Origin of the sequence: Aggregicoccus sp. 17bor-14, from assembly GCF_009659535.1 — a bacterium.
Taxonomy (GTDB): domain Bacteria; phylum Myxococcota; class Myxococcia; order Myxococcales; family Myxococcaceae; genus Aggregicoccus.
The window spans coordinates 112015-161553 of record NZ_VJZZ01000015.1 but is presented as its reverse complement, the minus strand read 5'-3'; the positions used below and the strand labels follow the sequence as shown (position 1 = coordinate 161553).

Annotated in this window: 40 protein-coding genes, 1 tRNA gene and 1 pseudogene (1 of these 42 only partly in view); 12 read left to right on the top strand and 30 right to left on the bottom strand. The window is 72.0% G+C overall.

Annotation, left to right across the window (positions count from 1 at the left end; genetic code table 11):
* Positions 1–544: 544 nt before the first annotated feature.
* The 7 genes and pseudogenes from FGE12_RS30485 to FGE12_RS24750 form a co-directional block, all read right to left on the bottom strand.
* Positions 545–928, bottom strand: a complete 384-nt coding sequence (locus FGE12_RS30485) for a hypothetical protein (RefSeq protein ID WP_228531064.1) — start codon at positions 926–928, stop codon at positions 545–547.
* A 75-nt stretch (positions 929–1003) separates the two neighbouring features.
* Positions 1004–1138, bottom strand: a pseudogene (locus tag FGE12_RS31055) (RHS repeat-associated core domain-containing protein); the annotation flags it as partial.
* A gap of 123 nt (positions 1139–1261) precedes the next feature.
* Positions 1262–1627, bottom strand: coding sequence for a hypothetical protein (locus FGE12_RS24770; RefSeq protein ID WP_153869055.1), 366 nt, complete (start codon positions 1625–1627; stop codon positions 1262–1264).
* A 59-nt stretch (positions 1628–1686) separates the two neighbouring features.
* Positions 1687–2562, bottom strand: coding sequence for a carboxylating nicotinate-nucleotide diphosphorylase (gene nadC, locus FGE12_RS24765; protein ID WP_153869054.1), 876 nt, complete (start codon positions 2560–2562; stop codon positions 1687–1689).
* Between the two features lie 67 nt (positions 2563–2629).
* Positions 2630–6118: a valine--tRNA ligase gene (locus tag FGE12_RS24760; RefSeq protein WP_153869053.1), complete on the bottom strand. Its 3489-nt coding sequence runs from the start codon at positions 6116–6118 to the stop codon at positions 2630–2632.
* Between the two features lie 101 nt (positions 6119–6219).
* Positions 6220–7497 carry a PleD family two-component system response regulator gene (locus FGE12_RS24755; RefSeq protein ID WP_153869052.1) on the bottom strand — a complete coding sequence of 426 codons (1278 nt, stop codon included), beginning with the start codon at positions 7495–7497 and terminating at the stop codon, positions 6220–6222.
* Positions 7498–7571: 74 nt separating this feature from the next.
* Entirely contained in the window at positions 7572–8381 is an 810-nt protein-coding gene (locus tag FGE12_RS24750; RefSeq protein ID WP_194798244.1) for a chemotaxis protein CheW, read from the bottom strand.
* A gap of 55 nt (positions 8382–8436) precedes the next feature.
* Between FGE12_RS24750 and FGE12_RS24745 the strand changes: the two genes are divergently transcribed.
* The gene (locus tag FGE12_RS24745) at positions 8437–9813 is read left to right on the top strand and encodes a diguanylate cyclase (RefSeq protein WP_153869051.1); all 1377 of its coding nucleotides are present in this window, start codon (positions 8437–8439) and stop codon (positions 9811–9813) included.
* 6 nt (positions 9814–9819) lie between these two features.
* Here FGE12_RS24745 and FGE12_RS24740 read toward each other — a convergent pair whose 3' ends face one another.
* Positions 9820–10212 (bottom strand): demethoxyubiquinone hydroxylase family protein, encoded by a 393-nt coding sequence (locus FGE12_RS24740; protein ID WP_153869050.1) that lies wholly within the window; start codon positions 10210–10212, stop codon positions 9820–9822.
* A gap of 116 nt (positions 10213–10328) precedes the next feature.
* On the opposite strand from FGE12_RS24740, the gene sinK reads away from it, so the two are divergent.
* Positions 10329–11855 (top strand): hybrid histidine protein kinase/response regulator SinK, encoded by a 1527-nt coding sequence (sinK, locus tag FGE12_RS24735; RefSeq protein ID WP_153869049.1) that lies wholly within the window; start codon positions 10329–10331, stop codon positions 11853–11855.
* Between the two features lie 79 nt (positions 11856–11934).
* Here sinK and groL read toward each other — a convergent pair whose 3' ends face one another.
* Positions 11935–13584, bottom strand: a complete 1650-nt coding sequence (gene groL / locus FGE12_RS24730) for a chaperonin GroEL (RefSeq protein WP_153869048.1) — start codon at positions 13582–13584, stop codon at positions 11935–11937.
* Positions 13585–13772: 188 nt separating this feature from the next.
* Here groL and FGE12_RS24725 point away from each other — a divergent pair, with 188 nt between their 5' ends.
* From FGE12_RS24725 to FGE12_RS24710, 4 genes are all read left to right on the top strand, one after another.
* The gene (locus FGE12_RS24725) at positions 13773–14846 is read left to right on the top strand and encodes a metallopeptidase family protein (RefSeq protein WP_153869047.1); all 1074 of its coding nucleotides are present in this window, start codon (positions 13773–13775) and stop codon (positions 14844–14846) included.
* Positions 14847–14924: 78 nt separating this feature from the next.
* Positions 14925–18176, top strand: a complete 3252-nt coding sequence (locus tag FGE12_RS24720) for a two-component regulator propeller domain-containing protein (protein WP_153869046.1) — start codon at positions 14925–14927, stop codon at positions 18174–18176.
* The gene (locus tag FGE12_RS30105) at positions 18173–18634 is read left to right on the top strand and encodes a response regulator (protein ID WP_194798243.1); all 462 of its coding nucleotides are present in this window, start codon (positions 18173–18175) and stop codon (positions 18632–18634) included. Before FGE12_RS24720 ends, FGE12_RS30105 begins: the two co-directional genes overlap by 4 nt.
* A gap of 37 nt (positions 18635–18671) precedes the next feature.
* Positions 18672–18770, top strand: a tRNA-Sec gene (locus FGE12_RS24710).
* Here the strand turns inward: FGE12_RS24710 and FGE12_RS24705 are convergent.
* Both FGE12_RS24705 and FGE12_RS24700 read right to left on the bottom strand, forming a co-directional pair.
* Positions 18762–19688, bottom strand: a complete 927-nt coding sequence (locus tag FGE12_RS24705; RefSeq protein ID WP_153869044.1) for an NAD-dependent epimerase/dehydratase family protein — start codon at positions 19686–19688, stop codon at positions 18762–18764. The genes FGE12_RS24710 and FGE12_RS24705 overlap by 9 nt on opposite strands.
* A gap of 30 nt (positions 19689–19718) precedes the next feature.
* Positions 19719–20405 carry a type 1 glutamine amidotransferase domain-containing protein gene (locus FGE12_RS24700; RefSeq protein WP_153869043.1) on the bottom strand — a complete coding sequence of 229 codons (687 nt, stop codon included), beginning with the start codon at positions 20403–20405 and terminating at the stop codon, positions 19719–19721.
* A gap of 335 nt (positions 20406–20740) precedes the next feature.
* Between FGE12_RS24700 and FGE12_RS24695 the strand changes: the two genes are divergently transcribed.
* A complete protein-coding gene (locus tag FGE12_RS24695; protein ID WP_194798242.1) occupies positions 20741–23236 on the top strand; it encodes an ATP-binding protein in 2496 nt (831 codons plus the stop codon).
* 17 nt (positions 23237–23253) lie between these two features.
* On the opposite strand, the gene FGE12_RS24690 is transcribed toward FGE12_RS24695, so the two are convergent.
* The 6 genes from FGE12_RS24690 to FGE12_RS24665 form a co-directional block, all read right to left on the bottom strand.
* Positions 23254–24027, bottom strand: a complete 774-nt coding sequence (locus tag FGE12_RS24690; RefSeq protein WP_370459137.1) for an alpha/beta fold hydrolase — start codon at positions 24025–24027, stop codon at positions 23254–23256.
* Positions 24028–24083: 56 nt separating this feature from the next.
* Positions 24084–24785, bottom strand: coding sequence for a RibD family protein (locus tag FGE12_RS24685; RefSeq protein ID WP_153869041.1), 702 nt, complete (start codon positions 24783–24785; stop codon positions 24084–24086).
* The gene (locus FGE12_RS24680) at positions 24785–26419 is read right to left on the bottom strand and encodes a sodium:proton antiporter (RefSeq protein ID WP_153869040.1); all 1635 of its coding nucleotides are present in this window, start codon (positions 26417–26419) and stop codon (positions 24785–24787) included. Before FGE12_RS24680 ends, FGE12_RS24685 begins: the two co-directional genes overlap by 1 nt.
* 109 nt (positions 26420–26528) lie before the next feature.
* Positions 26529–27281, bottom strand: coding sequence for a carboxymuconolactone decarboxylase family protein (locus tag FGE12_RS24675; RefSeq protein WP_153869039.1), 753 nt, complete (start codon positions 27279–27281; stop codon positions 26529–26531).
* A 13-nt stretch (positions 27282–27294) separates the two neighbouring features.
* A complete protein-coding gene (locus FGE12_RS24670; protein WP_228531076.1) occupies positions 27295–28272 on the bottom strand; it encodes an aldo/keto reductase in 978 nt (325 codons plus the stop codon).
* 24 nt (positions 28273–28296) lie between these two features.
* Positions 28297–29346: an NAD(P)-dependent alcohol dehydrogenase gene (locus FGE12_RS24665; RefSeq protein ID WP_153869037.1), complete on the bottom strand. Its 1050-nt coding sequence runs from the start codon at positions 29344–29346 to the stop codon at positions 28297–28299.
* A gap of 110 nt (positions 29347–29456) precedes the next feature.
* Here FGE12_RS24665 and FGE12_RS24660 point away from each other — a divergent pair, with 110 nt between their 5' ends.
* Positions 29457–30353 carry a LysR family transcriptional regulator gene (locus FGE12_RS24660; RefSeq protein WP_153869036.1) on the top strand — a complete coding sequence of 299 codons (897 nt, stop codon included), beginning with the start codon at positions 29457–29459 and terminating at the stop codon, positions 30351–30353.
* Here the strand turns inward: FGE12_RS24660 and FGE12_RS24655 are convergent.
* The 3 genes from FGE12_RS24655 to proC all read right to left on the bottom strand — a co-directional run bounded on the left by FGE12_RS24655 (position 30350) and on the right by proC (position 33104).
* Positions 30350–30718, bottom strand: a complete 369-nt coding sequence (locus FGE12_RS24655) for a response regulator (RefSeq protein WP_194798240.1) — start codon at positions 30716–30718, stop codon at positions 30350–30352. The two genes, FGE12_RS24660 and FGE12_RS24655, sit on opposite strands and share 4 nt — an antisense overlap.
* 120 nt (positions 30719–30838) lie before the next feature.
* Entirely contained in the window at positions 30839–32086 is a 1248-nt protein-coding gene (locus FGE12_RS24650; RefSeq protein ID WP_228531062.1) for a DUF4185 domain-containing protein, read from the bottom strand.
* A 199-nt stretch (positions 32087–32285) separates the two neighbouring features.
* Complete coding sequence (gene proC, locus FGE12_RS24645; RefSeq protein WP_153869033.1) at positions 32286–33104, bottom strand: pyrroline-5-carboxylate reductase; 819 nt, start codon at positions 33102–33104, stop codon at positions 32286–32288.
* An 85-nt stretch (positions 33105–33189) separates the two neighbouring features.
* Here proC and proB point away from each other — a divergent pair, with 85 nt between their 5' ends.
* Both proB and FGE12_RS24635 read left to right on the top strand, forming a co-directional pair.
* On the top strand, positions 33190–34362 hold the full coding sequence (gene proB / locus FGE12_RS24640; RefSeq protein ID WP_153869032.1) for a glutamate 5-kinase: 1173 nt from the start codon (positions 33190–33192) through the stop codon (positions 34360–34362).
* Positions 34359–35690: a glutamate-5-semialdehyde dehydrogenase gene (locus FGE12_RS24635; RefSeq protein ID WP_153869031.1), complete on the top strand. Its 1332-nt coding sequence runs from the start codon at positions 34359–34361 to the stop codon at positions 35688–35690. The genes proB and FGE12_RS24635 overlap by 4 nt, the downstream gene beginning before the upstream one ends.
* A gap of 4 nt (positions 35691–35694) precedes the next feature.
* Here FGE12_RS24635 and ilvA read toward each other — a convergent pair whose 3' ends face one another.
* Both ilvA and FGE12_RS24625 read right to left on the bottom strand, forming a co-directional pair.
* Positions 35695–36927, bottom strand: coding sequence for a threonine ammonia-lyase (gene ilvA, locus FGE12_RS24630; protein ID WP_153869030.1), 1233 nt, complete (start codon positions 36925–36927; stop codon positions 35695–35697).
* Between the two features lie 21 nt (positions 36928–36948).
* A complete protein-coding gene (locus FGE12_RS24625; protein ID WP_370459136.1) occupies positions 36949–38532 on the bottom strand; it encodes a pseudouridine synthase in 1584 nt (527 codons plus the stop codon).
* 75 nt (positions 38533–38607) lie between these two features.
* Here FGE12_RS24625 and xdhC point away from each other — a divergent pair, with 75 nt between their 5' ends.
* Positions 38608–39417 carry a xanthine dehydrogenase accessory protein XdhC gene (gene xdhC / locus FGE12_RS24620; RefSeq protein WP_153869029.1) on the top strand — a complete coding sequence of 270 codons (810 nt, stop codon included), beginning with the start codon at positions 38608–38610 and terminating at the stop codon, positions 39415–39417.
* 52 nt (positions 39418–39469) lie between these two features.
* Here the strand turns inward: xdhC and FGE12_RS24615 are convergent, their stop codons facing one another.
* From FGE12_RS24615 to FGE12_RS24585, 7 genes are all read right to left on the bottom strand, one after another.
* On the bottom strand, positions 39470–40099 hold the full coding sequence (locus tag FGE12_RS24615; protein WP_153869028.1) for an NTP transferase domain-containing protein: 630 nt from the start codon (positions 40097–40099) through the stop codon (positions 39470–39472).
* Positions 40096–42390, bottom strand: a complete 2295-nt coding sequence (locus tag FGE12_RS24610) for a molybdopterin cofactor-binding domain-containing protein (protein ID WP_194798239.1) — start codon at positions 42388–42390, stop codon at positions 40096–40098. Before FGE12_RS24610 ends, FGE12_RS24615 begins: the two co-directional genes overlap by 4 nt.
* On the bottom strand, positions 42387–42869 hold the full coding sequence (locus FGE12_RS24605; protein WP_194798238.1) for a (2Fe-2S)-binding protein: 483 nt from the start codon (positions 42867–42869) through the stop codon (positions 42387–42389). The genes FGE12_RS24610 and FGE12_RS24605 overlap by 4 nt, the downstream gene beginning before the upstream one ends.
* The gene (locus FGE12_RS24600) at positions 42866–43552 is read right to left on the bottom strand and encodes an Isoquinoline 1-oxidoreductase subunit (RefSeq protein ID WP_194798237.1); all 687 of its coding nucleotides are present in this window, start codon (positions 43550–43552) and stop codon (positions 42866–42868) included. The genes FGE12_RS24605 and FGE12_RS24600 overlap by 4 nt, the downstream gene beginning before the upstream one ends.
* 91 nt (positions 43553–43643) lie before the next feature.
* Positions 43644–44810, bottom strand: a complete 1167-nt coding sequence (locus FGE12_RS24595; protein ID WP_153869027.1) for a metallophosphoesterase — start codon at positions 44808–44810, stop codon at positions 43644–43646.
* A 15-nt stretch (positions 44811–44825) separates the two neighbouring features.
* Positions 44826–45641 (bottom strand): ABC transporter permease, encoded by an 816-nt coding sequence (locus tag FGE12_RS24590; protein ID WP_153869074.1) that lies wholly within the window; start codon positions 45639–45641, stop codon positions 44826–44828.
* Positions 45641–46378: an ABC transporter ATP-binding protein gene (locus tag FGE12_RS24585; RefSeq protein ID WP_370459135.1), complete on the bottom strand. Its 738-nt coding sequence runs from the start codon at positions 46376–46378 to the stop codon at positions 45641–45643. Before FGE12_RS24585 ends, FGE12_RS24590 begins: the two co-directional genes overlap by 1 nt.
* Positions 46379–46564: 186 nt before the next feature.
* Here FGE12_RS24585 and FGE12_RS24580 point away from each other — a divergent pair, with 186 nt between their 5' ends.
* Positions 46565–48379, top strand: a complete 1815-nt coding sequence (locus tag FGE12_RS24580; protein ID WP_153869026.1) for a long-chain fatty acid--CoA ligase — start codon at positions 46565–46567, stop codon at positions 48377–48379.
* A gap of 12 nt (positions 48380–48391) precedes the next feature.
* Here FGE12_RS24580 and FGE12_RS24575 read toward each other — a convergent pair whose 3' ends face one another.
* On the bottom strand, positions 48392–49539 hold the 3' portion of the coding sequence (locus tag FGE12_RS24575; RefSeq protein WP_153869025.1) for an amidase. It continues 679 nt past the right edge of the window; only the last 1148 of its 1827 coding nucleotides appear in the window; its start codon lies beyond the right edge, outside the window; it ends in the stop codon at positions 48392–48394.

Below are 49539 nucleotides of genomic sequence, written 5' to 3'. Positions count from 1 at the left end.
CATCGAGCATGGCCTTGTACCCTCCATGCCCTTGCAACCCGCACGGGCCCAAGCCACGCTCCCGGCTGCTCCCTCCCACGCCTGCCCCTCACCCGTCGCGCGTCGACAGGTTTAAAGGGGTGCCCCTTGGTGGAGAGCGCGTCAGCGGGGGTGGCGCGAGCCGAGCAACAGCCCCCAGCAGTGCCAGTGCTATTCGGATGCATGGGATTGCGGTCGGCAAACACCAGTGAACTCCTCCGTTTCGGGGCCCCCACTTAAGTGATGACAGGTCATTCCTTCAGGGCAGCGCCTTTGCGCGCAGGGGAGTTCACACGTACGAGCGACTTCGATGCCTGCGATGTTCCGGGTGGCGAGACAGCGCCGTCCCTCGCCGCAATCAAGGTCTTTGCTGCAGCTCGTGACGAGGTCCATGCCACTTGGCAGGCTGCTTTCGGAGGCTGAAATTGGAGCCTGCCTGCTGCGGCAGGAGACCCCGTTCGAACTCGCAGCAACGAGGGCGCTGAGTTCGACCAGTAACACCCAAGTCTTCATGGAGCCTCCTGCTCTATGGGTCGTGAGGAGCAACACGGTAAGGGCCAGCGCCGCGTTGGGTGTTCTCCCATCGAAGGCTCATTGCGTCACTGGCATCCTTAGTCCCGGTTTGACCGGTCCAGTAAGTGATGTTCGCGTAATAGAGATGCCCCAACTCATGCGCGAGCATCTGGTCGAAGTTCATCGACAGTCCTTTGTACTTCCGCATCAACCAGTCGGCGACGATGGGGTCGTAGGTGATTGTTGCCGTAGATGGCCGAAACGGTGAGCATCCTCCCCCGACCATACCGTTGTCGTTGTAGTCGGTGAACGCACCGAGTCTGAACCCATCCACGTAATCGAGAGAGATTTCAACGTGGTTCGTCTTGTACAGGTACTCGACCTTCGCTCCGATCATTGGGTCCTTCATAAGACGCATGATGGAATCGTACTCCCGCTGAGTAAGATTCTTGAAGCGACGGCCATCGGGGTCAACGAAGTTGAGTGGATCGTTTGCCGCGTACGCGTAGAGATTCGCGTCCCCCCCCTCAAAGCCAATCGGGTCCTTCGCCGTCCACCGCCCCGTCTCCGCGTCGTAGTCACGGGCCCCGAAACGGGTGAGCTTCGTGTCGGCGTCGTAGAGGCCGCAACTCCGCGCCCGCCAGCGTCCATTCCGCTGCGTACGACTCGAGAATAAATCTCAGGGTTGGGAGCGAGTCGAGGTGAGCGAGCCGGGCGGAGCGCGAGGGGCCTACTGCCCGCAGGTCCACTCGGGTGGCGGGCAGACCACACACATGTCCTGGCGCGGGCCCGCCATACAGGCGCCCCCGCACACCTCGAGCACCTCGTTGCTCGCGGTCTTCACGTAGTAGGCGGGGCCGTCCGCGGCCATGCCGCAGTCCACGAAGGAGAGCTCTCCGCAGCTGCTGTTGACGTGGCACTGCCCGGAAGCGAGCCCGTCCTTCACCTCCGCCGCCCTCGGGGCGTACGCGGCGCGGTAGGCGCGCTCCCCGGATAGCGGCTGCTCGTCGCTCTTCGCGGGCTTCTGCGCACCGCCGCACGCGCCCAGCAGCAGCGCCGCGAGCGGGAGGGCCGACCACTTCAGGAGCTTCGCCATGGAGACCTCGGGAGCCTTCGGGGTTCGGGAGGCTGCGACGCGGCCGGGGCCGCCTGAATTCAGCGGCGGGACTTCTTCTTCGCGGGGGTCTTCGCCCGAGTCGTTTCGATCTCCAGCGACAGGTCCATCGCCCGCGCCGAGTGCGTGAGCGCGCCCATGGAGACGAAGTCCACGCCGAGCGCCGCGAGCCGCGGCAGGCGCTCCAGCGTCACGCCGCCGGACACCTCGAGCGGCACGCGGCCCGCCGCGAGCGCCACTGCCTCGCGGATCTGCGCGTCGTCCATGTTGTCCAGCATGATCACGTCCGCGCCCTCGTCGATCGCCTCGGCGAGCTGCTTCAGGTTCGTGACCTCGATCTCGATCTTCACCAGCCGCGGCGCGTTCTCGCGCGCCCGCCGCAGCGCCTGGCGGATGGAGCCGCCCACCGCCGCGATGTGGTTGTCCTTGATGAGCACGCCGTCGAAGAGGCCGAAGCGGTGGTTGGACGCGCCACCCAGCCGCACCGCCTCCTTCGACAGTGCACGCAGCCCCGGCGGCGTCTTGCGCGTGTCCAGGATGCGCGTCTTCGTCCCCTTCACCGCGTCCGCGGCAGCCCGCGAGAGCGTGGCCATGCCGCAGGCGCGCTGGATGATGTTCAGCGCAGTGCGCTCCGCCGTGAGCAGCGAGCGAAGGCGCCCCTGGAGCTTCGCCGCCACCGTGCGCGGCTTCAGCGCATCGCCGTCCCGGGCGACCGGCACCACCTCCACGTCCGGGTCCACCCATTCGAAGACGCGCACGAAGGCGTCCAGGCCCGCGAGCACCATCGGCTCCTTCGCGAGCAGCGTGGCGCGTCCCTCTGCCTCAGCAGGGACGAGTGCGAGCGTGGTCACGTCGCCCGCGGCGCCGAGGTCCTCGTCGAGGGCGAGCGAGATGAGGCGGTCGAGATAGTCGGACATTCAGTGGGCTCCGGGTGGGGATGCGTTCATCCCTCACCCCGACCCTCTCCCAGAGGGAGAGGGGACATTAGCGACGGGTCTTTTTCGCGGCGGGACGCTTCAGGGCACTCTTCTTCGCGGCCTTCTTCACCGCGACGCGCGCCTGCACCTTCAGCTTCGTGGCGCTCGCCTTGGCCTTGCCCTTGGCGAGCGCGACCTTGGCCTTCGCGCCCACCTTCGTCACGGCCTTCTTCGCCGCGACCTTGGCCTTCGCACCGCGCTTGGGCGCCTTCGCCGCAGGTGCCTTGGCAGCCGTCTTCTTCGCCGCGGCCTTCTTCACCGCCGCCTTCGCCTTGACCGCGACCTTCTTCACCGCCGCCACGGCCTTCTTCGCCGCGCGCTTCACCTGCTTCACCGCGGGCGACGGGTCGCCCTTCTTCGCGAGCGTGAGCTCCTTCACCGCCTGGTCCACCAGCCCCATGCCTATGTAGGCCATGCCCAGGTCGTGGTGGTCCGCCGCGGTGAGTTCCTCCTTCGCGTCCGCCGTCATCTTCGGCACCGCGTGCTCCTGCTGCGCGGCGGCCTGCGGCGGAATCTCCGCGGCCGCGAGCTCCTCCTTCAGCTCCTCGGCGAGGTTCACGCCCTCGCCCTCGCGCGCCGGCGCATCCGTCGCCGCCACCGCGGCCCCCGTGACGACGACGTCCGTCACGGTGATGTCCACCGCGTCCACGCCGCCGCCCGCGGACTGTGCCGGAGCGGCCTCGGGCTCGGACAGGCGCGCGAGGTTCTCCTGCAGCTTCTGGCGGCGCGCCTGCAGCTCCGCCACGCGCGCGCGGTCCTTCTCCACCACGTCCGGCGGCGCCTTGGCGACGAAGTTGGGGTTGTCCAGCTTGCGCAGGATGCCCGCGAGGTCCTGGTCGATGCGGGCGATCTCCTTGCCCAGCCGGTCGCGCTCGGCCGCGAAGTCGATGAGGCCCGCGAGCGGCACGTAGATCTCCATGCCCGGCCCCACGTACGCCGCCGCCTGCGCGGGGCGCGCGCCCGGCGCGGAGATGTGCACCTGGGAGAGGCCGGAGAGCGGCATGAGGTAGCCCTTCCAGCGCTCCAGCGTCGCGCGCAGCTGCGGGTCCGCGCTCTGCACGTGCGCGACCAGCTTCTGCGCGGGCGAGAGGTTGCTCTCGCCGCGGATGTTGCGCAGGCCTTCGATCGCCGCGACCACCGGGGCCATCTCGGCCTCGGCCGCCGCGTCCTCGAGCCGCGGGTCCGGCTGCGGGAAGGGGGCCACCATGATGGACTCGGTGGACCGCTGCATCGGCAGCTTCTGCCAGATCTCCTCGGTGATGAAGGGCATGAAGGGGTGCAGCAGGCGCAGGATCTGATCCAGCGCGTACACCAGCACCGCGCGGGTGCTGTCCTTCGCCTGCACGTCCTCGCCGTACAGCGAGCCCTTGGCGAGCTCGATGTACCAGTCGCAGAACTCGCCCCAGAGGAACTGGTAGAGCGTGCTCGCGGCCTCGCCGAACTGGTAGGCCTCGAGCGCCTTGCCGGTCTCCACGATCGCGCGCTGCAGCCGCGCGAGGATCCACCGGTCCGCGAGCGTGAGGTTGCGCTCCTTCGGGTGGCGGCCGTCCGCGCGGAAGTCGCCCATGTTCATCAGGGCGAAGCGGCTCGCGTTCCACAGCTTGTTGCTGAAGGCCTTGTAGCCCGCGAGCCGGTCCATCGAGAGCTTGATGTCGCGGCCCTGCTGCGTGAGCGAGGCGAGCGTGAAGCGCAGCGCGTCTGCGCCGTGCGCCGGCATCCCCTGCGGGAACTTGTTCTTCAGGCTGGGGGCGAGCTGCTCCGCGCTGGCGCCGCGGATGACGTCCAGGGGATCGATGACGTTCCCCTTCGTCTTGGACATCTTCTCGCCCTTCTCGTCGCGCACCATCGCGTGCAGGTAGACGGTCTTGAAGGGCACGTCCCCCATGAAGTGCAGGCCCATCATCATCATCCGGGCGACCCAGAAGAAGATGATGTCGTGGCCCGTCTCCATGACGGAGTTCGGGTAAAAGGACTTGAGCTCCGGCGTCTGCTCGGGCCAGCCCAGGGTGCTGAAGGGCCAGAGGCCCGAGCTGAACCAGGTGTCGAGCACGTCCTGGTCCTGCTCGAAGCTGTGGCCGCCGCAGCTGGGGCAGCTCTCGGGCTGCTCGCGCGCGACGATGGGCGTGGCGCGCGCGTAGTCGATGCCGCCCACGCGCATGGTGGGCGCATCCAGCGGCAGGTCCGTGTCGTCACCCTGCCGCGGGCTGCAGGTGGTGCAGTAGTAGGCGGGGATCTGGTGGCCCCACCACAGCTGGCGGCTGATGGTCCAGTCGTGGATGTTGCGCATCCACTGGAAGAAGGTGTTCGTCCAGGTCTCGGGGACGAACTTCGTCCTCCCCTCCTCCACCGCGCGGATGGCGGGGGTGGCGAGCGGCTCGATCTTCACGAACCACTGCGGGCTGAGGCGCGGCTCCACCACGGTGCCGCAGCGCTGGCAGCCGCCCACGCTGAGCTTGTGCGGCTCCTCCTTCTCGAGCAGCCCCTGCGCCGTGAGATCCTCGAGCACGCGCTTGCGCGCCTCGTAGCGATCCAGCCCCGCGTACGGGCCCGCCTCCTTGTTGGTGCGGGCGGCGTCATCGAGGATGGAGTTCATCGGCAGCTTGTGCCGAAGCCCCGTCTGGTAGTCGTTGAAGTCGTGCGCGGGGGTGACCTTCACCACGCCGGTGCCGAACTCCATCTGCACCAGCTCCGGGTCCGCGATGATCGGGATCTCGCGGCCGGTGAGCGGCAGCTGCACGCTCTGGCCCACGAGCCCCGCGTAGCGCGGGTCGTCCGGGTGCACCGCCACCGCGGTGTCGCCGAGCATCGTCTCGGGGCGCGTGGTGGCCACGGTGAGCTTCCGGTCCGAGCCCTTCACCGGGTAGTGGATGTGCCAGAGCGAGCCCGCCTTCTCCTCGTGCTCCACCTCGAGGTCGCTCAGCGCGGTGCGGCAGCTGGGGCACCAGTTGATGAGCTTCTGGGCCCGGTAGATGAGCCCTTCCTCGTAGAGGCGGACGAAGACCTCGCGCACGGCGGCGCTGGAGCGCGCGTCCATGGTGAAGCGCTCGCGGCTCCAGTCGAGCGAGGCGCCCAGCACCTGGTGCTGCTCGCCGATGCGCTTGCCGTACTTGTCCTTCCACTCCCACACGCGCTTGAGGAACTCGGCGCGCCCCAGGTCGTGGCGGCTCTTCTTCTCGGTGCGCTTGAGCTCCTTCTCCACCACCATCTGCGTGGCGATGCCCGCGTGGTCCGTGCCCGGCAGCCACAGCGCGTTGAAGCCGCTCATGCGCTTCCAGCGAATCAGGATGTCCTGGATGGTCGCCGTGAGCGCGTGGCCGAGGTGCAGCGAGCCCGTCACGTTGGGCGGCGGCAGCACGATGGAGAACGGCGGCTTGGTACTGGTGGCCTCGGCGCGGAAGTAGTTCTTCTCGAGCCAGAAGGCGTACCAGCGGGCCTCCACCTCGGTGGGCTCGTAGGCCTTGGAGAGCTCGGGAGAGAGATCGGTCTCGGTCGTCATCACGCGTTCTCGTCAAGCGCCGCGAGGCCGGCGCGCATCGTGCGCACCGGCCCGCGGGCGGGTTTCAGGGTCTGCCACGTCCCCGCGCGGGGAGCGAGGGCCTAGTGCTGCGTCTCGCGGTCCTTGATGAGCCGCTCGAGCTCCTCGCGGATGATGGTCTCCGCCAGCTGCGGTACCACCTCCCACGCGATCTTCTCGATCACCTCGCGGCTCGCCTTGGAGAGCGCCTCGCGCAGCAGCGCCTCGCCGCCATCACTGGAGGCAGGCGCGGCCGGCGCACGCGCCGCGGCGGGCGCAGGCGCCGCCGGAGCGTCGTCGATGGAGAGATCGTCCAGCGAGGACTGGGGCGGGGGCGCCACGGGCGCACGCGCGGGAGCGGGCTGCGCGCCCGGAGCCCCGAGGCCAAAGGGATCGCGCGAGCGGCCCGGCTGGGCACCGCCGCCGCCAATGGGCGGGACGCCCGCGGGACCTGCGGGCAGCGGCGTGCCACCCGGCGGGCGCGGGAAGCCGCCCGGGATGTTGGGCGCGGGGGCGCCGGCCGGAGGACGCGCCATGCCCGGAGGCGGCGGCATGCCCGGCCCCGGAGGCATCCCCGGACGCGCCATGCCCGGAGGCGGCGGCATGCCCGGACCCGGCATCCCGGGGCGCGGCGGCATGCCAGGGCCCGGAGGCATCCCCGGCCCAGGAGGCATGCCCGGGCGCGCCATGCCCGGAGGCGGCGGCATGCCGGGGCCCGGCATCCCGGGGCGCGGAGCCATGCCCGGCCCCGGCGGCATCCCGGGGCCCGGAGGCATGCCCGGACGCGCCATCCCGGCGGGAGGCGGCATCCCGGGGCCACCCGGCATGCCCGGGCGCGGCGGCATCCCGGGGCCCGGAGGCATGCCCGGGCGCGCCCCCGGAGGCGGCGCCATCCCGGGCGCGGGCGGGCGCGGAGCAGCGGGCGCGGCGGCGACGGGCGCAGCCGAGGGGGCCACCGTGCGCATCGCCGCGGCGGCGGGCATCGTGTTGGACTTCTGCCCCACCAGCGCCTTCACCTTGTCCAGGAGCACCTGGCTCTCGAAGGGCTTGGGCACGTGGTCATCGGCGCGCACCGAGCGGGCGCGCGCCTCGTCGAAGGTCTCGAAGGTGCCCGCGAGCAGCAGCACGGGAATCGCCTGGGTGGAGGGGTCGCTCTTGAGTGCCTCGCACACCTCGTAGCCGCTCTTGCCGGGCATGGTCACGTCGGCGAGCACGATGTCGGGGCGCAGCTCGCGCGCGCGGCTGATGGCGTCCAGCCCGTTGTCCACCGCGGTCACCTGGAAGTCTTCGGTCGCGAAGATCATCCCGATCACCTTGCGGATGGTGAGGGAGTCGTCGGCGACCAGCAGGTTCTTGGGCATCGATCAAAGCCTTTGGGGACGGGGGGTTGCCGGGAAGTCGAGCAAGGGAGCCTAATGGCCGCGCTCCGGGGCGATCAAGAAAACATGCGCTGCAGGTCCAGGAAGAGCGCAGGGGCAGACAGGCCCTGGGCGGAGAACTCGCCCCGCGCCTCGGTGGGCTCGAAGCGCTGGAACACGCCCACCACGCGCGCCGCCGCGAGCGCCACGTTCTGGCCCGCGAGCTCCGTGAGCACGAAGAAGGCCTCCGGGAGCGCCGCCTCCCCCAGCAGCCCCGGCGCCGTGCACAGCGGCCAGAGCGCTTGGGCGTGGGGAAAGAGCCCCGCTACCGGGCCCGCCTGCACCGGGAGTGCGGTGAAGTCCGGCCCGCGAGCCACCACCTGGGAGACCAGCGGCAGGGGCACCCCGTAGTGGCGGCCGAGGGACTCGAAGACGAGCGCGCGCTCGGGCGGGGCCTCGAGCAGGTACACCGCCCGCGGCGGCACGCCTGCCAGGGGAGCAGGCTGGTGCGGCAGGGCCTCCGCGGCGAGCTCCAGGTAGAGCCGGTCCTTGTGCACCAGGGCCCCGCGGCTCAGGGCAGCGAGCCCGCCGAGTCCCGGGGGGAGCATGAAGAAGGGGGCGCGCGCGACGTCCGCCACCTCCACCACGCTGCGCACGCGCACCGCGAGCGTGGGGCTGGTGTCGAGCACCACCACCATGCCGGGGCCGGTCTCGGGGCTGCCGCCCAGCAGCGCGCTCAGGTCCTTCACCTCCAGCACGCCGCGCTGGAACTGGCCGTCCGCGCCGGGGTGCGCCACCTCCATCACCGAGGTGGCCTCGATGGCGAAGCGCGCCTCGCCCGCCTCGACGAGGAGGCACAGCCGCCGTCCGCTCTCGAAAGGTGCCACGCGCCGCACCCTAGCAGTGCCCCGCCCGCAGTGTTAAGCCGAAGGGCACCTCCCCATGGCGCGCATCCTCCTCGTCGACGACGACAAGCTCGCCCGCACCCTCTACGGCGACTACCTCACGGCCGCAGGCCACGCAGTCACCTCGGTCCCGGACCTGGAGCACGCCCAGCGCGCGCTCGGTGCGGACCGCTACGACGCGGTGGTGACGGACCTCATCCTGCCCGGCGGCGACGGCATGGACATCCTGCGCTACGCGCGCGAGCGCTACCCGGGCATCGAGGTGGTGGTGCTCACCGGCCTCGACAAGGTGGACCCCGCCGTGCGCGCCATCAAGAGCGGCGCGGCCGAGTACCTGGTGAAGCCCGTGGCCCCCGAGGCGCTCGCCCACGCGGTGCGCCGCGCGCTCACCACGCGGCAGCTGCTCGCGGAGAACGCCTCCCTGCGCCGCCACGTGGCCCTGCTCGAGACGGGGCAGCGCATCGCCACGACGCTCGACCGCCAGAAGCTCCTGGACACCGGGCCCGGAGCGTTCCAGCAGCAGGCCGGCGCGAAGGCGGCGCTGCTCTTCACCCGCGACTCCGAGGGCGAGCAGCACCTGCTCGCCTCCGCGGGCCTGCCCGAGGGCAGCGAGACGCCGCTCGCCGAGGCGCTCTCCGTGCGGCTGCGCACGGTGGGCAGCGCGCAGGCGCTGGAGTCACTCCCCTCCCCCTTCGCGCACGTGCGCGCCTTTCCCGCGGCGGACGGCGAGGCGGTGCTGGGCCATGCCGTGCTGCTCTTCGACGAGGCTCCGGGTGAGGCCGCGAGCGAGGCGGCGGCGTACCTCTCGCGGCACCTCGCGCTCGCGCTGCGCAACCTGGGGCGCTTCGCGGAGGTGGAGGATCTCGCCTACCTCGACGACCTCACCCACCTCTTCAACACCCGCTACCTGCACGTGGTGCTGGACCAGGAGCTGCGCTCGGCGGAGCAGAGCGAGAGCGGCGGCGTGTTCAGCCTGCTCTTCCTCGACCTGGACCTCTTCAAGTCGGTGAACGACACCCACGGCCACCTGGTGGGCAGCAAGGTGATCGTGGAGGCTGGCCGCGTGGTGAAGGGCTGCGTGCGCGACCGCGACGTGGTGGTGCGCTTCGGCGGGGACGAGTACGTGGTGCTGCTGCGCGCCACCGACTCGGGCGGCGCGCTCAAGGTGGCCGAGCGCATCCGGCGCACCATGGAGACGCACCACTTCCTCGCGCGCGAGGGGCTCTCGCTCTCCTTGAGCACCTGCATCGGGGTCGCGAGCTTCCCCGAGCACGCGCGCGACAAGGCCACGCTGATGGACCTGGCCGACCGCGCCATGTACCGGGGTAAGCGCGGCTCGCGAAACGTGGTCTACATGGCCGCGCGCGACCTGGAGGCCACGCCGGCCGCGCGCCACAGCCCGCCGAAGGACTAGGCGGGACTAGCGCCGCAGGTTGCCCACGGTGAGCTGCTTCTGGGCCGCGGGGTCCAGGGGCTCCTCGCCGTTGCCGCCCTCGCCCGCGGCCTCCACCTCCTCGTGCGAGGCGCCGGAGATGAGGAGGCGGAACTTGGCGTTCGCCTCGGCCGCGTGCTTCGCCTGCGCGGGGTCCAGCATCGCGATGAGCTGCCAGAACAGCGCCGCGTGCTCCTTCTCCTCGTCCATCACGTGGCGCAGCACCGCCTTGGCGGCCTCGTTGTCGGTCGCGTCGATGTGCGCCGAGTAGAGGTTGATCGCATCCAGCTCGGACTCGAGGTTGAGGCGGATGGAGCGCGCGAGCTCGGTGTCGGTGAGCTTGCGCGGGACGAGCGAGTGGAAGGGGTTCGTCTGCGGCATGGCACCCTCGGGATGGAAGCTGCGGCCAGCATCCGTGCGGCCCTTGGGGAGCGTCAACCGCAAAGCCCGGACACGTTCGATTGCACGCGGACGCCGGGCTCGTCATGCTCCGGCCCATGGCCCCTCCTCCGGCGCAAGGCGCGAGCCCCCTCGAGCAGCTGCAGCAGGCCCTGCAGGCCGGCGACGTGGCGGCCGCGCGCACGGCGCTCGAGGCGCTGCGCCGCGCAGGCGGCGGCACGGGCCACGCCCAGCTCGCGGCCGAGGTCTTCCACGAGCTGCGCCAGCCCCTGCTGGGCATCAAGGCCTACGCGCAGATGATGGAGGAGGAGGCGGGGCGCAAGGGCCCGCTGGGGCTGCTGCTCGCGCAGGTGGACCGGATGGAGCAGATCATCTCGGACTACACCCGCCTGGTGAGCCAGCGCCCCGCGCCCCAGGAGCGCGTGTCGCTCAACGCGGCGGTGGGCGCCGCGGTGCAGCTGTTCCGCGTGAACCCGGACTCGGCCCGCCTCTCGCTGGAGGTGGATGCGCCCGTGGAGCTCCCGGTGCAGGGCAACGCGCGGCTGCTCGAGCAGCTCACGCTCAACCTGCTCAACAACGCGCGCGACGCGATGGCGGGCCTCGGCCGGGTGAAGCTGGTGCTCGCGCGCGAGGGCGGCGCCCCCGCGCTCTACGTGGCTGACTGGGGCCCGGGCATCCCGCCGGACATGCGCGAGCGGCTCTTCGAGCCCTACGCCACGAGCAAGCGGCGCGGCACCGGCCTCGGGCTCGCGGTGTGCCGGCGCATCGCGCAGGAGCACGGCGCGCAGCTCTCCCTGGTGGCGGCGACGGCGCTGGGGGACTCCCCGCCTCCGGCCACGGTGTTCCGCGTGCTCTTCCCCGCCGCGGACGCGGCACCGACTGCGCGCCCGCGCGTGCTGGTGGTGGACGACGAGGCGATCATCCGCCGCGTCTTCCGCGACCTGCTCGCCAAGGAGTGCGAGGTGCTCGAGGCGGACACCGCCGAGGAGGCCCTGAGCCACCTGCGCGTCGCGCCCGTGGACCTCATCGTCACGGACAAGAACCTGCCGGGGCTCTCCGGGCTGGATCTCGCGCAGGAGGCGCGGCGGCTGCACGCGCAGAGCCGCGTCATCCTGATGACCGGCTACCCCAGCGTGCTCACCGCGCAGCAGGCCATCGAGCTCGGAGTGCTCGACTACCTGCTCAAGCCCTTCGACGAGATCCGCGAGGTGCGCGACAAGATCCGCGCCGCGCTCGCCGCGCCCCTGCCGCAGCCGCAGCAGGCGGGCAGCGGCAAGCGCGTGGACGTGTACGAGGACAATCCGGACAGCGCCCGCCAGCTCTGCGAGGCGCTCGCGCTGCTGGGCCTCGAGGCGCGCGTGTACGGCGAGCTGGTGGACCCGCCCCAGGAGCCGCCCACCGCGGTGGTGGTGAGCTGGGACTTCAGCCCGGCGTTCGGGCGCAAGGCGGTGGAGCTGGGGCGCACGCGCAGCCAGGGCGCGCCCTTCGTGGTGCTCAGCGAGCACCTCACCATGGAGGCGGCGCTCGAGTCCCTGCGCGGCGGCGCGGCCGCGTGCCTCCCGAAGCTGCTCACCGACACGCGCGCGCTGAGCCGTGAGCTCGCGCGCGCCCTCAAGCTGGGCTGAGCGGACCCCGAAAACACCGCGGCCCCGGAGCTCGCGAGAGCACCCGGGGCCGCAGTCACTTCACCAGGCGCTGGGAGGCCTAGTAGTCCATGTCGTCGCCGCCGTAGTCCGGCATGCCGCCGGCGCCGGCGCCGCCGCCCTTGCCGTTCTTCTTCTTCACCACCCGCTCGGCGATCATCGCCTCGGTGGTGAGCAGCAGGGAGGCCACGGAGGCCGCGTTCTGCAGCGCGGTGCGCTCGACCTTGGTGGGGTCGATGACGCCGGCCTTCTCCAGGTCCTCGAACACGTCCGTGCGGGCGTTGTAGCCGAAGGCACCCTGCCCCTCACGCACCTTGTTGATGACCACCGCGCCCTCGACGCCGGCGTTGCTGGCGATCTTGCGCAGCGGCTCGGTGAGCGCCTTGCGGATGATGTCCACGCCGAAGTCCTGGGCGCCGAGCTTGAGCTTGTCGAGCGCGGCGAGGCAGCGCAGGTAGGCCACGCCGCCGCCGGGGACGATGCCCTCCTCGACGGCCGCGCGGGTCGCGTGCAGCGCGTCCTCCACGCGGGCCTTCTTCTCCTTCATCTCGGTCTCGGTGGCCGCGCCCACGTTGATGACGGCGACGCCGCCCGCGAGCTTCGCGAGGCGCTCCTGCAGCTTCTCCTTGTCGTAGTCGCTGGTGCTCTCCTCGGCCTGGCGGCGGATGAGCTTGATGCGGCCCTCGATGTCCGCGCGCGCACCGGCGCCGTCCACGATCGTGGTGTTGTCCTTGTCGATCGTGATGCGCTTGGCGCGGCCCAGGTCCTGGAGGGTGAGGTTCTCGTACTTGTGGCCGAGCTCCTCGCTCACGACGTTGCCGCCCGTGAGGGTGGCGATGTCCTTGAGCATCTCCTTGCGGCGGTCACCGAAGCCCGGCGCCTTCACCGCCGCCACGTTGAGCACGCCGCGGATCTTGTTCACCACCAGGGTGGCCAGGGCCTCGCCCTCCACGTCCTCGGCGATGATCAGCAGCGGGCGCCCCGAGCGCGCCACCTGCTCGAGCAGCGGGATGAGGTCCTGCATCGCGGAGACCTTCCGCTCGCTGATGAGGATGTAGGGCTCCTCCAGCACCGTCTCCATCCGCTCGCGGTTGGTGACGAAGTAGGGGCTCACGTAGCCGCGGTCGAACTGCATGCCCTCGACCACGTCCAGGGTGGTCTCGAGGCCCTTGGCCTCCTCCACCGTGATGACGCCCTCCTTGCCGACCTTCTCCATCGCGTCCGCGATGATGTTGCCGATGGTCTCGTCGCCGTTGGCGGAGATGATGCCGACCTGGGCGATGTCCTTCTTGTCCTTGGTGGGCTTGGAGAGCTTCTTGAGCTCCTCCACCACCACCTCGACGGCCTTGTCGATGCCGCGCTTGAGGTCCATGGGGCTGTGGCCGGCGGCCACCAGCTTCAGGCCCTCCTCGTAGATGGCGCGCGCGAGCACCGTGGCGGTGGTGGTGCCGTCACCCGCCTTGTCGCTGGTCTTGGAGGCGACCTCCTTGACCATCTGCGCGCCCATGTTCTCGAACTTGTTCTCGAGGTCGATCTCCTTGGCGACGGTGACGCCGTCCTTGGTGACCGTGGGCGAGCCGAAGGACTTCTCGATGACCACGTTGCGGCCCTTGGGGCCCAGGGTCACGGCCACCGCGTCCGCGAGGGTGCGCACGCCGCGCAGGATGGCGTCACGCGCCCCCTGGTGGAAGTAGATCTCTTTCGCTGCCATTCACAACCTCCTGGAATAACGACGGAAATTCGGGGGCCGAGCGTTGGCACTCGGCCCAGGCGAGCGCCAACATAAGGGCCGACGGGGGCTTGTCAACACGAACCTGGGAGGCCTGCGGGGCCTGTGTCGGCGGGCGCGCCCGAGTGGCATTGACAAGGCGGCGCGCGGCGCGTCTCTATGGCGCCCCTATGGCGAAGCGCGGCACACGGAAGGCGGATCCGGCAGGGGTGGTGGAGCGGCTGGAGCGGGCGGCGGAGGCCTTCGACGCGGAGGACTTCGAGGGGGCGCTCGCGCACGCGGAGGGCGCGCTGCAGCTCTCGCCCGAGCACCCCGAGGCGCTGCACTTCCGGGCCGCGGCGCAGGTGGAGCTCGGCGAGGTGGAGGACGCGGCGCGCACGTACATGCGGGCGGTGAAGGCCGCCCCGGACGCCGTGGAGCTGCTGCTGGGCGCAGCCGAGTGTCTCGTGGTGGGGCTGGGCGAGGACCGGGACGCGGTGAGCGAGGGGCTCGCGCTCTGCGCGCGCGGGCGCAAGCTCGCCGAGCGGGCCGACGACGTGGAGCGGGTGTTCGAGTTCCTGCTGCTCGAGGCCACGGGCTTCAACCAGCTGGGCGAGTGCGAAGAGGCGCTGGTCAAGGCGGACGCGGCGCTCGCGCACGTGCCGCGCTCGGTGGAGGCGCAGCTGGAGCGGGCGATGGCGCTGTTCGAGCTGTGCCGCTTCGAGGAGGCGCGCAAGGCCTTCGAGCGCGTGCTGGAGGACGAGCCGGACGAGCCGTGGGCGCACCACTCGCTCGGGCTGCTGGCCGAGCGGCGCGGGGACGCGAAGGAGGCGCAGCGCCGCTTCCAGCGCGCCCAGGCGCTCGCCCCCGAGGAGTTCCCGCCCCCGGTGCACCTGGGCGAGGCGGCCTTCGATCAGGCGCTGGAGGACGCGGTGAAGGGCCTGCCCGAGCACGTGAAGGGCTACCTCGACAACGTCACCATCGCCGTGGAGGACCTGCCCTCGGACGAGGACCTGCTCGCGGAGAAGCCCCCGCTCTCGCCCGCCATCCTCGGCGTCTTCCGCGGCACGCCCGTGGGCGAGCGCAGCGTGATGAACGCGGCGGACCACTTCCCCGCCTCCATCGTGCTCTACCAGCGCAACCTGGAGCGCTTCGCCCGCACGCGCGAGGAGCTGATCGAGCAGATCGGCATCACCGTGATGCACGAGGTGGGGCACCTCATCGGCCTGGACGAAGAGGACCTCTGGGAGCGCGGGCTGGACTAGCCCGCCCTGCCCGGGTCCCTCCTCGTACCGCGAGGGCGCGTGTGCTCCGCGGCGGGCAGGAGTACCCTTGCGTGCAGGATGCGCCCGGGTCCTCTCTTCGCACTGCTGCTCGCCCTCCTGCTACCCGGGCGGGCTGCGCACGCGCTGGATCCGGGCCGCGCGCTGACGCAGTTCGGCCTGCAGACGTGGCAGACGGACCAGGGGCTCCCGCAGAACACCGTGGAGGCGCTCGCCCGCACGCCGGACGGCTTCCTCTGGGTGGCCACCCAGGAGGGGCTGGTACGCTTCGACGGGGCGCGCTTCACCGTCTTCGACGCCCAGAACACCCCGGCGCTGCGCATGAACGTGGTGCAGGTGCTGCGCGTCACGCGCGACGGCACGCTGTGGGCGGGCACCCTCTCCGGCGGGCTCGTCTCCTACCGCCAGGGCCGCTTCGAGGCGCACCTGCCCTCGCCCAGCCACGTCACCGCGCTGGCCGAGACGGAGGACGGCACGCTCTGGGTGGGCACCGGCGAGGGGCTGCTGCGCCGCAGCGGCGGGGCCTTCGTGCCGGCTGCCGGCGCCGAGGGGCTGCCGCCCGGCGCGGTGACGGCGCTCGCTCCGGGGCGCGGGGGCGTGCTCTGGGCGGCCCTGCGCGAGGGAGGCCTGCTGCGGCGCGAGGGCGGGCGCTTCGTCGCGGTGCCCCTGCCCACCACCACGCCCCGCATCTACGCGCTCGCCGAGGACGGCCAGGGCGCGCTGTGGATCGCCACCCGCGGCCAGGGGCTGCTGCGCTGGGCGAACGGAGAGCTGCGCAGCTACGGCGCGAAGGAGGGGCTGCCACAGCGCACCGTGTACACCCTGATGCCCGAGCCGGACGGCACGCTCTGGCTGGGAACGGACGACGGCCTCGTGCGTCTGCGCGGCGAGCGCGTGGAGACGCTCACCGAGCGCCAGGGGCTGAGCGCCTCGGCCGTGTACTCGCTGCTGACGGACGGCGAGGGGGACCTGTGGGTGGGCACCAGCGGCGGCGGGCTCGTGCGCCTTCGAGAGGGGCCCTTCGTCCCCATGGGCGTGCCCGAGGGGCTGCCGAGCGACAAGGTGCGCTCGGTGCTCGAGGCGAGCGACGGCACGCTGTGGGTGGGCACCGAGGGCGGCGGCCTCGTGGGGGTGCGCAACGGGCAGGTGCGCGAGCGCGTGGGCCTCGCGGAGGGGCTCGCGAACCTGGAGGCCTGGGGCCTCTACGAGGACTCCGCGCACCGCATCTGGCTGGGCAGCTTCGGGCAGGGCCTGAGCGTGCGCGAGCCGGGCGCTGCGCGCTTCCACGTCTACACGCGCAAGGACGGACTGCCCGGTGACGTGGCGAGCGCTTTCGCGGAAGCGCAGGGCGCGCTCTACGTGGGCACGGACGCGGGGCTCGCGCGGCGCGAGGGCGATCGCTTCGTGGCGGTGCCCGGCTTCGGGGGGATGAGCGTCAATGCGCTGCACGCCTCGGGCAACACGCTGTGGGTGGGCACGCGGGAGAACGGCCTGGGGCGCCTGCAGGGCGGCCAGGTGCGCTTCTTCACCGAGAAGGACGGGCTCGGGAGCCGCTTCGTGACCTCGCTGCTCGAGCGCGACGACGGCACGCTCTGGGTGAGCACCTACGGCGGCGGGCTTGCGCGGCTGCGCGGCGGCGTGCTCCGGCGCGTCTCGCGCGAGCAGGGCCTGCCCGAGGACACCCTGCACGTGGTGCTCGACGACGGCCGCGGCCAGCTGTGGATGAGCAGCAACAAGGGCATCTTCTCCGCGCCGCTCGCGGAGCTGGACGCGGCCGCGGACGGCCGCCTGCCGCAGGTCTCCGTGCACGTGTACGGCACCGCCGAGGGCATGCGCAGCAGTGAGTGCAACGGCGGCGTGCAGCCCTCGGGCTGGCGCGGCCACGACGGGCGCCTGTACTTCACCACCATCAAGGGTGTGGCCTCGGTGGACCCGGGGCGCCGCTACAGCCCGCCCGCTCCCCCCTCCCTCTCCGTGCAGCGCGTGGTCGTGGACGGCCGCGACGCGCCCGTGCAGGACGGGCTGCAGGTGCCGCCGCAAGCGCGCAACATCGAGATCCACTACACCGCCCCCGTGCTGCGCACGCCCGAGCACCTGCGCTTCCGCTACCGGCTCGTGGGCAGCGACCCCAGCTGGAACGAGGTGGGCGGCCGGCGCACGGCCTACTTCACGGGGCTCGCGCCGGGCCGCTACCGCTTCGAGGTGCAGGCCGCGATGGACGAGGGCGCGTGGAGCGGCGCGGGCACGGGGCTCAGCTTCACGCGCGTGCCGCGCTTCCACCAGACGCGGATGTTCGCGCTGCTCGTCGCGCTCGGCGGCGCCACGCTGGTGGGCGGCGCCTTCGCGCTGCGCAACCACTACCAGCGGCGGCGCGAGCGGCGGCTGCTCACCCACAACGCCGAGCTCACCGACGCGCTCGCCGTGGCGCAGGAGGCCGCGCGCGTGAAGGGCGAGTTCGTGGCCAACACCTCGCACGAGCTGCGCACGCCGCTCAACACGCTGATCAACGTGCCCCAGGTGCTGCTGCGCCAGTTCCACTCGTCTCCGGGCGCGCGCTGCGAGGCGTGCAAGAACCACTTCGAGCTGGAGCCCGGCGAGACGCTGGACCCGGGCGCGCCCTGCCCCGAGTGCGGCGCCACCGGGCAGCTGCAGGCCGAGCCGCACTGGGAGCTGCGCGGCGAGCCGGGCAAGGTGGTGCACTTCCTCCAGATGATGGTCAGCTCCGGCAAGCACCTGCTGGAGATCGTGGACGACGTGCTCGACTTCTCGAAGCTCGAGGCCGGCCGCGTGGTGGTGCAGCCGCGCGCCCTGCCGGTGAGCGAGCTGTTCAACGGCGTGGTCACCACCGTGCAGCCGCTCGCGCGCGCCCGGAAGATGCGCGTGGAGGTGCAGGAGCCCGCCGAGCCCCTGGTGCTGTGGGCAGACCCGCTGCGCGCGTCCCAGGTGCTCATCAACCTGCTCACCAATGCACTCAAGTTCTCTCCGGACGGGAGCGCCGTGCAGCTCTCGGCGACTCCGGACGGGGACGGCAGCGCGGTGCTCAGCGTGAAGGACAAGGGCGTGGGCATCGCTCCGCAGAACCACCGGCTCATCTTCGAGAGCTTCCGCCAGGTGGACGGCACGCACACGCGGCGCGTGGGCGGCACCGGGCTCGGGCTCTCCATCGTGAAGCGGCTGGTGGAGCTGCACGGCGGCGACATCTGGCTCGAGAGCGCGCTGGGCCAGGGCAGCACCTTCTACGTGCGCCTGCCGCTCGCCCCGGCGGAGACCGCGGAGGGAGAGAGCAGCACGGGCACGGAGGTCCGCTCGTGAAGAAGGTGAGCCCGAGCACGGGCGGCGCTCCCGCGCGTGCTCCCCTGCCCCGCATCCTCTACGTCGAAGATGAGGACGAGAACTGGGAGCTCGCGCAGCTGTGGCTCGAGGAGCGCTTCGAGCTGGTGCGCGCGAAGGACGCGGAGAGCACCTGCCGGGCCGTGAGGCAGGCCGCGGGCGCGCTGCGGGCCGTGCTCATGGACATCCAGCTCGCGGGCTCGGCGCTGGATGGGATTCAGCTCACGCGCCTCTTGCGCGGCGCCCTGCCGCGCGAGCAGCTGCCTCCGTACGCCCTGGACCTCCCGCGCGTGGACGCGCCCATCTTCTTCGTCACCGCGTACGGCGGCCGCTACCGCGAGAGCGAGCTGCGCGAGGCCGGAGGTACGCGGCTCCTGCCCAAGCCCGTCGACTTCGAGGCACTCGTGCGTGAGCTCGAGGCCGCCGCAGCGCCGAGGTGATTGACGCGTCAGTACCCTCCCGGCACTAATCCACCGCGGTAGGGCAACCGGACCTGGTGGCCGGCCCGGTCTTCAAAACCGGTGAGGGGCAGTGAGAGCTGTCCCTGGCGAGTTCGATTCCCGTGCCCTACCGCCACTCCTTCCGGATCCGCTCCAGACCCTGCCGGTACGTCGCGACCTCGAACTCGGGGAACCGGCGCTTGAACTTCGTCGAATCGAAGCGGTTGTCGTGCTCGTAGCGGGGCAGCAGCTCTGCGATTTCGCGTGCCGGCTTGGAGACCAGGCCCATGGCCTTCAGCGTCCATTTACCCAGCACGGCGTAGTCGGAGCGCGCGCCGAAGAGCTCGCTCGCCATGCCGACGAACCCCTTGAAGCTCAGGCGGTCGTCGCAGCACGGCAGATGCCACGTTTGTCCGAACGCATCCGGCGCATTGCCGAGCGTCGCCAGTGCGCGGCTCGCATCGGGCGTCCAGATGAGCGTGCGCAGCACGTCGTCCCGCACCGGCACGCGCGGCTTCTCGCCGGCCTTGAGCCTGTCGATGACCAGCGTGTTGGTGACGCTCTGTGTTTTGCCGGGCCCATAGAACTCCGGGGCCCGGCCGATCAGGACGGGGATCTCGCCGCGCGCCATCTCCTCCAGGACCATGGACGCCATCGCCGCGCGCACCCTGCCCTTGCGTCCCACGGGCGCGAAGGGCGTCGCCTCCGTCTGCAGCCGGTCGTCCTGCGGGTACATGTACGTGTTGTCGAAGTACGCGAAGCTCGCGCCTGCCGCGCGGCTCGCGTCCAGCGCGTTCCTCAGCATCACCGGGAACTGCGTCTCCCAGAGCCGCGAGTCCGGCGGCAGCCCGGCCGTGAAGTACACCACCCGGCTGCCCTCGACCGCTGCGGCGGTCTGCCTCGCATCCAGGAGGTCCGCAGCGACCAGCGCATCGGTGTCGTTGACCTTGCGAGGATGGCGGCTCACGAGGCGCAGCAGGCCCCCGTGCGTGCTGTGGAGCTCCCGCGCCAGCTCGATGGCGATCTGCCCATTCGCGCCGAGAATCGTCTGCATGCTGAAGGTCTGCCTGTCGTGAGAACGGCGTCAGTGAAGCGTCGCGACAACGGCCTTGGCGGTCGCCTTCGCCGACTGCGGGTTCTGGCCGGTAATCAGCCGGCCATCGACCACGACCTTGGGGATGAAGGGCAAGAGCGCCTTCTCGAAGCGCGCGCCACGCTGCTTCACCTGCTCCTCGGCGTTGTAGGGCACCTTCTTGGCCACGCCCGCGAGGACCTCTTCGCGCCAGGAGAAGCCCGTGAGGCGACGCCCCGCCACGAGCAGGCGGCCGTCGGAGAGCTTCGTATTCAACAGCCCGCAGTACCCGTGGCACACCGAGGAGACGACGCCACCGCGCTCGTAGACGTCGCGCGTGAGGCGCTGCAACGCGGGCGCCTCCGGGAAGTCCCACATCACGGCATGGCCGCCGGTGAGGTAGATCGCGTCCACGTCGGCCGCTTCGAGCTCGTCGAGCCGCACGGTATTCGCCAGCAGCGCCATGCGGGCCGGGTCGGCCTGCCAGGCCTTCGCGGTCGCATCGAGGTTCGGCCACTTCAGCGAGCGCGGCTCCAGCGGCGAGCGTCCCCCCTTCGGACTGGCGAGCCGTTGCTGGCAGCCGTGGTCCTCGAACACCTGCCAGGCGTGGGTCAACTCCGAGAGCCACAGCCCGGTCGGCTCGGACGGGTCGTCGTAGTGGGCGACGTTGGTGACGACGTGCAGGATGCGATGGGGCATGCCGAGACGTTCCCTCGATGGGTGACCAGAAGGCACTGGTGGCGCCCAGCTCTCCGGCACTCGGGCAGAGCTAATTCCCGGCAGCGTGCCCTGCAATCGTTCCGGACCGCAGCGCCGGAGAGAGGCCGTGAGCAGTTTCGCGGGCCGGGTGACACGGTCGCCATGCTCAAGAGCGCATGGGACGCTCGGGAGGTGGGCCATTGGAGCCTGGCCGCCTGTCCGTGCACCCGGCGACAGTGCGAGCGTTCCGCCCTCTCGCCACCTGCCGCAGTCTCCGTTCGCATCCGACCGATGCTGCTATGAGGGCCGTGGACGGCACTCTGCGGAAGGCACGATTGAACCCGAAGGCACAGCCACGGCAGGCCCAGGTGTTCTCCTTCATGGAGGGCGGCGGACAGGTCGGCGCCCTCATGCGCGTGCACGACTGGTCGAAGTCACCGCTCGGCCCGCCGCAGGGGTGGCCCCAGTCGCTGCGCTCCGTCGTCGGGCTCCTGCTCACCTCGAAGTTCCCGATGTTCGTCGCGTGGGGCCCCGAGCTCGGCTTCCTCTACAACGATGCGTATGCCGAGATCCTCGCGGGCAAGCACCCCGCGTCGCTCGGGGCGCGCTTCGAGGACATCTGGCGGGAGATCTGGCCGGACATCAAGCCGCTCATCGACGCCGCGCTGCGCGGTGAGGGCACCTACCGGCAGGACCTGCCGCTGCTCATGAACCGGCGCGGCTTCGACGAGCAGACCTGGTTCACGTTCTCCTACTCCCCCGTGCGCGACGAGCAGGGCGACGTCGCCGGCATGTTCTGCGCCGTGGCGGAGACGACGGCGCAGTACCGCTTCCAGATTCGCCAGGCCTTCCGCCTCGCGCTCGAGAAGCGCCTCCAGGACCTCGCCGAGCCCGAGGCGGTGATGGCCGCCGCAGCGGAGGCCATCGGGCGCGAGCTCGGCGTCGACCGGGTCGGCTACGGGGAGGTGGACGCTGCGCAGGAGTTCATCACCATCGAGCGCGACTGGACGCGCGACGGCATGCCGAGCGTGGCGGGACGCCACCGGCTGGAGGACTTCGGCGCATCCATCATCTCCGGGCTCAAGGCGGGCCGCACCGTGTCCGTGCCGGACGTGGAGCGCGACGTCCTGCTGCGCCCGTCGCTCCCGGCCTTCGAGGGAATCCAGACGCGCTCGGTGCTCGGCGTCCCCCTCATCAAGGCGGGCCGCTTCACCGCCCTGCTCTTCATCCACCACTCGGGGCCCCGGCGCTGGAGCGAGGAGGACGTGACGCTCCTGGAGGAGGTCGCGGACCGCACCTGGGCCGCCGTCGGGCGTGCCCGGGCGGAGGCGGAGCAGCGCAGGAGCGAGCGCCGCTTCCGTGCGCTCGCCACGGCAGGCACGGTCTCTCTGTTCCGCATGAGCCCGGATTGGGAGCAGATGTTCCCCATCGACGACCAGGGCGCCCTCACCGAGAGCCCGGCGCCGACGGAGCGCTGGCTCGAGCGCTACATCCCACCCGAGGATCGCGCGGCCGTCTCCGGGGCAATCTCCGCGGCCATCCGCGAGCGGCGCGTGTTCTCGCTCGAGCACCCCGTCCGGCACGCGGACGGCTCCCTCGGCTGGACGCTCACGCGCGTGGTCCCCATCCTCAGCAAAGAGGGCCGCATCCTCGAGTGGTTCGGCGCCGCGAGCGACGTGACGGCGCGCCGTCAGGCCGAGGAGCGCGTGCGCGAGGCGGAGGAGCAGTTTCGCGTCCTCGTGGAGAACCTCCCGGAGCTCGCGTGGAGCGCCGGGCCGGACGGCGCCATCGACTACTTCAACCAGCGCTGGTTCGAGTACACGGGCAGCTCACGCGAGGAGTGCCTGGGCTGGGGCTGGGGCGCGCTCCACGACCCGGAGATCCTTCCGCAGACGGTCGCCCGCTGGAAGCACTCGGTCTCGACGGGCGAGCCCTTCGAGATGGAGTTCCCCATCCGCGGCGCAGACGGAGTCCTTCGCTGGTTCCTCAGCCGCGGCAAGCCCCTGCAGAACGCGCGGGGCGAGGTGGTGCGCTGGTTCGGCACCAGCGTGAACATCGACGAGCAGCGCCGACAGGCTGCGGCGCTGAACGAGGCCATCGAGACGCGCGACACCTTCCTCTCGGTCGCGGGCCACGAGCTCAAGACGCCGCTCACGCCGATGGCGCTGCGCCTGCAGGCCATCGCGAGGGCGGTGGCGCAGCAGCCGGATTCTCCCTTCGTGCGGCAGGTCCGCGCGCACACGGAGACCGCCCGGCGGCAGATCGACCGGCTCACGGCGCTCGTGAACGATCTGCTGGACGTGTCGCGCATCTCCTCCGGTCGCTTCCGGATGGAGCTCGAGCCCGCGGACCTCGGCGCGCTCGTGCGCGAGGTGGTCACCCGCTTCGAGCCGGAGGCGCAGCAGACCGGCGCCACGCTCACCCTCCACGTCCCGGACTCGCTGCCCACACGCACCGCCCGGCTGCGCGTGGAGCAGGTCGTCACCAACCTGGTGGACAACGCCCTCAAGTATGGCGAGGGCAAGCCCGTGACGGTCTCGCTCGAGCGCGCAGGAGAGCAGGCGCGCCTCATCGTCGCGGATGCGGGGATCGGAATCCCGACCGAGCACCTCTCGCGCATCTTCGATCGCTTCGAGCGCGCCGTCTCGGAGCGCCACTACGGCGGCCTCGGCCTGGGCCTCTACATCTCGCGCACCATCGTCGAGTCCCTGGGCGGCAGCATCACGGTGCGCAGCGCGCCCGGTGAGGGCGCCGAGTTCACGGTGCTGCTGCCACTGCAGCCGAGCGCACCGGTGGAGGTGCCGTCGGGCAGCAGGGCCAGCGCCTCGTAGAGGCGCCAGCCAGAGCATCACGCCCCCGCGGTGTTCGCCACTCCGTCGACGAAGGCGCGCACCTGCCGGAGCACCTCCTCCGAGTGCGTGCGATGCGGCACGTGCCCGCATCCGGAGATGACGTGCACCGTCGCCGGCCCCCGCACGCGTGCGCCGATGCGCTCGGGCTGCTGCACGGAGCCGAACTCGTCCTGGTCGCCGTGGATCGCGAGCACGGGGCAGCGGACCTTGCCCAGCTCCTCGTCCAGGTTCCACGCCGCGAAGGCGGGTGAGAGCCACGTCTCGGTCCACGCCTCGAGCACCCAGCGAGCCTTGGTGCCGTGGTACTTCGCGAGGCGACTGAGCTGCGGGTCCTGCGTCAGCTCCGCCCTGGCGGCGCGGATGCCGGCGAGCGTGCGCTCCTCGACGAAGGCCTGGGCAGCCTCGGTGACGAGCGCCTGCACCTGCTGGGGAGCGCGCGCTGCACAGCAGGCCGCCATCCCTCCGCCGACGCTGTGACCGAAGGCGACGAACGCTTCGAAGCCCAGCCCGGCGCTGAGCACAGGAAGCACGGACGCCTCGTCGCCGATGAAGCTGGGCGGCAGGACGTCGTGGCGGGGATCGGAGCGGCCGAAGCCGAGGCGGTCGTAGGCGATGACCCGGCGCTGCGTGGCTGCGCACAGCGCCGCCGGGAACTCTCGCCAGAGGTCCACACAGCCGAGCGAGTCGTGGAAGAGGAGTACTGGTGCGCCCCGCTCGCCCTCGCTCGGCCGCCAGGTGCGTGCGTAGAGGCGCCCCTTCGGCGTGGACACCCAGTGTTCGTCCGAACTGCAGCTCACGTCACGCCCTCACGGATACCGATGCAGTGTCACCGCTCCAGCGTGTACCGCAGCCAGAGCAGGTCGCCCGAGCGCCTCTCGAAGGACTCGAGCTTCAGGTGGCGCACCGCCCCCCTTCCCTCCTTCGCATCGAAGAGGGTCGGCGTGCCGATGGAGCCGTCCGCAACGGGCGCCACGAGCACGCTCAGCTCGTCGATGAGGCCCGCAGCGAGGAAGGAGCCGTTGATGCCACCGCCCCCCTCCAGCAGCAGCTTCTCGATTCCGAACTCCTTGCGCAGCTTCCGAAGGACCCGTCCCAGGTTCACCTCGGTCTTGCCCCCGAAGACGTAGGTGACGCCCTTGGCCTGCAGGAAGGCGAGGTAGTCGTCCGAGACCTGCTCGGTGAGCACCGTGATGACGTGCTCGTCGTCGATGGCGCTCGACTTCCAGGTGAGCTTTCCGGACGGGTCGAGCGCGATGGCGTAGGACCCGGCGTCGCGCTTCGCGATGAAGTCCTTGCGCGGAATGGGGCTTCCCTTCTTGCGCACCGGCACCCGGGCCTTGCCGGCGTAGGGCTCCATGGAGATGCGGCCGATCATCCAGGCGCTGGCACCGAAGGTCTGGGCCGTGCCCTCGTACTCCTCGTAGACGCTGGCCGGCAGGTCCCAGCGCCGGGTCACGATGCGTCCGTCGATGGACGGCACCATGTGGCAGATCACATACGGCCGCTGGGAGTCGCGCTGGGTTGCCATCAAGCCCTCTCGGTGGAGCCGGTGTCGGGTTCGAGCTGCTGCAGGTCGAGCTCCTCGAGGTCGAGCTCCTGCTCGATGCGCTGGAAGGCGGCGTCACCGATCGTGCCGTCCGCGCGCAGGGCGATGAGCCGCTGCCGCTCCGCCCCCGCCGCCTTGCGCGCGAGCGCCGTCGCGGCGGCGAAGCTCGTGCCGTCCGGCGCGCTCTGCCGTGCGGCAGGTTTCCCGTCCGCGGCCAGATCTGCCTCCGCCCGCCGCAGCCGGGCCTGGTAGCGGCGGCGCAGCAGCTCCGCCATCTCGTCCTCCGAAGGCGCCGATGCGGCGGTCAGCGCGGCCCGCAGCGTCTCCACGCGGGCGAGCCGCACCTCGCGCTCCACCGAGCCGTCGTCCCGCAGCTTCAGCGCCCGGATGAGCGGGCGCAGGGTCATCCCCTGCACGACCAGCGTCCCGAGCACGACGGAGAAGGCGGTGAAGAGGATGAGGTCCCGGAAAGGAAATGCGTGGGCATTCCCGTCCCCCGCAGGCAGCGCGAGCGCGGCGGCCAGGGTCACGATGCCGCGCATGCCGCACCAGCCCACGACCGCCGCAGCGCCCCGGGACAGACCCACCGTGTCGCGCCGGCCGCCCTTGGCACCCGCCTCGCCCTGGCACCGCCAGCGGCTGACGCCCGCAGCGAGCATCACCCAGGCGATGCGCGCGAGGATGGTCGCGAGGCACACCGCCGCCGCGATGCCCGCGTAGCGGAAGAGCGTGGGCCGGTCGATGCGCTCGAGGATCCCCTTGAGCTGGAAGCCCACCAGGATGAAGGCGAGGACGTTGAGCACGAAGACCGCGAACTCCCACACCGCGTAGGAGGGAATGCGCAGGCGCGCCGGCGTCAGCTCCGCGGAGCGTCGGGCGGAGGCCATCGCGAAGACGACGACCGTGAGGATGCCGGAGAGGTGCAGCTGCTCGGCGAGCATCCACACGCCGAAGGTTCCGCAGAACTGGACGACCACGGCGATCGCGACGTCTTCGATGCGAGCGATCAACTGGATGATCACCCGCGACAGCACGAGCCCCAGAACCACGCTGCCCACGGTGACGACCAGCAGCAGCGGGATGGCGCTCATCGGAGAGAGGGAGCCGGCGACCGCGGCCCCGACGGCGAGCCGGTAGACGAGCAGCGCGCTCGCGTCGTTGAAGAGGCTCTCCCCTTCCAGGATGACGAGGAGCCGGTGCGGAGGCCGCAGCTGCTTCAGCACCGCGGTCGCCGCCGCCGCATCCGGTGGCGCGACGATGGCACCGAGCGCGATGGCGACCGCCCAGGACATGTCCGGGACGAGCAGCCGCGCCACCCCCGCCACCACGAAGATGGTGAGCGCGACCGCGCCGATGGCGAGGCCCGCGATGGTGCGCCAGTTCGCCGCCATGTCGCGCGGGGACGAGTCGAACGCGGCGTCCAGCAGCACGGGCGCGACGAACAGGGTGAGCGCGAGCTCGGGGTCCAGCACCAGCGTCGGCGTGCCGGGAACCAGCGCGAGCGCAGCGCCGGCGAGCGCCACCATCGCAGGGTACGGCGTTCCCAGGCGCCGCGAGAGCGCCGTGAGCCCCGCGCCACCGAGCAGCAGGGCGATGATGATCTCGAAGACGAGCATGCGCGATGGACCTCGGCGAGCGGGCAATCGTGCTTCTACCACTGCCTGCGAGCCACGCTCGGCTCGAAGAGGGCCTGGGGTCAACAACAACCGGGGCCGAGGGCGAGGCTCAGCGCGAGGTGCCCTCGTTGATGACGCGCAGCGCGTTGAGCGTGCGCGGGTAGCCGATGAAGGGGAGCAGCTGCGTCACGGCGCCGACGAGCGCGCGCCGGTCGTTGCCTGCCGCGAGGTTGCCTGCGACATGGCCCGCGAGCTGCGGCTCGCAGCCTCCCAGCGCCGCGAGCATGGCCAGGGTCAGCAGCTCGCGGGTCTTCAGGTCCAGCCCCTGGCGCGTGAGGTAGTCGCCGAAGCAGTTGGCGGAGAGGAATTCCTGGATGTGGAGCTGATCCTTCGGCGACTGCGCGTACATCTTGTCGATGACGTCGCCGAAGAGGCGCTTCTGCACGGCGAGCCCCTTCTCGCGGCGAGTCTCGGGGCTCGTCGTGGACTGTCGCTCCAGCGGCAGCGAGATGCCGCGGCTGCGCAGTACCTCGTTGGTGGCGTGGAGGAAGTCGAACACCTTGGCCATGCCCACGTAGGGCACGGCCTGGTAGACGAGCTCCTTCACCTCCACCGGCGTCACGCCGACCTCGAGCGCGGCACCGAGCATCACGCGGTACTCGGCGACGGCGTGCGAGGCGATGATTCCCGCGAGCTGCACCATGAGGCGGGTCCTCTCGTCCAGCGCCTCCTCCCGGAGCACCTCGTCGAAGGCCCAGTTGTCGAAGAGCTCGACCAGCTCGGGATCGGTCTCCTTCAGGGTGGACTCACGCCCGGGGAAGAGGGCGGCGTGGTTGCGCTGTGCGCGCTCGGTAATGGCCATGGCGTCTGGGTCCTCAGCGATCGACCATCGCCATCTGGGGGGCGCTGTAGCGGGGGCCGGTGGTCGGCGGAAGGGCCGCATCGAGCTGCGCCGTCTCGGCGGGAGAGAGCTTCAGGTTCGCCGCGGCGACGTTCTCCTCCAGGTACTTGCGGCGCTTGGTGCCCGGGATGGGAGCGACGTCCTCGCCGCGCCCCAGCAGCCACGCCAATGCCACCTGTCCCGGCGTTGCGCCCCTCTTCTTGGCCAGCTCCTGCACGGTGGTGGCGATGCGCATGTTCGCGTCGTAGTTCGCGCCCTGGTAGCGCGGGTCGTTGCGGCGGAAGTCCCCCTCGGGGAGCGACTCCGCCCGCGGAACCGTGCCGGTGAGGAAGCCGCGGCCCAGCGGCGAGAAGGGCACCAGGCCGATGCCCAGCTCGCGCAGCGTCGGGATGATGCGCTCCTCGAGGTTGCGCTCCCACAGCGAGTACTCGCTCTGCAGGGCGGAGATGGGGTGCACCGCGTGGGCACGGCGGATGCTGCCCTCCCCTGCCTCGGACAGGCCGAGGTAGCGCACCTTGCCCTCGCGCACGAGCTCGGCCATCGCGCCCACGGTGTCCTCGATGGGCACCTGCTTGTCCACGCGGTGCTGGTAGAGCAGGTCGATGCGGTCCGTCTGCAGCCGGCGCAGCGAGGCCTCCACCACCTCGCGCACGTGCTCCGGGCGGCTGTCCAGGCCGGTGATCTTCCCGCCCTCGATGCGGAAGCCGAACTTGGTCGCGATGACGGCCCGCTCGCGCCGTCCCTTCAGCGCCCGGCCCAGCAGCTCCTCGTTGTGGAAGGGGCCGTAGACCTCGGCGGTGTCGAAGAAGGTCACCCCCAGCTCGAGCGCCCGGTCGAGCGTCGCGAGCGACTCAGCCTCGTCCGGGGTGCCGTAGGACTGGCTCATCCCCATGCAGCCGAGTCCCAGCTCCGAGACCTCGAGCCCCTGCCTTCCCAACCTGCGCTTCTTCAGCATGGTGTCTCCTTTCCTTTCCACTCAGCGCTTCAAGCTCGCCATGTCGATGACGAAGCGGTAGCGCACGTCGCTCTTGAGTACCCGCTCGTATGCCGCGTTCACCTGCTGCACCGGGATGAGCTCGATGTCGGAGGCGATGCCGTGCTTCGCGCAGTGGTCGAGCATCTCCTGCGTCTCGGCGATGCCGCCGATGACCGAGCCCAGGAGCCGCCGGCCGCCGAGGATGAGGCTGAAGGCGTGCAGCTGCGTGGGCTCTGGCGGCGCACCCACGATGGCCATGGTGCCGCGCGGGCGCAGCAGCCCGAGGTAGGCGTTGTAGTCGTGCGGCGCGCTGACGGTGTCGAGGATGACGTCGAACTGGCCTGCCAGGCGCTCGAAGACCTTGGGGTCCTTCGTCACCACGAAGTCGGTGGCGCCGAGGCGGCGCGCGTCCGCCTCCTTGCTCCCCGAGGTGCTGAACACGGTGACGTGCGCGCCCATCGAGGCCGCGAGCTTCACGCCCATGTGGCCGAGGCCGCCGAGCCCCACCACGCCCACGCGGTCGCCCTTCTTCACGCCCACCTGGCGCAGCGGCGAGTAGGTGGTGATGCCCGCGCACAGCAGGGGCGCTGCGGCCGCGGGGTCCAATCCCTCCGGAATCCGCAGGGCCATGCGCTCGTCCAGCACGATGCGCGCCGAGTAGCCGCCGTAGGTCGGCGTCTTCCTGTCCATCTCGGTGCTGTTGTAGGTGCCCGCCATGCCCTTCTCGCAGAACTGCTCGAGGTCCTCCTTGCAGCGCGCGCAGGCGTGGCACGAGTCCACCATGCAGCCCACTCCGGCGAGCTCGCCCACCTTGAGCTTGCGCGCCTCACTGCCCACCTGCACGACGCGGCCCACGATCTCGTGGCCGGGCACCATGGGGAACACACCCCCGCCCCACTCGTCTCGCGCCTGGTGGATGTCCGAGTGGCAGATGCCGCAGTAGAGGACGTCGAGGACCACGTCGCGCGGACCCGGCTCGCGGCGCTCGACCGTCATCGGCGCGAGGGGCTTGCCTGCTGCGGGGGCGCCATAAGCTTGAACCTTCTGCATCTCGTCTCTCCTGGGTGAAGGGCTGTGCTCCGATGCACCCAGAGATACGCCCCGCCCTCGCGCGGCAGTAGACGCCGGCTGGTGGATGGGCTTTGAAGCAGGGCTTCACAATGAAGACCGCGCTCCTCCCCCAGCTGCAGGTGTTCCTCACCGTCGCCCGGCTGCGCAGCTTCAGCGCGGCGGCGCGCGAGCTCGGCGTGTCCGCGTCCGCGGTGAGCCAGTCGGTGCGCCAGCTCGAGGAGCAGCTGCAGGTGGTGCTGCTCACCCGCACGACACGCAGCGTGGCCCTGACGGAGGCGGGGCGCCGCCTGGTGGAGAGCGCGGGCCCGGGCATGAGCCAGGCGCTCGCCGCGCTGGGGGAGGCGGCCGCCCGTCCCGGCGAGGTGGTGGGCCGGCTGAAGCTCTCCGTGCCGCGCTCCTCCGTCCCCTTCCTCATCACGCCGGTGCTGCCCACCTTCTGCGCGCGCCACCCGCGCATCGAGGTGGAGGTGGTGATCGAGGAGCGCTTCGTGGACATCGTGGCCGAGGGCTACGACGCGGGCGTGCGGCTGAGCGAGTCCATCGAGCGGGACATGGTGCAGGTTCGGCTCACGGACGCCTTCCGCTTCGTCGTGGTGGGCTCCCCCGACTACCTCGCCCGGCACGGGACGCCCGAGCGCCCCGAGGACCTGCTGCGCCACGAGTGCATCACCTTCCGCTCGCAGACGCGCGGAACGCTGTACGCGTGGGAACTGGAGCGCGGGCGGCGCAACTGGCGCATCCCCGTGCGCGGAAGCGTGGTGACCAACGACAACGCGCTGAGCGTGTCGCTCGCCGCCCAGGGGCTGGGGCTCGCCTACGCCTTCGAGCCCTCGGCGATGGAGCAGGTGCGCGCGGGGAAGCTCGTGCGGGTGCTGGAGGCGTACGCGCCCACCGTGCCCGGCTTCTTCCTCTACTACCCGAGCCGCGCCCAGCGCTCCGGGCCCTTGCGCCTCTTCGTGGAGACCGCGAAGGCGCTGACCGTCTAGCCGCAGGCCTGCTTCACGGCGTCCAGCAGCTCGGCCATCTGGAAGGGCTTGGCGAGCAGGGCCTGCACCGGGAGCCGGGGGAGCGGCTGCATCGCGGTGATCACCACGATGCGCACGTCTCCCAGCGCGTCGGAGCTCTTGAGCCGCTCGATGAACTCCTCGCCGGTCATCGTGGGCATGGCGAGGTCCAGCACCACCGTGCAGGGCCGGGTGGGCTCCAGCGAGAGCTCGAGCAGGGCCTCGCGCCCGTCCGCCGCCGCGCGCACCCGGTAGCCCGCGAGCACCAGCGCCTCGGCGATCGCACGCCGCAGCGCGAAGTCGTCCTCCACCACCAGCACCAGCCCCCGTGAGTTCCGCTTCGGCACGCTGGGCCTCCTACACGTCCGCGGGCGGCTCGACAAGGTTTGAGCAAGAACCTTATCGCCGCCCGTCCGCTGGCGGGCGCTCGCCGGGACAGGCCCCGGCCCTCCGGCCCCCAGGCGGGCTCAGAGCACCTCGCGCGCGAGCGGCTGCGGCCCGGTGGGCTCGCGCTTCACGACCTCGGGAGAGGCCGAGGCGCCGTCCGCCCGCGTGAGCTCCGCCTTGTACCAGGAGACGTTGTAGGGCCCCCACGCGGACAGGGAGAAGTACACGGTGCGGCCGCCGTCGCGCACGTACTGCTCGGCCATGAAGGGCGCGTAGGCGCCCGGGGCGTCGGCCGCGTCGAGCACCTTCACCGCGGGGCCCCAGGGCCCCCACGGCGCGAGCCCCTCGCGCATCACGATGCCCGTGCCCTCCTTGAGGTAGCTCATCAGCCAGTGGCCGAGGTACGCGTTCCACACCACCGAGAGCTCCCCGGTGGTGTCGTCCACGACGCGCCGGGCCTGGGCCTGGCTCGCGCTCCAGCGGGGGGCGCCCTTCGCGTCCGTCCCCTGGAAGTAGCGGTAGGCCGCGGGCGACTCGACCTGCGAGGCCGGCACCTTCATCAGCGACACGCCGCCGAAGCGCCCGTGCGTGGTGCCCCAGAAGTAGAGCCAGTCCGCCCCGTCCTCGCGCACGGTGGCAGGCGCCACCTGCACGAAGCTGCTCTCACCGCCCCAGCGCGGCGCGTCCAGCACCGTCCAGGTGCGCCCCTCGTCGGTGGACTTCGCGAGCCCCGCGAAGTTCGTCTCCCACTCGCCGGGCTTGCCCCAGTGCCGCACCGACATCCAGTGCAGGTACATGGTGTCCCCCGCGGCGAAGCCGTGGGTAGGGATGACGGTCATCTCGTCGCCGTCCACCTTCTTGGAGGGCACCAGCTGCCGGGCCCTGCCGCGCCCGTCCACGAGCATCCCGTCGAAGGTGATGCCGTCGGTGGGGTCCGTGTCGCGCGTGTACGCGATGGTGTTGGAGCGCCACTGCGCGCCGCCCGCCCCGATGCTCCCCTTCTCGCGCTTGCCGAAGGTGTCGCCGAAGACGAACCAGGTGCGGCCGCCGAAGGAGAACATGGAGCCGAGGTCGGTCCCCTCGATGCCGTAACGCTCCGTGGCGTTGGGCGAGCCCACGCCGGTGAGCCCCGCGATGCGCTGCACGCCACCCACCGAGCGCAGGACGAAGGGAGCGTCCGGCGCGACCGAGAGGCGCGGGTCGCGCTCGGAGGTCCCCGGGGCGGAGGCCGAGGCCGCGGCAGACGCCAGGGCCGCGCCGAGCAGGAGGCAGAGGACGGTGCTGCGGGTGCAGAGGCGCTGCGCCTCGGGACGGTACGGCTGTGACAACGTTCGGACCTCGGACCCGTCGACACGCGCTTCGCGTGGAGCGACGGCAGCTTGCGCGTGCTCCACCGCGGAGCATCGGAGCGCGGCATTATCCGGGCCCCTGTTCCCGAGGGGAATGTGGGCAGGGCTCCGCCTGCGCAGAGGTGCGCGCGCCCGCACCTCCCGGCACATGCGCGCCCCACGCTGCGAGCTTGGCCGCCTACTTCTGGCCGAGCCTGCCTGCTACCCGCGTGCACTCCTCGATGGTTCGCGCGAGCACCGAGCGGATGCGCCCGTCCTCCATGGTGAGCAGCCCCGCGATGGTGCAGCCGGCCGGCGTGGTCACCTGGTCGCGCAGGGCGGCCGGGTGCAGCCCGGCCTCGAGCACCATGCGCGCCGAGCCCTGGAACATCTGCGCGGCGATCTGGATGGCGATGTCACGGCGCAGCCCCATCATCACCCCACCGTCCGCGAGCGCCTCGAGGATGACGTAGGCGAACGCGGGGCCGCTCGAGTTGAGGCTGGTCACCGCGTCCATGTGCTTGTCCTCGAGCTCGAGGCAGCGGCCCACCGCGCGGAAGATCTCCATCGCCACCTCCGCGTGCGCGTCGGTGACGCCCGTGTCGCGCGCGATGACCGTCATCCCCTCGCCGATGAGCGCCGGCGTGTTGGGCATGGCGCGGATGAGCGCGCTCTGCGGCAGCCAGCCGCGCAGCTGCTCGAGCCGTACGCCCGCCGCCACGCTGACGACGAGCTTTCCCGCGAGCGCCTCGCGCATCGGCTCGGTGCCCAGCACCGCCGCGAGCTGCTGCGGCTTGAGCGCCACCAGCACCACGTCCGCGCCGCGCGCGGCCTGCAGGTTGTCCGTGGTGGCCGAGACCTCGTGGCGCCTGCGCAGCGCCTCCGCCACCTCGGGCCGGCGCGCCGTCACCGTCACCTGCGCGGGCGTCACCCTCCCTGCGCGAAACAACCCCTTGAGGATGGCCTCCCCGAGCGTGCCGCAGCCCAGGATCGCAAGCTTCCAGTTCCCGTCGAGCATGTCCCCCTCCAACTCTTCAGCGAGGACAGAAGGCTCGTGCCGACGTCCACTCGGGGCACCTGTGCCCGCGTGCTAGAGAGGCGCCATGTTAACAGCACGCGAGCAGCTGAGGGACGCGCACCGCATCGTGGTGAAGCTGGGGACGCAGGTGGTGACCCACGACGGTGTGGAGCTCGCGCTGGGGCGGCTGATGGGGCTGGTGGAGAGCCTCGCGCGGCTGCGCAAGGCGGGGCGCGAGGTGGTGCTCGTCTCCAGCGGCGCGGTGGGCATGGGGCGGCGGGTGCTGGGGCTCACCGAGCGTCCGCGCTCGCTCGGGCTGCGCCAGGCCTGCGCTGCCGTGGGCCAGGGGCACCTGATGGCCGTCTACACCCAGGCCTTCACCCAGCTGGGCGTGGTCGCGGCGCAGGTGCTGCTCACGCAAGGGGACCTCGCGGACCGCGACCGCGCCCTGTGCCTGCGCACCACGCTGATGCGCCTGCTGGGCCTGGGCGTCATCCCCGTGCTCAACGAGAACGACAGCGTGAGCGTGCGCGAGCTGGTGGAGTACCAGCGCAGCCAGGAGGGCGCCGCAGCGGGCGCGGAGGTGGTCACGACGTTTGGCGACAACGACGGCCTCTCCGCGCGCGTGGCGAGCAGCCTGGACGCGGACCTCCTCGTGCTGCTCACCGACGTGGAGGGCCTCTACACGGCGAACCCTGCCACCGACCCCTCGGCGCAGCTGGTGCGCGAGCTCTCGCGCGTGGACGACACCGCGCTCGCCATGGCGGGGGGTGGCTCGGCGGGCGGCACCGGCGGCATGTCCAGCAAGCTGGAGGCAGCGCGCCTCGCCTCGGCGGAGGGCACGGCGGTGCTCATCGCGAGCGGCGCGGCGCCGCGGGTGCTCGAGCGCGCGCTCGCGGGCGAGGCCGTGGGCACGCTCGTCGCAGCGCAGCGGCGCGGGGCGCGCTGGCGGCACATCGCGGTCTCCGGGCGCCAGCAGGGCGCCCTCGTCATCAGCGACGGCGCGGTGCGCGCGCTGCTCGAGCGCAAGGCCTCGCTGCTGCCGGTGGGCGTGACGGCGGTGGAGGGAGACTTCGCCAAGGGGGACGTGGTGGAGGTGCGCGATGGCAGCGGCCGGGTGCTCGGCCGCGGGCTGGTGAACTACCCCGCAGCGGCCTGTCGGGCGCTGCAGGGCCGGCACAGCGAGGACATCGCCTCCGTGCTCGGCTGGCGCGGCTACGACGCGCTGGTGACCCGCGACAACCTGGTGCTCGGATGAGCGGCACGGAGGCCAAGGTGGACCTGAAGGGAGAGCTGGAGCGCACGGCGCACGCGGCCCGTGCCGCGGGGCAGCAGCTGATCGCCCGCACGGGCGAGGAGCGCGCCGCCCTGCTCTCGGCGCTCGCGCAGGTGCTGGAGCGGCCCGAGGCCCGCGCCTCCATCCTCGAGGCCAACGCGCGCGACGTCGCCCGCGCGCGCGAGGCCGAGGCGCGCGGCACGCTCGCTCCTGCGCTGGTGAAGCGGCTGGTGCTGGACGGCGCGAAGCTGCAGGGCCTCTGCGAGGGGCTGCGGCAGCTCGCGGCGCAGGAGGACCTCGTCGGCCGCGTGCAGGTGCACCGCGAGCTGGACACGGGGCTCGTGCTGCAGCGGGTGAGCTGCCCGCTCGGGGTGCTGGGGGTGGTGTTCGAGTCGCGGCCGGACGCGCTCGTGCAGATCGTGAGCCTCGCCCTGCGCAGCGCCAACGCGGTGCTGCTCAAGGGGGGCAAGGAGGCACTGGAGACCAACCGCGCCCTCACCGCCTGCGTGCACGAGGTGCTCGAAGCCCACGGCGTCCCGCGCGAGGCGGTGGTGCTGCTCGAGGACCGGGCCGCGGTGGATGCGCTGCTCGCGCTCGAGCGCGGCGTAGACCTGGTGGTGGCGCGCGGCGGCAGCGAGTTCGTGCGGCACGTGCGCGCGCTCGCCCGGATGCCGGTGCTCGCCCACGCGGACGGGCTGTGCCACCTGTACCTGCACGCGGGCGCCGAGCCCGGGATGGCCGCGCGCCTCGCCCTGGACGCGAAGTGCAGCTACCCGGCGGCCTGCAACAGCATCGAGACGCTGCTCTGGGAACCCGGAGCAGAAGGCGCGCTCGCGGCCTGCGTGCAGGTGCTCGCCGCGGCCGGCGTGGAGCTGCGCGCGGATGCGGCCACCCGCGCGCGTCACCCTGCCCTGAAGGAGGCGACGGACGCGGACTGGGACACCGAGTACAGCGCCCTGGTGCTCTCGCTGCGCTGCGTGAGCGGGCTGGACGAGGCGCTCGCGCACATCGCGCAGCACGGCTCGCGGCACACGGAGGCCATCGTCACGCAGGACGCTCGGGCGGCCGCCCGCTTCCTCGCCGAGGTCGACGCCGGCAGCGTGTTCCACAACGCGAGCACCCGCTTCGCGGACGGCTTCCGCTACGGGCTGGGCGCGGAGGTCGGCATCAGCACGGAGAAGCTGCACGCGCGCGGGCCCGTCGGCGTGGAGGGGCTGCTCACCTATCGCTGGCTCCTGCGCGGAGAGGGACAGGTGGCGAGCGACTACGGCCCCACCGGGCGCCGCTTCACCCACCGCGACCTGCCCTAGCAGCTCACTCGGGCCACTGCTCGCGGCCCTCGCGCTCCATGTGGTAGCCGGCCTCCGCGAGGTTCTTCATCACCTCGCGGCCGTGCTCCTCGTCGCGCACCTCGAGCACCAGCTCGATGCCCACGCGGTCCACCGGTGCGAGCCACATGGCGCGGCGGTGGAAGATGTCGATCACGTTCGCGCCCGCGCGCGCGCAGCGCTCGATGAGCGGGGCCAGGTTTCCGGGGCGATCGTCCACCGAGGTGCGCAAGAGCAGGTAGCGGCCCTGCTTCACCATCACCTGCTCGATGACGCGCGCGAGCAGGTTGCCGTCGATGTTGCCGCCGCCCATCACGGCGCACACCGTGTCGCCGGGGCGCACCGTCACCTTCCCTGCCAGCAGCGCCGCGACGCCCGCCGCCCCCGCGCCCTCCACTACCATGTGGGCGTTCTGCACCACGTGCGCGATGCCGCGGGCGATCTCTTCCTCGTCCACCGTCACCACGTCGTCCACCAGCTTCTGGATGATGGGCAGCGTGAGGTCGCCGGGGCGCTTCACCGCGATGCCGTCCGCGATGGTGCGCGCCTTGTGGAAGGTCACCGGCTCCCCTGCGCTGAGCGAGGCCTGCACCGGGCTGCAGCCGGCCGCCTGCACGCCCACGATGCGCACCGAGGGCATGAGCGCCTTCACCGCCGTGGCGATGCCGCCGATGAGCCCGCCGCCGCCGATGGGCACCACCAGCACGTTCATCTCCGGCAGCGCATCCACCAGCTCCATGCCGATCGTGCCCTGCCCCGCGATGGTGCGCGGATCGTTGAAGGCGTGCACGTAGGTGAGCCCGCGCTCCTCCTGAAGCTGGCGCGCGCGCACGCCGGCGTCGTCGAAGGTGGCCCCGTGCAGGATGACCTCCGCGCCGTAGCGGCGCGTGGCCGTCACCTTCGTGAGGGGCGCGCGCTCGGGCATCACGATGGTGGCGGGGATGCCCAGCAGCTTCGCCGCGAGCGCCACGCCCTGCGCGTGGTTGCCCGCCGAGTGGGCGATGACGCCGCGGGCGCGCTCCTCCGCCGTCAGGTGCTTCATCTTGTTGTAGGCGCCGCGGATCTTGAACGAGCCCGCGCGCTGGGTGCACTCGGCCTTGAGGAAGATGTGCGCACCCAGCTCCTGCGAGATGCGCTCGTCCGGGAGCACCGGGGTGGTGATGACGATGCCGTGCAGCGTGCGACGCGCGTCCTGGATGTCCGCCAGCGTGATGCTCATGGGGCTGCTCATACCAAAGCTTCAGAACGGTGGTGGGCACTCGAAGCGCAGCGGCTCGCCCGTGTGTGGGTGGACGCAGTGCAGCATTCGGGCGTGGAGCAGCAGGCGCTCTCCGCCCCGCCCGTAGAGGCGGTCTCCCACGACGGGGGCCCCGAGCCCCTGGGCGGCGTGCACGCGCAGCTGGTGTGGGTGCGTGCTGCGCGCAGTGAAGAGCACCCGCGTGCGGCCATCCGTCCGCTCGGCAACATGCCACTCGGTGAGCGCGGGACGGCCCTTCGCCTTCGGGGCCGCCCCGAGGGGCAGCGCCACGGTCCCCGAGTCCCCTTCCAGCGTCCCCTCCAGCCACGCCTCCCACTGCAGCTGCGCCTCGCGCCGTGCGAGCTGACGCCGCAGGGCGAGGTGGGCCGCCTCGTCCTTCGCGACGAGGAGCAGGCCCGAGCTCTCCGCATCCATCGCCTGCACCACCTGCAGGGCGTCCCCCGGGGAGCGGTCCTTCCGCAGCCGCACCAGCACCGAGTCGCGGGTGGGGGCATGGCGTGGCGGCTCGGACGCGAGGCCCCGCGGCTTGTCGAGCACCAGCAGCGCCGCGTCCTCGTAGAGCACGGCGAGCTGCTCTGGAGGCCGCTCCCGCGCCGCGGGGCCGGGCGTCACGTGGAGCCCCTCCAGCATGAAGGGCAGCACGCGGCCGCACTTGGCCTCGCACGCCGGGGAGTAGTCGCCCTGCCGGCGCTCTGCACCCGCCGCGTCCGCGCCCCACCAGAACTCGGCGAGCCCGAGGGGACGCAGCCCGTGGCGGTAGGCGAAGGCGAGGAGCTTCGGGGCCGCGCAGTCGCCCGCGCCGCCGGGAGGCGGCTCGGGGGCGAAGAGGCTTCCGAGGCGGCGCGTCTCGCTGCGCGCGTTGGACAGAAGGTAGGTGTCCGCGAGCTGGCGCCACAGGGTCCGGGAGCGCTCGGCGCGCAGGTGCTCGAGGGCCCGGCGCTCGGCGTCGAGCGCCTGCAGGGGAGCCTCCACGGGAGCACGCTGCGCTGCGTGGGCCACCTCGAGGCGCGCCCCCTCCTCGGCCTCGTATGCGCGCGCCGTCCGCGCCTCCGGGCCCCGCAGGTGCCTGCGCGCTTCGACATGGCCGTCTCGCAGCGCCCGGGCCTCTGCCTTTTGCGCGCGCGTGAGTGCTTCGAGCCGCTCGCGCATCGCCGTGGCGTCCCGGGAGAGCACGGCATGGCGCTCGCCGAGCGCATCCAGCTCCGCCTCGGCCGCGGGCCAGAAGGCGTCGCGAGCGGCCCCCTCGAAGACGGGCGGCACGAAGCCCTCCACCTGCCAGCGGCCCGCGAGCATTCCGGAGAAGGCGCTGAGGGAGCCCACCTGCCCGTCGGGCGTCGCCACGACGAGTACGCCGAACATCTTGCCGCCCCCGGGCTTCTGCAGCTCGCCGAGGTCCACCGGAACTGCGCCCTGCCGCAGGCGCTCCTGCAGCGTCTCTGCGGCCCTGCGCACCAGCGGTGCGGGCGGGCCCGGACGGAAGGGGTTCTCGAAGCGAACGGGGAGCTCGCTGCGCGCGGGCTGCGGTTCGAAAGGCGTCAGGAGCTCGAGGAGGGGGACGGCGCTCACGGCGCTGCTGACAGTGCCACACTCCGCAGGGGCTGCGGCTGTCGGCCTGGGAGGCGCTGGGGCAAGCTCGGACGCATGTGGGACTGGCTGACGAAGCTCACCGAGCTGACCGGAGCGGGGCTCCCGGTGGCGGTGGCCACGGTGGTGGACTGCAAGGGCTCCACGCCGCGCGAGCGCGGGGCCCGCATGCTGGTGCTGGAGGACGGCCGCTTCTTCGGGACCATCGGTGGAGGCCACCTGGAGCAGTGCGTGCTCGAGGACGCGCGCGCCACCTTGCGCAGCGGGGAGGCGCGCCTGCACCGCTATCCGCTCGGCACGAAGCTGGCCCAGTGCTGTGGAGGGGTGATGGACGTGTTCGTGGAGCCGATGAACGTGGGCCCGCGCCTCGCGCTCTTCGGGGCGGGCCACGTGGCGCAGGCGCTGTGCCAGGTGCTGCAGGGGACGCCCTTCTCTGTGGACCTGGTGGACGAGCGCGCGGAGTGGGTGGAAGCGCCGTCGCTGCCCGCCCCGGTGCGCCGGCACCATGTCGCGTGGGACGAGTTCTGTGACGGCGCGCGTTGGAGCGAGCACTCGCGCTACGTGCTGGTGATGACGCACCGGCATGACCTGGACCAGGAGATCATCGCCCACGTGCTCGGGCGCCCCACGCGCTTCATCGGGCTCATCGGCAGCCGCAGCAAGTGGGCCCGCTTCCGCCAGCGGCTCACGCTGCGTGGCATGGCCCCCGAGGCGCTCGAGCGCGTGCACTGCCCGGTGGGAGTCGACACGGGCGGCAAGGCGCCGCAGGAGGTGGCGATCAGCATCGCCGCGCAGCTGCTCCAGGTGCACTACGCCCGGGGCGCCGAGGCCACCCCGCCCTCCGTCGTCCACAGAGAGACCGCGTGAAGGTCCCCTCTTCCCCTGGGAGCGGGTCGGGGTGAGGGACGGCCGCCGCGCCTCAGCGCACCCGGCGCGCCCAGAACGTGGGCCCCCTCCCCGTCGCCCGCAGCAGCTCCTCCGCGGTGTCGAAGTCACGAGCGACCGCAGGGTCCTCCACCTCCAGCCGCACGCGCCCCTGCTCCGCCGCCTCGAGCACGTCGCGCAAGGGCGGAGGCTCCCCCGCCCCGAGGTACGCCTCGAGCAACGCTGCGCGAAGCACCACGGGATGCCCGCCCTGCCCTCGGTAGGTCGGGCTCGCGCATAGAACCTCACCCATCACCGCTCCGAGCAGCGCTAGCAGCGTCTCGACCCGTGCGGGCACCAGGTCCACAGGCGTGACGACGACGCGCTCACACGCGGGCTCGGGTCCCAACTCCCGCGCAGCCACGGCGAGCGTGTGCGCCTGCGACGCCGTCTCCGCCGCGACGAGCCTCACGTACGGCCACGACGCCAGCACCTGCGCGACCTGCCCGTGTACCTGCGGCGGCACCACGACGACCACCGGAGAGCACCCCACCTCGGCGAGCCGCGCCACGTGCTGCGCCACGAGGGGCAGCCCCTCCACGCACAGGACCGCCTTGGGCCCGCCCATGCGCCGTCCCGCGCCTGCGGCGAGCACCAGCGCCGCCGCCGCCGGCACCCCGCTCACACCTTCAGCTTCTGCATGAGGGGCAGCTCGCGCACGCGCGTCCCGGTGAGCGCGAAGAGCGCATTGGCGAGCGCAGGGGCGATGGGCGGCACGCCCGGCTCCCCCACCCCGCCCGGCGGCAGCTCGCTGCGCACCAGCTCCACGTGCGTCTTGCGCGGCGCCTCGCCGATGCGCACGAGCCGGTAGTCGCGGAAGTTCGACTGCTGCACCGCGCCCTTCATCAGGGTGATGCCGCCGAAGAGCGCGAGGCTCATCCCGAAGATGACCGAGCCCTCCATCTGCGCGCGCACGCGGTCCGGGTTGAGCACGGTGCCCGCGTCCGCCACCACCCATACTTCATCCACGTGCAGCCGCTCGTCGGGCCCACGCACCACGGAGACGACCGCCGCCACGTAGCTCACGAAGCTGCGGTGGGCAGCGAGCCCCAGACTGCGGCCCTCGGCCTTGCGCGCATCCCAGCGCGAGAGCTCCGTGACGCGCTCGATGACGTGGCGCAGCCGCCCCACGTCCACCGGGTGCTGCTCGAGCGGCAGGCCGTAGTTGGGCAGCTTCGGGATGCCGAGCTCCGCGAGCGACGCCTTGCGCGGCGGCCCGAGCAGCTCGAGCCACTGGGCGCGCGGGTCTGCCCCGCGGGCGTGGGCGAGCTCGTCCACGAAGGAGCCGATCGAGAAGGCCTGGAAGATGTTGTACACGGAGCGCAGCCAGCCGATGCGCGTGTGCGGCTCCGCGGCGCACCCCTCGGCGCTCACGTTGGGCACCGCGAGCGCGAGGTCGAGCACGCCCTGCTGCAGGTCTCCCGCGCTCGGCTGCCCCGGCCCACCGAAGGTGGTGCCGATGGGCGGGAAGGCCGTGCGGTGGCGCCAGGCCACCACCTTGTTCTGCGCATCGAGCCCCGCGCTGAGGCGCTGGGTGCTCACCGTGTTGTAGTAGTCGTGCTGCACGTCGTCCTCGCGCGTCCACTGCACGCGCACCGGGACGCCTGCCTCCTTCGCGAGGAACACGGCCTCGGCGACGAAGTCCGCCTTGGACTTGCGACCGAAGCCGCCCCCCAGGAAGGTGACGTTCACGCGCACCTGCTCCTCGGGGATGCCCGCCACGCGCGCGGCCTCGCTGCGCGCCTCCTGCGGGTTCTGGGTACAGGCCCACACCTCGCAGCGCCCGCCCTCCACCTTCGCCACGGCCGCGGGCGGCTCCATGGACGTGTGGGCGAGGTGCGGCACGTGGTACTCGGCCTCCACCACGCGCGCCGCGCGCGCGAGCGCCGCGTCCGCGTCCCCCACCTTGCGCAGCACCTTGCCGCTCTTGCCCACCGACTCGGAGAGCGTCTTGCGGAAGGCCTCCGAGTCGAAGGTGTCGTTGTCGCTGCTGCTCCAGTCGATGCCCAGCGCCGCGCGCCCCCGCATCGCTGCCCAGGTGTTGTCCGCGAGCACCGCGACGCCGCCCCAGGGCTGGAAGGCGTACGGCGGCTTCGGGTCCGGGAGCGCGAGCACCTTGCGCACGCCCGGCACGGCGAGCGCGCGCCGCGCGTCGAAGCGGTTCAGGCGCGAGCCCACCACGGGCGGGCGCGCGATGACGGCGGTGAGCATTCCGGGCAGCCGCACGTCCGCGCCGTACACGGCCTTGCCCGTCACGTAGGCGGGGCCATCTACCAGCGGCAGCGGCCCGCCCACGTTTCGCAGCTGGGAGCGCGGGCGGAGGCGCACCTCCTCGGGCGGGGGCACCGGGCGCTTTCCGGCCGCGACCGCGAGCGCGCCGAAGGCGAGGCTGCGCCTGCTCGCCGCGTGCACCACGGCGCCGTCGCGGGCCTCGCAGCTCTCGGGGCGCACGCCCCAGCGCTCGGCCGCCTCGGCCACCAGCATCTGGCGCGCGGTGGCCCCGGCGCGGAGCATGTCCTCGTAGAGCCCGCGCACGCTGTTGGAGCCGTCGGTGTTCTGGTCGCCGTAGGCCTTGTCTCCCTCGGCCTGCCGGATGCGCACGTGCGCCATGTCCGCGCCCAGCTCGTCGGCGATCAGCACCGGCAGCGAGCTGCGGATGCCCTGCCCCATCTCCGAGCGGTGGCACACGATGGTCACCTGCCCGTCCGGCGCCACGTGTACGAACACGTTGGGGTTGAGCCCCTCGCTCTTCGCCTCCTGTTCGGGCGCGCTCGTGGCGGTCTTCTCGTCCCCGCCGCCCGCGGGCTCGTTCGTCGGGGGCTGCTGCCGGTAGAAGCCCAGCGAGAGCCCCGCGGCGGAGAGGCCGAGGCCGGCGAGGAAGGTGCGGCGGGCGATGAGGCCTGCGCGCGCGCTCACCGGGACTTCTCCTCGCCCGCGTCGCCCTCGAGGCCCGCCGCCTGCTTGATGGCAGCGCGGATGCGGCCGTAGGTGCCGCAGCGGCAGAGGTTCCCGGCGAGCGACTGTTCGATCTGTGCGTCCGTGGGCTTGGGGATGCGCGAGAGCAGCGCCGCAGCCGTCATGATCTGCCCTGCCTGGCAGAAGCCGCACTGGGGCACGCCCAGGTTCACCCAGGCCTTCTGCAGGGGGTGGTTGCCGTCCGGCGAGAGCCCCTCGATGGTCGTCACCGCCTTGCCCGCGGCGCGGCCCACCGGCGTCACGCAGGAGCGCACCACCTGGCCGTCCAGGTGCACCGTGCACGCGCCGCACAGCGCCTGGCCGCAGCCGTACTTGGTGCCGGTGAGCGCGAGCACGTCGCGCAGCGCCCAGAGCAGCGGCATCTCGGGGTCTACGTCCAGCTCGCGCTCGACGCCGTTGATGCGGATGCGGACCGTCACGGCTTTGCCTCCTCCGGCGGGCACTGGGCCCCCGTGTCCACCCACGCCTGCACGAGCTTGCCGAACGCCTCCTGGGTGCCCGGCGCGGGCTCCCGCCCGTGGCCCGGCTCCCAGCCCCAGCCGACGAGCTTGTCGTGGGCGTTGTGCTCGACGAGCTGCGCGAGCGTGCGCCCGCCGTTGCGCTGGGGATCCTTGAGCTGCTCGCACAGCGAGTGCGGCGTGCGTCCCACCCACGCCATCTCGCGGGGAGCGAGGTGCCAGTTCGGCGCACCCGGCACGCGGGCGAGCGGGAGGTTGTGGTCCTGGTGGCAGCCGGTGCACTCCATCCCCACCACGCCGCGGTCGTCGGGGCCCCGCACCACGGGCGGGTCGTGAAGCTTCCACTCCATCCCCTGGTGGGGCACGTCCCCCGCGGGGTGGCAGTTCGAGCAGCGCGGGTGGAGCATCACGCGGCTGGCTTCGAGGAAGAGCGCCCGCGACCGCTCGGCCGGGTCCTGGATGGACGCGAACGACTCGAGCGGCCGCAGGGGCTTTCGCGGGCCGCTGGGAGGGACGTCGCTCGCCGCGGGCGCCGGCGCTTCCGGCGCAGGCGTGGGCGCGGGCTGGGCGTCCGAGCCGGAGCGCCGGCACGCGGCCAGGCCGGCCAGGAGAAGGGGCAGCGCGAGGCGAAGGGCAGGCTTCACGCGCACTACGCTGCCCGAGCGCCCCGCTCCCACTCCAGGGGCCCTGCGCGCCGCCCCCGGAAAGGCGACAGAGGCTGCCGCCGAAGCGTCCTCAGGCGGACCGAAGGGTGATCACGGTGACCTCCGTGGGGATGCCGACGCGGAACGGGAACCAGTGCCCGGTGCCCGCGGACACGTAGAGGTGCGCGCCGCCGCGGCGGTAGCGCCCCAGGATGTGCTCGAAGGCGAAGCGGAACAGGGGCAGCCGGAACAGCCCCACCTGCCCGCCGTGCGTGTGGCCGGAGAGCGTGAGCTGCGCGCCGCGCTCGGCGGCGAAGGGGAAGAAGTCCGGGTGGTGCGAGAGGCAGAGCAGCGTCTCGCCGGCCTGTACACCGGCGAACGCGCGCTCGGCCGAGGTGGCCATCTGCCTGCGCTGCGCCTCCCCGTGCTCGTGCCTCCCGACCAGGGGGTAGTCCACGCCCACCACCCGGAGGCGCGCGCCCGCGTGCTCGAGCAGCGCGCTCTCGTCCACCAGCAGCCGCACCCGCCCGCGCGGAGCGCAGGCCCGATACGCGCCGAGCACGGCGGAGAGTCCGCGCCACTTCTCGTGGTTGCCCAGGATGGCGAGCATCCCGTGGCGCGCGGCGCAGGACTCGAGGGCCTCGAAGGTGGGGGCCAGCAGCTCCATGTCGTCGATGAGGTCCCCGGTCATCACCTGCAGGTCCACGCCCTCCTCGTCCAGCGCCCTCACGGCGCGCCGCACGTGCTCCGGGTCGATGAAGGGGCCCACGTGCAGGTCGGAGAGCTGGCCGATGCGAAAGCCGTCGAGCGCGTGGGGCAGGCCCGGCAGCCGCACCTCCTCGCGGCGCACCTCGAAGGGTCGCACCTGCACGCTGCCACCCACCCCCACCGCGAGCGCGCCGGCGGGCAGCGCGCCCTCGAGGAAGCGGCGGCGAGAGGGATCCAGCGGCAGCCGCGTGCGCCGGCTCAACCTGCGCACCACCCGCCCCAACCCCAGCGCCACCACGAAGGGCATGCCCGCCAGCGCCACGATGCCGACGACCGCGAGCCACGCGGCCCCCAGCAGCTGCAGGGGCCCCATCGCGCGGCCGCTCACGTCCGCGAGCGCGAGCAGCCAGCCCACCTGGCCCAGCAGCGCCGCGCCCCAGAAGCCCAGGCCGCAGCGCCCGTGGCTCCAGCGCGGCGCGAGCACCCGCAGCACGGCGAATGCGGCCAGGGTGAGGACGAGCGACGGCAGGAGGAAGCGCGTGCTGAACATGCGGTGGGGCGGCGCCTAGCTCACGCTCTCCGCGCTGTAGCGGGCGATGAGCCCGGTGCGCACGGCGTGGCGGAAGATGCGCGTGAAGAAGGCACAGGCGAGCAGCAGGTAGACGAGCGACAGCGCCCCGCCCCACGCGAGCGCACCCAGGGGCACGCTGCCCCCGTGCACGTGCGCACGCAGGGCCTCGAAGACGTAGGAGGGCGGCAGCGCGCGCGACACCGCCTGCATCCAGCCGGGCAGCGTGGCCACCGGGTAGAACACGCCCACGAAGGGGGAGATGACTGCGGGGATGGGCCACACGAACCACTCGGCCGAAGGGCCGAGGCGCAGCACCACCGCCGCCCCCACGATGCCCAGCGCGATGCCGAAGAGGAAGAGCAGGAGCAGGAGCGGCACCAGCAGCGCGCCCAGCGACAGCAGCGAGAGGCCGAACACCGCCACCGCCACCACCCCCATCACCACGAGCCCCACCGCGCTGGTGCCGATGCTCGAGAGCACGAGGCCCCCCACGTACTCGGGGATGGAGAGCGGGGTCGCGAAGATGTTGAGGAAGTTGCGCGACCACACGTCCTCGAAGAAGGCCATGGTCACGCCCTGCATCACGCGGGTGAGGAAGTCCCAGAGCAGCACCCCGCCCAGCAGCGCGGGCACGAAGTCCAGCCCCGCGCCGCTTCCGGTGTGGGTAACGCTGTTGAGGTACTTCGTGATGTAGCCCCAGAGCACCACGTCCAGCGCCACCCACACGAAGAGCGGGAAGACGCGGCTGAGGCTGCCCCGGATGAGGTACAGCTGGCGCAGCACGATCGCGAAGGCGCGGCCCGGGCGCATCATCCCACCTGCTCCAGCGCGAGCGGCTCGCGCGCCACGGTGATGAACAGCTCCTCGAGCGAGCTCTTGCCGTGCTCGGCCGGGAGCGTGCGCGGGTCACCCTCGAGCAGGATGCGGCCGCGCGCGAGGAAGAGCACGCGATCACATACCTCCTGCACCTCGTACATGTTGTGCGAGGTCCACAGCACGCCCGAGCTGCCCTCGGCGGCGAAGTCCCGGATGCGGGTGCGGATGTCGCGCGCGGTCGCAGGGTCCAGTGAGGCCGTGGGCTCGTCCAGGAGCAGCAGCCGCGGCCGGTTGATCATCGCCTTGGCCAGCGCCACCCGCGTCTGCTCGCCCGAGGAGAGCACGCCGCACTTGGTGTCCCGGAAGCGTGTGAGCTCGAACTGCTGCAGCAGCGCCTCGATGCGCGCGGAGAGCCCGCACACCCCGTAGATGAGCCCGAAGAAGCGCAGGTTCTGCACCACCGTCAGGTTGCCCGGCAGGGGGGCGTACACCGCGGCGAAGTTCGTACACTGCAGCGCCCGCGAGCGCTCGCGCCCCAGGTCCACGCCCTCGATGTGGATGCTCCCGGAGCTCGGCTCGAGCACTCCGAGCACCATGTTGATGGTGGTGGTCTTCCCGGCGCCGTTGGGGCCGAGCAGGCCCACGATCTCCCCGGGCCCCACCTCGAAGGAGACCTCACTCACGGCCTCGGTGGCGCCGTACTGCTTGCGCAGCGAGCGCACGGAGAGCACCTGATCCGGAGACGGGGGGGGCTGCGGGACGACCCTGGGCGCACTCACACCCGGGGTAGTAGCGGTTGCTCTCTGCCATTGCCAGCGCCGCGTCGCGCACGCACGGTGGGAGGTCGGCCTGACTGGGAAATCGGTTACAGTGCGCCCCCTCCCGTGAACCCCCTTCGAGAGCCTGGAGCCCCGCCCATGCAGAGCCCGCAGTTCCAGACGTTGGTGGACATCCTCAAGCGCAGCACCCACGCCTTCGCCGCCCGCGAGCTGTTCGGGGAGAAGAAGAACGGTGCCTGGGTGTGGACGACGTACGCGCGCTTCGGGGAGCTGGTGGACGACCTGCGCGGCGGGCTCGCGCAGCTGGGCGTGGGCGCGGGGGACCGCGTGGCCGTCATCTCCAACAACCGCCTCGAGTGGGCGGTGGGTGCGTACGCGAGCTACTCGCTCGGCGCGGTGTACGTGCCCATGTACGAGTCGCAGCAGGCGAAGGAGTGGCAGTACATCCTCGCGGACTGTGGCGCCAAGGTGGTGTTCTGCGCCACGGACGCCATCGCGAAGACAGTGGGCGGGATGAAGGACGCCCTGCCCAAGCTCGAGCACGTGCTGCGCTTCACCGGCAGCGAGAGCGAGCAGGATGCGTACGCGTGCCTCCTGCGCCGCGGCGCCGAGACGCCGAGCCCCATGGTGAACCCGAAGCCCACGGAGCTGGCCGGGCTCATCTACACCTCGGGCACCACGGGCAACCCGAAGGGCGTGATGCTCAGCCACGCGAACATCGCGCGCAACGTCAGCGCCATCCACGAGATCTTCCCCATGACCCAGGAGGACCGCTCGCTCGCCTTCCTGCCCTGGGCGCACGTGTTCGGGCAGACGGTGGAGCTGCACGCGCTGCTGTCCATGGGCGCCTCCATGGGCATCGCGGAGGCGGTGGAGAAGATCATCGACAACCTCGGCGAGGTGCGCCCCACCCTGCTGATGAGCGTGCCGCGCATCTTCAACCGCATCTACGACGGGCTGCAGAAGCGCATGGCCACCGAGAAGGTGGTGACGCGCACGCTCTTCCACCACGGGCTGAGCGTGGCCGGGCAGCGGCGCGAGCTCGCGCTGAAGGGCAAGCGCAGCGCGCTGCTGGATGCGCAGCACGCGGTGCTGGACCGCATCGTGTTCAGCAAGGTGCGCGCGCGCTTCGGCGGCCGGATGAAGTACGCCTTCAGCGGCGGCGCGGCGATCGCGCGCGAGGTGGCCGAGTTCATCGACAACCTGGGCATCACCGTCTACGAGGGCTACGGCCTCACCGAGACCAGCCCCATTGCCACCGCGAACTTCCCGGGGAACCGGAAGATCGGCTCGGTGGGCAAGGCGCTGCCGGGCGTGCGCATCGACATCGACACCACGGCCACCGGCGACGCGAGCCAGGGCGAGGTGGTGGTGCACGGGCACAACGTGATGCTCGGCTACTACAACCTGCCCGAGGAGAACGCGAAGGTGTTCACCGGCGACGGGGGCTTCCGCACCGGGGACATGGGCTACGTGGACCCGGACGGCTTCCTCTACATCACCGGCCGCATCAAGGAGCAGTACAAGCTGGAGAACGGCAAGTACGTGGTGCCGGTGCCCATCGAGCAGGCGCTCGCGCTCTCCACCTTCATCACCAACGCCATGGTGCACGGGCAGAACAAGCCCTTCAACGTGGCGCTCATCGTGGTGGACCTGGACACGCTGAAGAAGTGGGCCCTGGAGAAGGGCCTCGACACCACGAGCATCCCCGAGCTGCTCAAGCGCCCCGAGGTGCAGGCGCTCTACCGCGAGCAGATCAACGAGCACTGCCGCGGCTTCAAGGGCTACGAGCGCCCGCAGCGCTTCCTGCTCCTGAGCGAGGACTTCACGGTGGGCAACGACATGCTCACCGCCTCGCTCAAGCTCAAGCGCCGCGGCGTGCTCAACCGCTACGGCGAGGCCGTCGAGGCGCTCTACCGCCAGGCCGGCGAGGACGCGCTGCCCGCGGCCTGAGCGCGCTCACGCTCATGCGAAGCCCGGGGGGCGCTCGCCGGCCACCCCGGCGGCGCGCTCCAGCGCGAGCCCCACGCGCCCCAGCGTCCCCTCGTCGAAGAGGCGGCCGATGAGGGTGACGCCGTGGGGCACGCGCCGCGGCGGAGAGAAGGTGGGCAGCGGGCGCTTCGGGTCGGGCGCCCAGTCGCTGCGCGCGCGCTCCACCTCCACGAAGCCGGTGCGCAGCGTGAGCGACGGGTGGCCGGTGAAGTTGGAGATGGTGAGCATCTCGTCGCGCAGGGAGGGCACGAGCAGGAGGTCCACCTCGCCCATCACCCGCGCCATCTCCAGGGCCACCTTGCGCCGCAGCCGGTCCGCCTGCACGAAGTCCACCGCGGAGAGGAAGCGCGCCTGGCGGAAGAGGTTGGGCCAGGCGTCGGGCGTCTGCATCTTGAGCGCATCCACGCCGTGCGAGAGCGTGAGCTCCTCGAAGGCGGCTGCGGCTTCCGCGAAGAGCACGGTGTTGAGCGAGCCGTAGGGCCAGTTGGGCAGCTGCACCTCCACCGGCTGCAGCCCCAGGCGCTTCAGGTGCTCGAGCGCCTCGCGGTCCACGTCCGTCGCAGGCGCCTCGTTCATCCACGCGGGGAAGTAGCCCACCTTGAGGCCCTTCACGCTGGCCGCAGCGTCGTAGTCGAGCCGGCTCGGCACGCTCGCCACGTCGCCCGCGTCCGGGCCGCTGAGCGCCTGCAGCACCAGCAGCGCGTCCTCCACTCCGCGCGTCATGGGCCCCAGCTTGTCCAGCGTCCAGCACAGCGTCATGGCGCCGGTGCGCGGCACGCGCCCGTAGGTGGGCCGCAGGCCCGTGACGCCGCAGCGCATGGAGGGCGAGACGATGCTGCCGCCCGTCTCGCTGCCGAGGCTGAAGCCCACCAGCCCCGCGGCGGTGGCCGAGCCCGGCCCCGCGCTGCTGCCCGAGGCGCCCTCCTCCAGGAGCCAGGGGTTCTTCGTCTCACCGCCGAACCAGATGTCGTTGAGCGCGAGCGCGCCGAGGCTCAGCTTCGCCACCAGCACCGCGCCCGCCTGGTGCAGGCGCGCCACCACCGCGGCGTCCTGCTTCGGCACGCGGTTGCGGAAGGGCTCGGCGCCGTAGGTGGTGGGAATGCCGGCGGTGTCCACCAGGT

Excerpts from the sequence above, each read along its gene's own strand:
- FGE12_RS30485 (WP_228531064.1), bottom strand. The coding sequence starts at position 928 with ATGATCGGAGCGAAGGTCGAGTACCTGTACAAGACGAACCACGTTGAA.
- FGE12_RS24770 (WP_153869055.1), bottom strand. The coding sequence starts at position 1,627 with ATGGCGAAGCTCCTGAAGTGGTCGGCCCTCCCGCTCGCGGCGCTGCTG.
- nadC (WP_153869054.1), bottom strand. The coding sequence starts at position 2,562 with ATGTCCGACTATCTCGACCGCCTCATCTCGCTCGCCCTCGACGAGGAC.
- FGE12_RS24760 (WP_153869053.1), bottom strand. The coding sequence starts at position 6,118 with ATGACGACCGAGACCGATCTCTCTCCCGAGCTCTCCAAGGCCTACGAG.
- FGE12_RS24755 (WP_153869052.1), bottom strand. The coding sequence starts at position 7,497 with ATGCCCAAGAACCTGCTGGTCGCCGACGACTCCCTCACCATCCGCAAG.
- FGE12_RS24745 (WP_153869051.1), top strand. The coding sequence starts at position 8,437 with ATGGCGCGCATCCTCCTCGTCGACGACGACAAGCTCGCCCGCACCCTC.
- FGE12_RS24740 (WP_153869050.1), bottom strand. The coding sequence starts at position 10,212 with ATGCCGCAGACGAACCCCTTCCACTCGCTCGTCCCGCGCAAGCTCACC.
- sinK (WP_153869049.1), top strand. The coding sequence starts at position 10,329 with ATGGCCCCTCCTCCGGCGCAAGGCGCGAGCCCCCTCGAGCAGCTGCAG.
- groL (WP_153869048.1), bottom strand. The coding sequence starts at position 13,584 with ATGGCAGCGAAAGAGATCTACTTCCACCAGGGGGCGCGTGACGCCATC.
- FGE12_RS24725 (WP_153869047.1), top strand. The coding sequence starts at position 13,773 with ATGGCGAAGCGCGGCACACGGAAGGCGGATCCGGCAGGGGTGGTGGAG.
- FGE12_RS24720 (WP_153869046.1), top strand. The coding sequence starts at position 14,925 with ATGCGCCCGGGTCCTCTCTTCGCACTGCTGCTCGCCCTCCTGCTACCC.
- FGE12_RS24705 (WP_153869044.1), bottom strand. The coding sequence starts at position 19,688 with ATGCAGACGATTCTCGGCGCGAATGGGCAGATCGCCATCGAGCTGGCG.
- FGE12_RS24700 (WP_153869043.1), bottom strand. The coding sequence starts at position 20,405 with ATGCCCCATCGCATCCTGCACGTCGTCACCAACGTCGCCCACTACGAC.
- FGE12_RS24685 (WP_153869041.1), bottom strand. The coding sequence starts at position 24,785 with ATGGCAACCCAGCGCGACTCCCAGCGGCCGTATGTGATCTGCCACATG.
- FGE12_RS24680 (WP_153869040.1), bottom strand. The coding sequence starts at position 26,419 with ATGCTCGTCTTCGAGATCATCATCGCCCTGCTGCTCGGTGGCGCGGGG.
- FGE12_RS24675 (WP_153869039.1), bottom strand. The coding sequence starts at position 27,281 with ATGGCCATTACCGAGCGCGCACAGCGCAACCACGCCGCCCTCTTCCCC.
- FGE12_RS24665 (WP_153869037.1), bottom strand. The coding sequence starts at position 29,346 with ATGCAGAAGGTTCAAGCTTATGGCGCCCCCGCAGCAGGCAAGCCCCTC.
- FGE12_RS24660 (WP_153869036.1), top strand. The coding sequence starts at position 29,457 with ATGAAGACCGCGCTCCTCCCCCAGCTGCAGGTGTTCCTCACCGTCGCC.
- proC (WP_153869033.1), bottom strand. The coding sequence starts at position 33,104 with ATGCTCGACGGGAACTGGAAGCTTGCGATCCTGGGCTGCGGCACGCTC.
- proB (WP_153869032.1), top strand. The coding sequence starts at position 33,190 with ATGTTAACAGCACGCGAGCAGCTGAGGGACGCGCACCGCATCGTGGTG.
- FGE12_RS24635 (WP_153869031.1), top strand. The coding sequence starts at position 34,359 with ATGAGCGGCACGGAGGCCAAGGTGGACCTGAAGGGAGAGCTGGAGCGC.
- ilvA (WP_153869030.1), bottom strand. The coding sequence starts at position 36,927 with ATGAGCATCACGCTGGCGGACATCCAGGACGCGCGTCGCACGCTGCAC.
- xdhC (WP_153869029.1), top strand. The coding sequence starts at position 38,608 with ATGTGGGACTGGCTGACGAAGCTCACCGAGCTGACCGGAGCGGGGCTC.
- FGE12_RS24595 (WP_153869027.1), bottom strand. The coding sequence starts at position 44,810 with ATGTTCAGCACGCGCTTCCTCCTGCCGTCGCTCGTCCTCACCCTGGCC.
- FGE12_RS24590 (WP_153869074.1), bottom strand. The coding sequence starts at position 45,641 with ATGCGCCCGGGCCGCGCCTTCGCGATCGTGCTGCGCCAGCTGTACCTC.
- FGE12_RS24580 (WP_153869026.1), top strand. The coding sequence starts at position 46,565 with ATGCAGAGCCCGCAGTTCCAGACGTTGGTGGACATCCTCAAGCGCAGC.